53 protein-coding genes (2 of these 53 only partly in view) are annotated in these 57,671 nt (G+C 45.4%); 16 read left to right on the top strand and 37 right to left on the bottom strand.

Translation table 11 applies throughout. The features are described from left to right. Together crtI and asnB are read right to left on the bottom strand one after the other, a co-directional pair. Positions 1-538, bottom strand: the start of a protein-coding gene (gene crtI / locus WCV65_RS06385) for a phytoene desaturase family protein (RefSeq protein WP_338780973.1). Its footprint begins 989 nt before the window's first position; 538 of the gene's 1,527 nt are visible here — the first part of the coding sequence; it begins with the start codon at positions 536-538; its stop codon lies off the left edge, out of view. Between the two features lie 227 nt (positions 539-765). After that, positions 766-2,607, bottom strand: a complete 1,842-nt coding sequence (gene asnB, locus WCV65_RS06380) for an asparagine synthase (glutamine-hydrolyzing) (protein WP_338780971.1) — start codon at positions 2,605-2,607, stop codon at positions 766-768. A 294-nt stretch (positions 2,608-2,901) separates the two neighbouring features. On the opposite strand from asnB, the gene WCV65_RS06375 reads away from it, so the two are divergent. Beyond that, positions 2,902-3,462 (top strand): DUF2777 family protein, encoded by a 561-nt coding sequence (locus tag WCV65_RS06375; RefSeq protein WP_338780969.1) that lies wholly within the window; start codon positions 2,902-2,904, stop codon positions 3,460-3,462. A 53-nt stretch (positions 3,463-3,515) separates the two neighbouring features. Here the strand turns inward: WCV65_RS06375 and WCV65_RS06370 are convergent, their stop codons facing one another. Then, a complete protein-coding gene (locus WCV65_RS06370) occupies positions 3,516-3,872 on the bottom strand; it encodes a YisL family protein (RefSeq protein WP_338780967.1) in 357 nt (118 codons plus the stop codon). Between the two features lie 319 nt (positions 3,873-4,191). On the opposite strand from WCV65_RS06370, the gene WCV65_RS06365 reads away from it, so the two are divergent. Continuing rightward, complete coding sequence (locus tag WCV65_RS06365) at positions 4,192-5,385, top strand: ornithine--oxo-acid transaminase (protein WP_035413762.1); 1,194 nt, start codon at positions 4,192-4,194, stop codon at positions 5,383-5,385. Positions 5,386-5,571: 186 nt separating this feature from the next. Here WCV65_RS06365 and WCV65_RS06360 read toward each other — a convergent pair whose 3' ends face one another. Beyond that, positions 5,572-6,474 carry a fumarylacetoacetate hydrolase family protein gene (locus WCV65_RS06360; RefSeq protein ID WP_338780964.1) on the bottom strand — a complete coding sequence of 301 codons (903 nt, stop codon included), beginning with the start codon at positions 6,472-6,474 and terminating at the stop codon, positions 5,572-5,574. A 197-nt stretch (positions 6,475-6,671) separates the two neighbouring features. After that, the gene (locus tag WCV65_RS06355) at positions 6,672-7,496 is read right to left on the bottom strand and encodes a radical SAM protein (RefSeq protein WP_338780962.1); all 825 of its coding nucleotides are present in this window, start codon (positions 7,494-7,496) and stop codon (positions 6,672-6,674) included. A gap of 120 nt (positions 7,497-7,616) precedes the next feature. Between WCV65_RS06355 and WCV65_RS06350 the strand changes: the two genes are divergently transcribed. After that, entirely contained in the window at positions 7,617-7,892 is a 276-nt protein-coding gene (locus tag WCV65_RS06350; protein WP_035413757.1) for an aspartyl-phosphate phosphatase Spo0E family protein, read from the top strand. A gap of 36 nt (positions 7,893-7,928) precedes the next feature. Here WCV65_RS06350 and WCV65_RS06345 read toward each other — a convergent pair whose 3' ends face one another. Further along, positions 7,929-9,074, bottom strand: a complete 1,146-nt coding sequence (locus WCV65_RS06345; RefSeq protein ID WP_338782184.1) for a DUF418 domain-containing protein — start codon at positions 9,072-9,074, stop codon at positions 7,929-7,931. 134 nt (positions 9,075-9,208) lie between these two features. Here WCV65_RS06345 and WCV65_RS06340 point away from each other — a divergent pair, with 134 nt between their 5' ends. From WCV65_RS06340 to WCV65_RS06315, 6 genes are all read left to right on the top strand, one after another. Beyond that, a complete protein-coding gene (locus WCV65_RS06340; RefSeq protein WP_211557006.1) occupies positions 9,209-9,430 on the top strand; it encodes a spore germination protein in 222 nt (73 codons plus the stop codon). A 10-nt stretch (positions 9,431-9,440) separates the two neighbouring features. Continuing rightward, on the top strand, positions 9,441-9,668 hold the full coding sequence (locus WCV65_RS06335; RefSeq protein WP_035413753.1) for a spore germination protein GerPB: 228 nt from the start codon (positions 9,441-9,443) through the stop codon (positions 9,666-9,668). 74 nt (positions 9,669-9,742) lie between these two features. Then, positions 9,743-10,357: a spore germination protein GerPC gene (gene gerPC, locus WCV65_RS06330; protein WP_338780955.1), complete on the top strand. Its 615-nt coding sequence runs from the start codon at positions 9,743-9,745 to the stop codon at positions 10,355-10,357. Next, entirely contained in the window at positions 10,354-10,530 is a 177-nt protein-coding gene (locus WCV65_RS06325) for a spore gernimation protein GerPD (protein ID WP_338780953.1), read from the top strand. The genes gerPC and WCV65_RS06325 overlap by 4 nt, the downstream gene beginning before the upstream one ends. Before the next feature lie 3 nt (positions 10,531-10,533). After that, positions 10,534-10,941, top strand: a complete 408-nt coding sequence (locus WCV65_RS06320) for a spore germination protein GerPE (protein WP_338780951.1) — start codon at positions 10,534-10,536, stop codon at positions 10,939-10,941. 41 nt (positions 10,942-10,982) lie between these two features. Next, complete coding sequence (locus WCV65_RS06315) at positions 10,983-11,201, top strand: spore germination protein (RefSeq protein ID WP_035413745.1); 219 nt, start codon at positions 10,983-10,985, stop codon at positions 11,199-11,201. Between the two features lie 145 nt (positions 11,202-11,346). On the opposite strand, the gene WCV65_RS06310 is transcribed toward WCV65_RS06315, so the two are convergent. The 6 genes from WCV65_RS06310 to WCV65_RS06285 form a co-directional block, all read right to left on the bottom strand. Beyond that, positions 11,347-11,649, bottom strand: coding sequence for an HNH endonuclease signature motif containing protein (locus tag WCV65_RS06310; protein WP_338780949.1), 303 nt, complete (start codon positions 11,647-11,649; stop codon positions 11,347-11,349). 15 nt (positions 11,650-11,664) lie between these two features. Continuing rightward, positions 11,665-15,030: an SMC family ATPase gene (locus WCV65_RS06305; protein ID WP_338780947.1), complete on the bottom strand. Its 3,366-nt coding sequence runs from the start codon at positions 15,028-15,030 to the stop codon at positions 11,665-11,667. After that, the gene (locus WCV65_RS06300) at positions 15,027-16,208 is read right to left on the bottom strand and encodes an exonuclease SbcCD subunit D (RefSeq protein WP_338780945.1); all 1,182 of its coding nucleotides are present in this window, start codon (positions 16,206-16,208) and stop codon (positions 15,027-15,029) included. Before WCV65_RS06300 ends, WCV65_RS06305 begins: the two co-directional genes overlap by 4 nt. 20 nt (positions 16,209-16,228) lie before the next feature. Beyond that, entirely contained in the window at positions 16,229-19,936 is a 3,708-nt protein-coding gene (gene addA, locus WCV65_RS06295; RefSeq protein WP_338780943.1) for a helicase-exonuclease AddAB subunit AddA, read from the bottom strand. After that, positions 19,929-23,420, bottom strand: a complete 3,492-nt coding sequence (gene addB / locus WCV65_RS06290) for a helicase-exonuclease AddAB subunit AddB (RefSeq protein WP_338780941.1) — start codon at positions 23,418-23,420, stop codon at positions 19,929-19,931. Before addB ends, addA begins: the two co-directional genes overlap by 8 nt. A 162-nt stretch (positions 23,421-23,582) precedes the next feature. Next, the gene (locus WCV65_RS06285; protein ID WP_035413734.1) at positions 23,583-24,200 is read right to left on the bottom strand and encodes a TVP38/TMEM64 family protein; all 618 of its coding nucleotides are present in this window, start codon (positions 24,198-24,200) and stop codon (positions 23,583-23,585) included. 237 nt (positions 24,201-24,437) lie between these two features. Here WCV65_RS06285 and WCV65_RS06280 point away from each other — a divergent pair, with 237 nt between their 5' ends. After that, on the top strand, positions 24,438-24,791 hold the full coding sequence (locus tag WCV65_RS06280) for a hypothetical protein (RefSeq protein ID WP_035413730.1): 354 nt from the start codon (positions 24,438-24,440) through the stop codon (positions 24,789-24,791). Here the strand turns inward: WCV65_RS06280 and WCV65_RS06275 are convergent. Next, positions 24,788-25,309 (bottom strand): competence protein ComK, encoded by a 522-nt coding sequence (locus WCV65_RS06275; protein ID WP_051860895.1) that lies wholly within the window; start codon positions 25,307-25,309, stop codon positions 24,788-24,790. The genes WCV65_RS06280 and WCV65_RS06275 overlap by 4 nt on opposite strands. Positions 25,310-25,565: 256 nt before the next feature. Here WCV65_RS06275 and WCV65_RS06270 point away from each other — a divergent pair, with 256 nt between their 5' ends. Beyond that, positions 25,566-25,802: an IDEAL domain-containing protein gene (locus WCV65_RS06270; RefSeq protein ID WP_035413729.1), complete on the top strand. Its 237-nt coding sequence runs from the start codon at positions 25,566-25,568 to the stop codon at positions 25,800-25,802. Here the strand turns inward: WCV65_RS06270 and WCV65_RS06265 are convergent. The 10 genes from WCV65_RS06265 to WCV65_RS06220 form a co-directional block, all read right to left on the bottom strand. Continuing rightward, positions 25,794-25,994, bottom strand: a complete 201-nt coding sequence (locus WCV65_RS06265) for a hypothetical protein (RefSeq protein WP_338780934.1) — start codon at positions 25,992-25,994, stop codon at positions 25,794-25,796. The two genes, WCV65_RS06270 and WCV65_RS06265, sit on opposite strands and share 9 nt — an antisense overlap. Before the next feature lie 76 nt (positions 25,995-26,070). Beyond that, the gene (aceA, locus tag WCV65_RS06260; RefSeq protein ID WP_338780932.1) at positions 26,071-27,366 is read right to left on the bottom strand and encodes an isocitrate lyase; all 1,296 of its coding nucleotides are present in this window, start codon (positions 27,364-27,366) and stop codon (positions 26,071-26,073) included. A 24-nt stretch (positions 27,367-27,390) separates the two neighbouring features. Further along, positions 27,391-28,980 carry a malate synthase A gene (gene aceB / locus WCV65_RS06255; protein ID WP_338780930.1) on the bottom strand — a complete coding sequence of 530 codons (1,590 nt, stop codon included), beginning with the start codon at positions 28,978-28,980 and terminating at the stop codon, positions 27,391-27,393. Between the two features lie 345 nt (positions 28,981-29,325). Continuing rightward, the gene (locus tag WCV65_RS06250; protein ID WP_035413722.1) at positions 29,326-29,862 is read right to left on the bottom strand and encodes a GNAT family protein; all 537 of its coding nucleotides are present in this window, start codon (positions 29,860-29,862) and stop codon (positions 29,326-29,328) included. Positions 29,863-29,892: 30 nt separating this feature from the next. Beyond that, the gene (locus WCV65_RS06245) at positions 29,893-31,059 is read right to left on the bottom strand and encodes a GNAT family N-acetyltransferase (protein ID WP_338780927.1); all 1,167 of its coding nucleotides are present in this window, start codon (positions 31,057-31,059) and stop codon (positions 29,893-29,895) included. Positions 31,060-31,081: 22 nt separating this feature from the next. After that, positions 31,082-32,098: a DUF2332 domain-containing protein gene (locus WCV65_RS06240; protein ID WP_338780925.1), complete on the bottom strand. Its 1,017-nt coding sequence runs from the start codon at positions 32,096-32,098 to the stop codon at positions 31,082-31,084. Between the two features lie 116 nt (positions 32,099-32,214). After that, entirely contained in the window at positions 32,215-33,483 is a 1,269-nt protein-coding gene (locus WCV65_RS06235; protein WP_338780923.1) for a M48 family metallopeptidase, read from the bottom strand. A 71-nt stretch (positions 33,484-33,554) separates the two neighbouring features. After that, complete coding sequence (locus WCV65_RS06230; RefSeq protein ID WP_035413714.1) at positions 33,555-33,863, bottom strand: AzlD domain-containing protein; 309 nt, start codon at positions 33,861-33,863, stop codon at positions 33,555-33,557. Then, positions 33,856-34,578 (bottom strand): AzlC family ABC transporter permease, encoded by a 723-nt coding sequence (locus WCV65_RS06225; RefSeq protein WP_338780920.1) that lies wholly within the window; start codon positions 34,576-34,578, stop codon positions 33,856-33,858. The genes WCV65_RS06230 and WCV65_RS06225 overlap by 8 nt, the downstream gene beginning before the upstream one ends. A gap of 14 nt (positions 34,579-34,592) precedes the next feature. Then, positions 34,593-35,144, bottom strand: coding sequence for an XRE family transcriptional regulator (locus WCV65_RS06220; RefSeq protein ID WP_035413779.1), 552 nt, complete (start codon positions 35,142-35,144; stop codon positions 34,593-34,595). Between the two features lie 79 nt (positions 35,145-35,223). On the opposite strand from WCV65_RS06220, the gene WCV65_RS06215 reads away from it, so the two are divergent. Then, positions 35,224-35,595 carry a hypothetical protein gene (locus WCV65_RS06215; protein WP_338780917.1) on the top strand — a complete coding sequence of 124 codons (372 nt, stop codon included), beginning with the start codon at positions 35,224-35,226 and terminating at the stop codon, positions 35,593-35,595. 409 nt (positions 35,596-36,004) lie between these two features. Here the strand turns inward: WCV65_RS06215 and WCV65_RS06210 are convergent, their stop codons facing one another. From WCV65_RS06210 to WCV65_RS06200, 3 genes are all read right to left on the bottom strand, one after another. After that, positions 36,005-36,781, bottom strand: coding sequence for an enoyl-CoA hydratase-related protein (locus tag WCV65_RS06210; protein WP_338780915.1), 777 nt, complete (start codon positions 36,779-36,781; stop codon positions 36,005-36,007). Continuing rightward, positions 36,778-38,340 (bottom strand): fatty acid--CoA ligase family protein, encoded by a 1,563-nt coding sequence (locus WCV65_RS06205; RefSeq protein ID WP_338780912.1) that lies wholly within the window; start codon positions 38,338-38,340, stop codon positions 36,778-36,780. Before WCV65_RS06205 ends, WCV65_RS06210 begins: the two co-directional genes overlap by 4 nt. Positions 38,341-38,466: 126 nt before the next feature. Next, positions 38,467-39,114: a hypothetical protein gene (locus WCV65_RS06200; protein WP_338780910.1), complete on the bottom strand. Its 648-nt coding sequence runs from the start codon at positions 39,112-39,114 to the stop codon at positions 38,467-38,469. Between the two features lie 338 nt (positions 39,115-39,452). Between WCV65_RS06200 and WCV65_RS06195 the strand changes: the two genes are divergently transcribed. Then, positions 39,453-39,770 carry a DUF3784 domain-containing protein gene (locus WCV65_RS06195; protein ID WP_338780908.1) on the top strand — a complete coding sequence of 106 codons (318 nt, stop codon included), beginning with the start codon at positions 39,453-39,455 and terminating at the stop codon, positions 39,768-39,770. Positions 39,771-39,969: 199 nt separating this feature from the next. On the opposite strand, the gene WCV65_RS06190 is transcribed toward WCV65_RS06195, so the two are convergent. The 3 genes from WCV65_RS06190 to WCV65_RS06180 all read right to left on the bottom strand — a co-directional run bounded on the left by WCV65_RS06190 (position 39,970) and on the right by WCV65_RS06180 (position 43,924). Beyond that, complete coding sequence (locus WCV65_RS06190; protein ID WP_338780906.1) at positions 39,970-41,685, bottom strand: pyruvate oxidase; 1,716 nt, start codon at positions 41,683-41,685, stop codon at positions 39,970-39,972. A gap of 489 nt (positions 41,686-42,174) precedes the next feature. Then, the gene (locus WCV65_RS06185) at positions 42,175-43,164 is read right to left on the bottom strand and encodes a lipoate--protein ligase (RefSeq protein WP_338782182.1); all 990 of its coding nucleotides are present in this window, start codon (positions 43,162-43,164) and stop codon (positions 42,175-42,177) included. Then, entirely contained in the window at positions 43,151-43,924 is a 774-nt protein-coding gene (locus WCV65_RS06180) for an MBL fold metallo-hydrolase (RefSeq protein WP_338780904.1), read from the bottom strand. Before WCV65_RS06180 ends, WCV65_RS06185 begins: the two co-directional genes overlap by 14 nt. A gap of 221 nt (positions 43,925-44,145) precedes the next feature. Here WCV65_RS06180 and yhfH point away from each other — a divergent pair, with 221 nt between their 5' ends. Next, positions 44,146-44,280 (top strand): protein YhfH, encoded by a 135-nt coding sequence (gene yhfH / locus WCV65_RS06175; protein WP_338780902.1) that lies wholly within the window; start codon positions 44,146-44,148, stop codon positions 44,278-44,280. A gap of 119 nt (positions 44,281-44,399) precedes the next feature. Here the strand turns inward: yhfH and WCV65_RS06170 are convergent, their stop codons facing one another. The 7 genes from WCV65_RS06170 to WCV65_RS06140 form a co-directional block, all read right to left on the bottom strand. Then, positions 44,400-45,425, bottom strand: a complete 1,026-nt coding sequence (locus tag WCV65_RS06170) for a LacI family DNA-binding transcriptional regulator (protein WP_338780900.1) — start codon at positions 45,423-45,425, stop codon at positions 44,400-44,402. 400 nt (positions 45,426-45,825) lie between these two features. Then, positions 45,826-48,033, bottom strand: a complete 2,208-nt coding sequence (locus tag WCV65_RS06165; protein ID WP_338780898.1) for a YhgE/Pip domain-containing protein — start codon at positions 48,031-48,033, stop codon at positions 45,826-45,828. A gap of 75 nt (positions 48,034-48,108) precedes the next feature. Further along, the gene (locus WCV65_RS06160) at positions 48,109-48,681 is read right to left on the bottom strand and encodes a TetR/AcrR family transcriptional regulator (protein ID WP_338780896.1); all 573 of its coding nucleotides are present in this window, start codon (positions 48,679-48,681) and stop codon (positions 48,109-48,111) included. A gap of 336 nt (positions 48,682-49,017) precedes the next feature. Beyond that, positions 49,018-50,421 (bottom strand): protoporphyrinogen oxidase, encoded by a 1,404-nt coding sequence (gene hemY / locus WCV65_RS06155; protein WP_338780894.1) that lies wholly within the window; start codon positions 50,419-50,421, stop codon positions 49,018-49,020. A 15-nt stretch (positions 50,422-50,436) separates the two neighbouring features. Next, the gene (gene hemH, locus WCV65_RS06150; protein ID WP_338780892.1) at positions 50,437-51,369 is read right to left on the bottom strand and encodes a ferrochelatase; all 933 of its coding nucleotides are present in this window, start codon (positions 51,367-51,369) and stop codon (positions 50,437-50,439) included. Between the two features lie 113 nt (positions 51,370-51,482). Then, positions 51,483-52,526, bottom strand: a complete 1,044-nt coding sequence (gene hemE / locus WCV65_RS06145) for a uroporphyrinogen decarboxylase (protein WP_338780890.1) — start codon at positions 52,524-52,526, stop codon at positions 51,483-51,485. A gap of 408 nt (positions 52,527-52,934) precedes the next feature. Then, on the bottom strand, positions 52,935-55,076 hold the full coding sequence (locus tag WCV65_RS06140; protein WP_338780888.1) for a PBP1A family penicillin-binding protein: 2,142 nt from the start codon (positions 55,074-55,076) through the stop codon (positions 52,935-52,937). A gap of 190 nt (positions 55,077-55,266) precedes the next feature. On the opposite strand from WCV65_RS06140, the gene WCV65_RS06135 reads away from it, so the two are divergent. Together WCV65_RS06135 and WCV65_RS06130 are read left to right on the top strand one after the other, a co-directional pair. Continuing rightward, a complete protein-coding gene (locus tag WCV65_RS06135; RefSeq protein WP_338780886.1) occupies positions 55,267-55,767 on the top strand; it encodes an antibiotic biosynthesis monooxygenase in 501 nt (166 codons plus the stop codon). A gap of 287 nt (positions 55,768-56,054) precedes the next feature. Then, complete coding sequence (locus WCV65_RS06130) at positions 56,055-57,269, top strand: M20 family metallopeptidase (RefSeq protein ID WP_338780884.1); 1,215 nt, start codon at positions 56,055-56,057, stop codon at positions 57,267-57,269. A gap of 46 nt (positions 57,270-57,315) precedes the next feature. On the opposite strand, the gene WCV65_RS06125 is transcribed toward WCV65_RS06130, so the two are convergent. Continuing rightward, positions 57,316-57,671: the 3' portion of an EcsC family protein gene (locus WCV65_RS06125; protein WP_338780882.1), read on the bottom strand. Its footprint extends 355 nt past the window's final position; 356 of the gene's 711 nt are visible here — the last part of the coding sequence; its start codon lies off the right edge, out of view; it ends in the stop codon at positions 57,316-57,318.

The following is a 57,671-nucleotide window of genomic DNA, read 5'->3' as shown; positions in this document are numbered from 1 at the left end:
CCCTCTCATCGTGAAAGTATTTGGAGAGTACATCATACAGACTTTTGGTCAGCGTCAATTTCGGAATCGCTCTCAGAACTCTCCAGCTCAAGTAATGGCGGAAGCGGTCCATCCGGTTTTGTAAAATAGGTGTGAGCCGTTCCATCTTTTTTTCCGTATCCTTGATAAAGGCCATGTAGCCTTTTCCGTCTCCAGGAGCGAACGCTTCTATTCTACGCTTCATTTCCTCAGGATCCCGTGTCATATGGAGGCTCTTGTCATCAAATATCAGTTCATACATATCATCAATCTCTTTAAGATCAAGATAATCATATAAATACTTTCCGGACTCTTCGAAGATTTCTTCTGCGAGGTGTACCATACTCAAAAAGGTTGGCCCCAAGTCAAAAGTGAACCCATTCATTTCAAAAGAAGAATTGCGTCCTCCAATATATTTCTGCTTCTCGTAAACATGAACGTCGTAGCCTTTTCCCGCCAGCTGAAGAGCGGCAGCCATTCCGCCTGGACCTGCTCCGATTACGATGATTTTCCTAGCCATTATGGGTCGTCCCCCTGAATTGTACATTAGTTATACAAATATTATACGAATTACACAAGGAAAACACAACGAATATCCATCCAGTACCATGATTCCCTTGCACAATTGAGTGCATTCAGGTGAATGTACCTTTAAAGATTATAGATATGGAATAATTTTCATTAGAAAACTGATTTTGAAACAAAAAAACGCCATGCTGAGAAACCGGCAAGGCGTTTCAATCGAATCTATACGTTAATTTTTACTCTGTACCGCTCTGCCCATACATGAATCTGCCCAAGGTGTGCAAGAAGCTGGGGACCGCTCATCAGCTGGCCGAACCACGGTGTGCCAAAGTCACTCCCGTTTGTTTCAATTAGCCTGTCGAGCTTCTCCCTTTGGAATAATTCGTGCAGGATTGAATCCTTATGCTTCAAGCTGTCTTCTAGCAGGTTACGGACTGCTTTTGTATAAGCAGGGTGGTATGTTTTCGGATACGGGCTTTTCTTTCGGTACAGAACCTCTTCCGGCAGCACACCCTCCAGTGCTTTTCTTAATATTCCCTTTTCCCGGTCCCCGTGCATTTTCATTTCCCATGGAATATTCCACACATATTCCACGAGCCTGTGATCAGCGAACGGTACCCTCACCTCAAGGCTTGCTCCCATGCTCATCCGGTCCTTGCGATCAAGCAGAGTGGTCATAAACCATAGCATATTTAAGTAAAATAACTCACGCCTTTTCGCGTCCGTTTCACTCTCTCCTTCAAGTGCAGGTGTTTCAGCAACGGTCTCATCAAATCTTGCTTTCACGTACTCAGCAAGATTGAGCTTGTTTTTCCATTTATCATTGAGCAAATCCGTTCTTGCCGCAGTGGATCTCATCCATGGAAACACGTCGGATTCTCCAGGCCGGTGAAACCATGGATATCCTCCAAAAATTTCATCTGCACATTCTCCAGAGAGTCCCACGGTAAAATCATGCTTAATTTCCCTGCAAAACCAGAGAAGGGATGAATCAATATCCGCCATTCCAGGCAAATCCCTTACCTCCACGGCTTCTGTTAAAAAATGCGCCAGTGTTTCCTGGCTAATCACACTGCGATGGTGCTCCGTATGAAACGTATCGGTCATTTTTTGAATCCATGGACCATCTGAATTTGGCTGAAAATCATTGGCTTTAAAAAATTTCTCATTTTCCTCGTAATCGATAGAAAATGTATGAAGCTGGCCTTTTCCTTGTTTCTTATAGGATTCCGCTGCAATGGCCGTAATCGCACTTGAATCGAGTCCTCCCGACAAAAACGTGCATAGCGGAACATCGGATACAAGCTGGCGGGTAACAGCGTCAGTCAAAAGAAACCTTACCTTTTCAACGGTTTCCTCAAAAGAATCAGTATGCGGCTTACTTTTCACGTTCCAGTAGCGCCAGGTTTTTAATCCATCCCGGCCGTAAACAAGCGCATGGGCAGGTCTTAGTTCTTTAATTCCTTCATAGACCCCATGCCCGGGCGTCCTCGATGGACCAAGTCCCATTATTTCCGAGAGCCCCTCCCTATTTATAGAAGCTTTCACATCAGGGTGGGCAAGGATCGCTTTCAATTCAGATCCAAATTGTAGCGCATCGTCTTCATACCTGTAAAAAAGCGGTTTAACCCCCATCCGGTCCCTGGCAAGGAAAAGACGGTTTTTCGCTGTATCCCAAATACCGAAGGCAAAAATCCCATTTAAATGCTCTAAACAGTCTTCCTCCCATTCCATGTAGGAAGCAAGCAAAACCTCTGTGTCAGAGTGGCCTCTGAATGTATAGCCTTTGCTGAGCAAAACCTTGCGGATATCTTCTGTATTATATAGCTCACCGTTGTAGCAAATGGTGTACTCTTTCCCGTTCCTCTCCTTGCTCATCGGCTGGACACCACTCGCGGGATCCACTACCGTCAGCCGTTTATGGCCAAACCAAATATTTGGCTGCCACCATAAATTCGTGTCATCCGGCCCTCTTTTCGAGAGAGTTTCCGTCATGGACGATACAACGCTTCGTTCCCCTGCAAGACTATTTTTCTGATCAGCCCAACCTGTGATTCCGCACATATCCGTCATCTCCTCCAAACATTTTCACTGTTTTCTTCTGCGATGTACCTATCCTATTCACAGTGTATGAATGATTGAATTGTCCTGATGAAGAACTTGTTGCATAAAGATAGCCGAATAAGGGTAAAAAGGTTAATACATAGGGAACTTTCTGCACTGGGATTTTCACGATCCTTGCTATTGGGTAATGGAACCAATCATCCTATTACGGGCGGTTTATTCTCTTAAAGTCTAGTGATGAACTTTTACTGCCTGTTAGTGCGGGATTGATATTACGCTCTTGGAGGGAACGAAGTGGCTTCTTCATTAAGAAAAAAATTGCTCCATACACAGGAACGGTCCTGTATGACCGGGAACATCTGCTGCTTTGAAGGAGAATGGCTGTTTTTCGAGGAAGACGCAGATGAAGGCAAACTGGTTGATACAATGGATTTAAGTGAAATGCAAGTATTCAACGATGGAAAATGGACACATGCAATCTGGCTTTCAGAGGGAAAAATTAAAATTGAATCTAAGGAACTGTTTTTAACCGACAGCCACATGATTCGAATTCGCCGCAGACTGCCATTTGCTTTTGAACAATTACTCCGTTCACTGGACGATGATTCATTCATTCGGTTTACAGGTGAACTGAATCAGCTCGGCTACTCTATATATGATTGCATTTACTGTTATAATCACCTGCTGTTTACGAATAAGAAATTAAAAACCGCCTGCACCTCCTTTTATCAATTCGATAACGAAGACAGCATATGCGGCGTCCAGCATCATTGCCTGCCCACAGACCAAATTTTGGACAGGTTCGAATTTACAACCAGTCATGGAAAGCGTTCTATCTTAATGCTTAAAAAGTAAAAAGTCTGCCCCTGGATTTTGCAGGAGCAGACTTTTTGTTTTATATTCGGCTTCTACATATGAAGAACGCCAAGAGGCAAACGCCAGCCGAGCAGCAGGACAAGTACAAGCGCAATGATCAATTGAATCCAAAATCCGCGTACATTCTTGCCCTTTTTTAAACGCACAAGGATCATTTCCATCAAAGCAATAAGCCATAGTCCGGAAAGCCCTTTAATAATGTATTCCGCATTCAGCACCGATACACTTAAAAGGACCGTCACCCCGGAAATAATAATCAGAATATAGAACACTCTTAAAATCATATGAACGATTTTAAATGGCTTTGCGCTGCCGGAATTATGTAAGTAGTAAGCCGCAAAAAATAAAACAAGTCCAAGTATCCAAGATGTGATATGCAAATGAATCATTCTAATCTCCCCCTGTTTTGTCAAAATTCTACACTTTTCATTTTACCATGAATCTTCCTGGCAAAGCAGTAATTGATCATCCTTTCTTTATAATAATCCGCCGGTGCTAAAATGGATAAATATTCGCTGCAAGCACCGTAAATCTGCAAAAACTACTGGATCACACTCATAATTATTCAATTGTGCTGAATGGCTTTAGATGCTGGAAAATTGCCTCTATTGTCATCTGGCTACTACTGAGATATTGTATAGATAGATAGGAATTTTCTAATTATTGAAAGCGCTATAACTTCTATTCTTACAAAACGGAGGGAAACTCATGACAACTAAAACTTCACATGTAATTGAACAAACCGAAAAATTTGGAGCCAACAACTACCATCCGCTTCCAATCGTCATATCAAAAGCAGAAGGTGTTTGGGTAGAGGATCCTGAAGGCAATAAATATATGGACATGCTAAGTGCTTATTCTGCTGTTAACCAGGGGCACCGCCATCCGAAAATCATTCAGGCGCTTAAGGATCAGGCTGACCGCATTACTCTTACATCCCGCGCCTTCCATAATGATCAGCTGGGACCCTGGTATGAGAAAGTAGCTCAGCTTACTGGAAAAGATATGGTTCTGCCAATGAATACAGGAGCGGAAGCGGTCGAAACAGCTGTTAAAACAGCACGCCGCTGGGCATATGATGTAAAAGGCGTCGTTACAGATCAAGCTGAGATCATCGTTTGCGAAGATAATTTCCACGGCCGGACAATGGCTGCAGTTTCCATGTCCTCAAGCGAGGAATACAAGCGCGGGTTCGGACCGATGCTTCCGGGAATCAAGGTTATTCCTTACGGCGATTTGGATGCTCTTGAAGCAGCCATCACTCCGAATACGGCGGCCTTTATTATTGAGCCGATTCAAGGCGAAGCTGGAATCAATATTCCGGAAGAGGGCTTCCTTACGAAAGCGCTGCAGATCTGCAAAGAAAGCAACGTTTTGTTTGTGGCAGATGAAATTCAGTGCGGCCTGGGCCGTTCAGGAAAAATGTTCACGTGTAATTGGGAACAAATCGAGCCGGATATGTATATTCTCGGAAAAGCATTAGGCGGAGGGGTTTTCCCGATTTCATGTGTTGCCGCGAATAAGGACATTCTTGGTGTATTCAATCCAGGTTCCCACGGCTCTACGTTTGGAGGCAATCCGCTTGCATGCGCAGTCTCCATCGCAGCTCTTGACGTATTGATCGACGAAAAGCTTGCTGACCGGTCTCTTGAACTAGGAAACTATTTCCAGGATAAATTACGAGAGATTAAAAACCCGCTTATTAAAGAAGTACGCGGCATGGGACTTTTCATCGGCGTTGAACTACATGAAGAAGCGCGTCCTTATTGCGAAAAACTGAAGGAGGAAGGACTCCTTTGCAAAGAAACTCATGACACTGTCATCCGCTTTGCCCCTCCTCTTACCATTTCTAAAGAGGATTTGGACTGGGCAATCGAGAAGGTATTCAACGTTCTTTCCTAACAGGCGAAGCTCTCCTTAACCGGAGGGCTTTATCTATTAAATGGCTATGTTAAAGTATGGTGTTGATTTTTAACACCTGCTGATTGGAGTGAAAAGCGAACGCCTGCTAACTGCAATCAACAGCAAAGTTTAACAGAGCTTATTAAAAACTCCCTCTATGGCTAATGCCTAGAGGGAGTTTTTCAATTAATTCACACCATTCTGCAGCGTCCCGATGCCGCTGATGGAAATTTCAATCATGTCGCCTGACTTTAAAAATTTTGGAGGATTGAATCCTTTTCCAACTCCACTCGGAGTTCCGGTTGCAATGATATCTCCAGGTTCAAGTGTCGTTCCCTGGGATATGGTTGAGATAATTGATGCGATTGAAAAAATCATATCTCCTGTATGTCCGGTTTGGCGGACTTCTCCGTTAACGCGTGTTTCAATCCGCAGATCATGAGGATCAGGTATAGCTGACTTATGTACAGCGAACGGTCCAAAAGGGCAGGATGTATCCAGACTTTTCCCAAGCAGGAATTGCTTATGGTTGGCCTGCAAATCCCTTGCCGTAATATCATTTACAATGGAGTAGCCAAATACATAATCGAGTGCGTCTTCAACCGGAATCTGTTTCCCTTTTTTTCCGATAATGACAGCGAGTTCCCCTTCATAATCAAGTTCCCGGGTGAGATGGATGTGCGGATCAATTAAATCTCCGTGTCCGATTACAGAAGTTGGCGCTTTAGAGAAGAGCATCACAAATTTCGGTATATCGGCTTCACTTCCCATCTCTACCGCATGGTCTCTATAATTTTTCCCAACGCAGAAGACATTTTTCCGCGGCCGCGGTATTGGAGGAAGCAGGTCTACATCAGACAGAGAATAAACAAGCTCCTGATGATCGTCAGACTTATGAAGTCTTTGCTCCAAATGCTGAACCTGACTGATGAATTTGTCCCCTTCTTTCATACAATCTTCCAGGTTTGCCGGAATGGTTTCCATTTCAAAAAATTTCTTTTCCGCCCTTTGAAGATCAAAGATTTGGTTTTCTTCCTGGATGAGCCCGATAAACGTTCTGCCATTCAGTCTGGCTGCTGCAAATTTCATTATAAAAACCCCCATTGCCATTCTTACTTCTCAAAATCCACTATCCCGCGAACACAAATTTTGGTCAGCTGTTAGTTGTTTCAGCAGACATACTATTCATTCTTTATGACCATTTCGACATTCCATGCCCCGAATCCTTCCTGCTTTCTAATAGTCGTCTTTTATCAAGAAGGGGAGAACATTATTTCAGCCAAGCTTCAACGGAATGGTGCGAATCCATTCTGGCTGATCCGCACATTCTTTTTTCCAAAAACCCTCTCAAACCTCGTCCGCTCCATTTCAATCCGCTCTGGATCGAACCAATCCTCTTCTTTCAGCTGAATAAGAATATCATGGGCACCAAGAGAGGCTGAACGTCTACCGCCTGCGCCATCACCCTGAAAAAAATCGTCAAGTGTCACAATGTCTGTCACTTGCTTTAGCTTTTCAGGAAAATGATCAGTGAAGGGAAGCATCGGAGCAACAGCAGCCTGAGTTGGTATTCCTGCGCTGGATAACTGTTTCAATGCCTTTAGTCTCGCTGCCAGCGGCGGAGAGGAGGGGGCAAACGCTTTACGTACCTCATCACGGTCGGTTTCGATAGTCATGCTTACCAGTATGCGGGTTTTAAGCTCCTGAAACATGTCAATGTCCCTTGTTATAAGCGGACTTCTTGTCTGAACAAATAAAAAATCCGGTTTCTCTTCAGCCATTGCAGAAAGCAGCACTCTCGTTACTTCCTCTTTTGCTTCCTCCCCCTGATACGGGTCTGTACTGGATGACATAAAAATCCGGACCGGCCCCCTGCTTTTTGCTCTTTTCAGTTCCCTGACAAAACTCTCCCTGCCTGCCTTTTTAACATCCACCCACGTGCCCCATTCTTCTTTTCTGAATAAGGAAACCGGCAGTCTTCTTACATAGCAATAAGAACAGCCAAACGCACACCCCGTATAAGGGTTTAACGAGTAATCATAGTCTTTTAAAAATCCCCCGGTCTTCGTTAAAAACGACTTAGGAGTCTTTGACGAAAGCTTCACTTTCAAGTCCCCCTTGTAAATTATTGTAACATTTTATGTTTTTTTATCGAAACTGACCCCTTATTCATTTTCCATTGTATAATAGGCTTATCCATTTTTTAGGACAAGCTGTTTGGTCATGCAAAAATGTTTCTGCAACCGATTTCCCGGCTTTTAAAAGGACGGCTTGCCAGCAGCTACATAATAAACGGAAAAGTACCTTTGAAAGTTGGAGACGAAATGGCCTTTAATGAAATTGAATCCAAAAGAAAAACGTTAATTGACCTTGCTCAAAAGTATGGGCTAAATTCCGATGTGACGCTCAAATGCAGTCAAGAGCTCGATCATCTTCTTTTGCAGGAAATCAAACAGCGGCACTCGAACCTTCAGCACGGCGGACACCGTAAATCTCAAGCCCGCTGAAATATTTTCTCCGGAGGATGGCAGCGTATTTTCTGTTTATGATCTCCGATACACAAACCATCTCCACCATCTTTCTGCCGGTCCCTGCTCAAATCGCTTAAACCAATAATAGCTGGCAGCCAATAAAATGATATAAACGCCGGTACCTGTTAAAATTGCCTGGAAAGAAGTCATAGTTCCATATAATCCAAACCCGTATGAGTAAAAAAGCAAGGTGAGGATCAGCGACTGCAGGAGGTAGTTTGACATGGAAGCCCTTCCTGCGTAAGCAAAAGGTTTGTAAACCTTTTTGAATCCCAGCTTTTGAACGGCAGCCAAAATAGCTGTTATGTAAAACATTGTGAGCAAAGGCCCGCCAATCGATTGATGAAGATAACTCCATAGCCCTGACTGCGGATCAAGAACAGGCATCGTTTTTATAAGTATTCCGGATGGACCTGTTATGAGTGCAATGACTAACCACTTCTTTATGGTTTCCTCAGATGGGCTCCGTTCAAACCATCCTCGTTTCATAGCATAGGCACCAAGCAGAAACATCGGCAATATAGAAAGAACAATGAATGGGGCCATAATCGGATTATTTACGTAGAACCAGTCCTCTGCTCTCTGACCCATGATCTCTGAAAAACTTCCACTCTGGTAGACTGCTGTTATTCTCTCAGTGTTATCATCTGCATTAGGGACAGCCCCATCACCGGCAAGCAAAAGACTAAAAAGGATGTTCGGAATGAAGATAAGCGACAAGCTCCAAACAGCGAGCGCTTTAGCTGACTTTTCAATAAACAGCATAAACAAAAAGCCGATCAAAGCATAGCTGATAAGAATATCCCCGTGCCAAATAAAGAATGCATGCAGGACCCCTATTATCAGCAGCCCCGTCATCCTTCTGGCAAAGAACCTTTCAGGTAAAAGCCCCTTATCTCCGATTCGTTTATAAAACATCACTCCACCTGCTCCAAAAAGAAATGAAAAAAGCGGGTAGAAGCTTGCCTGCGCGAATACAAAAACGAAAATTTCAACCAGCCTGTCCAGACCTCCGCCGCTCTGAACCAATGAGGTGCGATAAAGCTGCGGTCCTGAAAAATCAAAAATGTTAACCATTAATATACCTAATAGAGAAAATCCTCTCAGAACATCCAGCGATTGAATCCGCTCGCCTTTTGAAATGGAGGCTGCTTTCATGTTCGTCAATTTAGGTCCCTCCTCCGCGTTTATCACAAGATTCCGCTCCTGTCATATGATGAATTAAATCCGTACTCCATGAAATTCTACATGTACGCCCGCAACCCTTCAAGAAAATGTAAAGGATGTTAGCCATGCCAGCAATTGTCGGTGTATTTAAAGTCAACAGTGTCGGAACAAGCAGTGTTCTTCATATCGGAGACGTATTTACAATTGCTCCTGTCAGCAGTGTTAAAACCTTTTCCGGAGCTGGTTCCTTTAATACAGGCGATGGGATGACCATCTTCAATCAGAACAGTGTGACGAACACGTTTGACCAGGATATCGTAGATCAGCCGATTGCCGGAAATGCATAGGAGGGACTTCATGAATTTTTATATCAATCAAACCATTTGTATCAACTATCTCCGCGTGGGCGCCGTCAATAACTCCTCCGTCCTTCAAATCGGCAGTGCCGGATATATAAAATCGCTTTCCAATTTATACAATACAGGCGGATTTTTTGAAGCTGCACCTCCCGCAACACGGCGTGCTGAATTATCTCAGGCTCTTTCTCGCCCGGTTGTCCCGCTCGCACCTCCGCCATCCAGGTAAAATAGGCATTCACCCAATTTGTCATTCCGGCATAGGATGCAGTAACGATAGATCGGGATTGCGAGGTGCTTGTCTTGTACTACGGAAATGATGTCGGGTCTTATTTGCAGCAGCTGTGTACTTGTATTCAATCACAGCAAAACAAAATTCAGCAACTTGAATCAATGATCCAGCAAATGTCAACCGATCTGCAGGCATTGAAGGATAAACCGTCCACTACCATCGAAAAAATCGAATATAAATTTGACCAGTTGAAAGTGGAAACATTGGAAGGAACATTGAATATCGGATTAAACCCAACAGATCCTGAACCGATTGAAAACTTCGAAGTTATTCAAAAAGGCCAGCAGGTAGGGAAGCTGGAACGTGAATATAACGGCGAAACCTATGGTCTGGCTCTTGACCAGCTGAATACGTACTTAAGCGAAGAGTGCCTTAACATGCTCGAAGCCCAGGAGCAGCGCCACTCAAGAAAGCTGAATGATGAACAGAGAAAAATGGTCATCGAAGACATCCGCAAACAGATCGATACCAGGGTTCAGTATTATATGAAAACCGCAAATTTCCATGAGGGCGATCCGGATTCTCAAGCTGATCAAATTACTCAAAGGGTAAAAGAGGAAATTGCGCAATCCGTTGACCACTTTATTAAATATCTTCCTGTGGAAGTGAAAGGAGAACAGCCATGAATTTTACTGTTGTAAATAAGGACCTTAATGTTGTGTTTTGCCGAGTCACAGCTGTTGCCACATCCTCCGTCTTTTTAATCGGAGATGTGAATAATGTCGGTGCTTCTAGTGTATTTGATACTCCGCCGGAATCATTGATTATCGGACCATTCGTTCCTTTGGCGCCGCAGTAAATTATGTACAATCGAAACTCAATCGTTGATGCCGCCTATGTAAACATTCTTGGGTTTTCCTCTATATTTAATATAGGGGATTCCAGAGAGATTTTGCCAAAAGCAAACGTATTTGCCGTACAGCGGGAAGCGGAAGTGTTTTATGATAATGAGGGGGACTTCAGTAAGTACGATCTTTTTCGGCTGCCTATCCCGAGGCCCATCAAGTCAGAAAATGTTGTGACCTCCTATATTCACGAAAAACCGTTTATCCGTACCAAATTTGTAAAAATACTAGCCGTCTCTACGTCCGCTGTTTTTCATATCGGCTCAACCGATCTTATTGACATGGAAGCACGCGTAAAGCATAACAGGCAGCTTTTCCGGCCCAAGGGTGTTCTGGATCCCGAAGAACAATCCGGCGAAGACTGAATATACTGGTCATATGACTTAGATAATAAAGGGTGTTTGCCATGCCAGCCATCGTCGGCCCTATCAAGATCAATACCGTTTCCGGCGGAGTCGTGAACTTTGGTGATACGTTCTATTTATCTCCTAAAAGTTCTTCCAAATCAGCTGCAGGCTCTGGCGGAGGAAACACGGGTGACTTCTGGATTTTAAATAATGGAATCAGTGCAACCAATATGATTGATCCTGATGTTGCCGATCAGAATATTGTTGCGAATAACTGAAAAAAAGAGCACCAGCGCCGGTGCTCTTTCTTTTCGTTGTATTTTAAATCAGAAATCTGTTTTATGGGATTTCAGCTGCCACTTACGCAAGGGTATCGGTCACTTACATTTATCAGATTTCCCCTATATCGGTCACAGCGACAGATTACCTCTTTTTCTTTCGCTCATTCGATTTTCTTGTCTGGATAAGCTTGGTGGATGGCTGCTTGCGGATCCATTTAATAAACTTGGAAAGCTTCTCATCCCTCTGGAGATTTTCAATTGTTGAAAGTCTCGCAGCCAGCTCTTCGTTTGTGTAGAGGGCATGAATCTGTTTATGGCATGGGATGCACAAATTGGCGGTGGCTAAATAAGCACCTCCCATTTCTTTCGGAATGAGGTGGTGAATGGTTATCTCCACATCGTTTCTGCGGCAGAGCCCGCACCTGCCCAATTGTTTTTTCCCCACAACCAGTCACCCCGTTTACAAAGTTTCCAATGCGACAGCAGTCCCTCTCCCCGTGGGATCAGCAGGTGTCACCACAAGTTTTTTTGAAAGTCTTGCCCGCAGCTCCGGAACATGGCTGATGACGCCGACAGACAGATTATTGGATTGCAGCTTTTCAAGGGCTGTTACAACCGTATCAAGCAGATCGGCATCGAGTGTCCCAAATCCTTCATCAAGGAAGAAAAATTGCAGAGGATATTCTCCCCGCAGCTGAATTTGAGTGGAAAGCGATAAAGCAAGCGCGAGCGAGGTTAGGAAGGTTTCTCCGCCGGAAAGGCTTGATACAGGCCTTCTGACTCCTCCGTTGGCATCGTCTCTCATAATAAAGCCGCCCTGTGAATCCACTTCAATCGCATATCGCTGCCGTGTAAGAAGGCCGAGACGCTCTGAAGCTGCTCTTGTTACATGGTGAAGCTGCTCCTCTGCAATGTATTCTACAAAGGAATTCCCCTTAAAAACAGACTGTAATTTTTCAAGATCAGCAATTTGGCCGGAAACTTCAAGCCGCTGCTCTTCAAGCTTTTCAAAGCGCTCATGCTTTTCCTTTAGAAGCTCAAGGGCTTTAGCTGCAGCACCTTTCAGTCCTTCCGCCTCGCTTACAAGCGCTTCGCATTCCGAGATAAGCTCATTCGTTTTCAGCCATGTTTCTTCATCCAGCTTCCGATCACGAAGCTGTTCGCTCAGTCGTTTTAAGTCTGCCTTGCATTGCTTCCAATTATCCCTGAATGCTTCCAGTCTGGAAGAAAAGCTTTCCTTTTCTTCTTGATGAAGCAGACTTGAATGAACGTCTTCCATTGTACGAAGAGCCGTTTGTTCAATTTGCTTATGCCAGCTGTTCCTTGCATCCTCAACAGATTTTGAGGCATCAATTAGACCTTTCCTTGCCGCTGCCAATTCCTTTTCCGCTTCCTTAAGATGGTTGTCTTTTTTCTCATAATGAGAGCGAAGCTGGTTCTCGCGTTCTGCTAATTGGGATAGCTGATTTTCAATCCCTGCAAGCTGAGCTGGAATGGTGCCATTTTGACTTTCTTTTTCAAGTAGTCGCTCTTTTTCATCCAGTCTTTCCTGGGAGGCTTGTTTTTTCTCAGCTGTCTGAATCTGGAGTCTATCGATTTCTGCCAGCTTTTCCTGAGCAGTCTGCCTGAGCTTCTCCTGTTCTTCTATATACTCAATGCTTTTATTTACCCTCGTTTGAAGTCCTTCAAATTGGGTATCCTTCTCAAGCATCTCCTTCAGGCGTTTCGAAACTTCATCCTGCTTCATTTCTGGATAAGAAGCAGCCCACTGCCTTTCAAATGCCTGATTTTTTTCATTATGCAGCTGAAGCTTAGCCAATGCTTCTTTAAGGTCCAGCTTACATCTCTCCATAAGCTGGGCGGATTGCTGCTCCTCGTTCTTCAGCTGCTGAAGCATTTTCACACTTGCAGATGCCTTGTCTCTGATGTGCAGCAGATCCTGTTTTAAACCCTTTAAGTCAGTGAGGAAGTCCGCTTCTGTCTGTTCAAGGGCAGCCGCACTTTCTGAATGGACGCTTTCGTCTGCAATCCAGCTGAATTCACCGATAAGGTAGGCTGAGAGCTCTTCCATTTTGACTCTTAAGAGCTCTGTTTCCTGCAGCAGCATTCGATTATCTTCCAGTTCTTTTTCCAATTGTTCAAGCTGCAGCCGGCTTCCTTCCTCCTGCTCGCCATGAACAGGCATAGGATGGCTTGTGGATCCGCAGACAGGACAAGCCTCTCCTTCCTGAAGGGAAGCGGATAACTGTCGGGCAATCGAGTGCACCCGTTCCTGTTCCAGCTTCACTTTAGCAGCTGCTGTCTTTTCCTTGCCAAAAGCAATGCTGCGTTCCAGCCTGTTTTTCAGTTCACTCGTCTGTTCGAATGTGTGAAGAAGTCCGCTGTAGACCGACATAAGCTTTTCACTCTCTAACTCTCTTTTGTCTGTAAGGTCTTTCATATCCTTTTCTGCACTCTGCTGCTGCTGAAGCAGCTGTGAGTATAGCTGTTCTGCTTCCTTCTTTTGGTCTTCCGCATACTTCCATTCCTTCTGTAAATCGGAAGCAGCCTGCATGTTCTGCCTGTAAGCCGAAGAAACCGAAAGTTTTTCGAGCTCAAGTTTTAGCTGCTGCTGCTTAAGCTTTGCTTTCTCCAGCTGCTGCCCTGCGTGATCAAACTCTTGCTTCGCCGCTTGACGGGCTTGCTCCAAACGCTCGAGATCTATTGACAGCTTTTCGGTTTCGTTTTTGCGCAGATCGCGCTCTTTTTCTACTTCAAGAAGCTGGGTCAGACGCTCTTTTTTTACCGCCAGAACAGGCTCATTTATTTCTTTTTGCTTCCTTGCTTCTTCAAATGCCTGTTTTGCTTCCGCCGTTATTTGTTTTTGTTTCTCCCATTCTGTTGACCATTTCTTTTCTTCTTCTACTAGCAGAACATGTTTGCTTTCAGATGATTGGAGATGATCAGCATAAGGCTTCAGCCTCTCAGCCTGATCGGCAATTTTCAAGCGATGCTCAATGTTTTCCATCTCTTCTGCCTGCCGCTCAAGCTTCACTTCTTTTTCCTTTAGCTGCTTCTCTTCCTGCTGAAGCTCCCATACTTTTTTCTGTTCCTCGTATGTGTCTCTTACCGTTCTCCGTTCAGCTACCCGTTTCTCCAGCAGAAGTGAGCTTGACTGCCATTCGGTTTCCGCGGCTAGTAAAGCAGCTTTTGAAGCATCACCGAGGCCTGCCTGCTCTGCTTCTGTTTCACCTAGGCGGTATTTTGCTTTGGAAAGCCTGCCGCGAAGCTTCTTTAAAAGTTCATCTCCATATTGCTCGAGATGAAACAGCCTTTGCAGCATTTGTCTGCGTTCAGAGCCTTTTAATGATAAAAACTCAGCGAATTTGCCCTGTGGCAGAACTACAGCCCTTGTAAAATCGTCAATGGTCAGTCCAAGCAATTCGTGAACCTTCTCATTCACTTCACTTGCTTTATCAGCTAAAACAACCGGTTCCGCCTGCAAATCCACCAGCCTGGAGATGGAGCCTTTCACACGGTGCTCATCCGTTCTTTTATAGGTTCTTTCCACCTTATACCGTTTGACAGATGTTCCATTTTGAAGCTCGAATGTATAAGAAACAGAGAGCTGGTCCTCTGCATGATTCAGGATGCCGTGGGTATTGTTTGCAGCACGTTCCACTTTTCCATACAGAGCGAGGGTAATTGCATCCAGGATTGAGGATTTTCCGCTTCCGGTCGGACCGAAAATGCCGAACACCCCTCCATCGCATAAACCTTCAAAATCAATGGTCTGCTTCTCTCTGAAACTATGAAGACCGGATATCGTCAGCTCGATTGGTTTCATGCGCCTTCTCCCTCCTCCGTGTCTTCTTCGCTGACGAGTTCCCTGAACAGCCGGATCAGCTTCTCATCCGGTTTGGCTCCCCCTGTCTGCCTTTCGTAAAACCTAGCAAAAAGCTCGTCTATTGGAACAGTCGATCTGGACTCAGGCTGAAGGACTGCACCTTCTGACTGGAATACCGGACGGATATGCACGATCCCGGGATGCCATTTTCTAAGCTTCTGAATATCTTCAATGGAAAGAGCATCTGTAAGATGAATTTCAAGGTCTACCCATGCGTTCGCATCCTTGCCCTGCTCAAGCCAGTCATGCACCTGGGCCATTCCGCTCACCGCTTTCCATTGCACTAAAGGCTTGCCGCTGGAAAGAAAGATCTCCTCCACCTGCGCTGTTCCCCCCGGCACTGCATCAATGATTGTCACTGATTTTGCATAGCCCGCTTCAGAAAAGCTGTATGCAAGCGGGGAGCCCGAATAGCGCGCCTGAGTTAAAGCCCTTTTAATTGTCTGCGGACGATGAAGATGGCCGAGCGCCACATACTGAGCGGCAGCTGGGAGGCTGTCTGCTGCGACTGTATAGGCTCCCCCTACTTCAATTGGCCGCTCGGAATCCGAGGTGCTGCCTCCCGCTACGTGAAGATGGCTCATCGCCACATTTACCGTATCGGATCCGAAGCCGCGGCACATGCTTTCAAAAAGACTTTTAATTTTTGTATCATAATGGTTTCTCATCAGGAGTTCATCAAAGTTTTCAGATAAAACCTGTTCCAGCCGTGATTCAGATGGATAGGCAAGCGCGGCAATATTCATTGTCTGGCCTGCAAGCGGAACATCTACCTTCAGCATGTGATCATCCGGGTAGCCGATTAAATGGATCCCATGGTCCCCGGCAAGAGGGGAAGCTGCTGCGAGTCTTTCAGGGTTATCATGGTTCCCGGCAATCACAACAACCGGTCTTTTGCCCTTGTCGGAAAGCTTGCTTAAACTCTCATAAAATAATTTTTCTGCTGCGGATGGAGGATTGACGGTATCAAACACATCCCCCGCCATGATGACTGTGTCGATTTTCTCCTTTTCCACAATATCGGCAAGCTCGTCCAAAAAAGCGGCTTGTTCCGGGATACGGCTGCGTCCTTCCAGAGTTTTCCCCAGATGCCAGTCTGCTGTGTGCAATATCCTCATCTTCCGTCCCCTTTCTGCATTTATACGTCTAATAGCTGATTTGCATCGAAGAAATACAGCACCCTTCGAGTAACCGGCTTTTTAAAAATAGATTCAACGGCTTCACTATATATCTGGAGCTGTATTTCATAACGGCTGCGCATCGTGCTTTCCGCTTCTGAAAACCCTTCGAATCTCCCTTTAATGGAATCCGTCTTGTAGTCTACGATCGTCAGCCCTTCTTCATCCTCAATCAGGCAGTCGATGACTCCCTGCACAAGTACCTTGTCCTCTGCGGAGGTGTGTTCTGGTGTACGGGCATAACTGAATGGTACCTCTCTCAGCACCCGTTTTGCGTGCTGCATTTTCTGTCCGATTTCTGATGAGTAAAAGGATACGATGGATTCCGGTTCAATAATGTCTGCCTGTTCTTCCGTCAGCAGCTCTCTCCTTCTCATATCGTCAACCGTCGAGAGAACGACATCACGTGTGACAGGTTCTCCAAGCGGCAGATGCTGCATGACCGCATGCATGGCGGTTCCCCGTTCTGCTGCTGTCAGCATCTTCTGCTGAAGGAATTTCGGACGGTCATAAATCATGGTTCCTTCCTTGGCAGGAGGCTGCTCCGAAAATTCATCCTTAAAGGATTGCATTCTCTTTATCTCAGAAACTGACTGCTTTGAGCTTTGAAGGGAGGATGCCAAATGAGGGTACACCCATGACAGCTCTTTTTCCACTTCTTCACTCCAGGGAGTCGTCAGCGGAATGGGCTTTCTTTCCGAAAGAGCCTCCATAATTTTAAGCTCCATCTCCTCGCGCTGCGCATCAGGCTCCAGCAATTCGCTTTGATGGACAAATTGAACCTTCCATTTGGAAGGATGCTCAGCCAGTACAGACTCTGGCGCTTCCCCCTCGTGAAGCTCAATAGCGCCAGGATGCCGTGTCAGGGCAGGACCAATCCAGTCCAGATAGGACTTTGCTTGAAGACGGTCGCCGTCAGGCAGCAGCCACTCCCGATTGGAAAGAGCCCTTTTCCAGCTGAGAAGCGCCTTCTCCCGATCCTTCACGGTTCCGACAAGAAACAGCTTTTCCTTCGCTCTCGTCAATGCCACATAAAGAACCCTGAGTTCCTCAGAAAGCAGCTCTATTTTCAGCTTCTTTTTCATCGCAAGAAGCGGAAGAGTCGGATAGCTGAATCGCAGCTCCGGATGGATGTACTTCGTACCGAATCCAAGATGCTTATCAAGCAGGAAGCTTTTGTTCATGTCCATCATATTGAACTGTCTGGCAAGCCCCGCTGTAAAAACAACCGGGAATTCAAGTCCCTTGCTGCTGTGGATCGTCATGATCCGCACAACATCCTCCTGTTCGCCAAGCGCTCTCGCAGCCCCGAGGTCGTCCCCTCTTTCCTGCATTCTTTCAATAAAACGCAGAAAACGAAACAGGCCGCGGAAGGAAGTAGCCTCATATTGACGGGCTCTGTCGTAAAGGGCACGGAGGTTTGCCTGCCGCTGCTTTCCGCCCGGCATCCCCCCTGCAAAATCAAAAAATTTGCTTTCCCTGTAAATTCTCCAGATCAGGTCGGATACTGCACCTTTTCTCGCTTCGCTTCTCCACTCATTCAAGCGGGTGAAAAAGCGAAGCAGCTTCTCTGCTAATACCCTGTCCGATGAGATAGGATGCTCAAGCGCTGCTTTGCACGCTTCGTAGTAGGTTCCTTTTTTATCGTACGTACGAATTGCCGCCATTTCGGTCTCATTTAACCCGACGATTGGCGACCTTAAAACAGAGGCAAGCGGAATATCTTGTGACGGATTGTCGATCGTTTTCAGAAGCGACATCATAATTGCGACCTCTGTCGCTTCAAAATATCCTCCGGAAAGGTTTGCATACACCGGAATTCCCTGTTTTTTCAGCTCCTCCATCATCTGCGGAGCCCATGGCATGGAACGGAGCAGGATAACAATATCCCGGTACATGATACCGCGGGTTCCGTTCTTTTTCCGGTCATAGATTGGAGACCGGCTGTCAACTAGCTCCCGGATTTTTTTTGCTATCAGCCTTGATTCAAGCTGAACGGTATCAGCCTCCGGTTCATTCATGGCATTAGCTCCCGGCTCGTCTTCCAGTTCTTCAAGGCCGCTCCGATCAGCAAGCAGAAGCTCGGTTTCCATTCCTGCACTCTCCGGATAGGCTGCACCAAGCTTCAGTTCTGCCTGGTCATCATAATGGATCTCGCCAACCTTTTCTCCCATCAGCTGTTTAAATAGAAAGTTTGTGCCATCCAGCACCTCCGAACGGCTCCTGAAGTTTTTATTTAAATCAATGCGCTGTCCGGTGGTCTCAGCGCCCGGTGTAAACCGCTTGTATTTATTTAAGAACAGCATTGGTTCCGCAAGACGAAAGCGGTAGATAGACTGTTTGACATCCCCTACCATAAACAGATTTCCTGCTTCTTCCGATTTTTTTTTGACGAGCTGGAGAATCGCTTCCTGCACAAGATTCGTATCCTGATATTCATCCACCATGACTTCCGTAAACTGCTGACGGCACGCTAAAGCCGGTTCGGCGGGAAGAAGGCGGCCATGTTCATCTTTTACTGAAAGGATGGAAAGGCACAGATGCTCAAGATCTGAGAAGTCCACCAGGCCTTTTTCCTTTTTCTTTTGCTGAAAATGCTCCCCAAATCTTTTCACAAACTGAACGAGGGTATCAATAACGGGCTTCAATTCGCCAAGGTCATGGAGTGAGCGGCGGATATCACGTTTAAACCAGTCTTCTTCCACTTTTTCAAGCTGCTTCTTGGCACTGTCTCTTAATGTTTTCACTTCTTCGGTTAGAACCGGATCGTACTCTTCACCCTTCACAGGCTTTGCCCGCTTCGGTTTGAGGGAGGACATGCCTGCTGCAAGCTCCTCCCAGGAAAATTCCTTTTCCAGGAGGCTGTTTACCTGATTTAGATAATCGGAAACATCATCGGCTCTCGGAGCTGGGCCGCCCGGCATCCGGATCAGCCGCATCGCCTGTTCGAGCCTTTCCTTTGCAAGACCTATGTTTATCTCGATATCTTCTTTGATGACTGGGAAGTATGGCTGGTCTTCCAAGCGGCAATTCTCGTTCACATCGTAAAGACTCGATAGCTGGCTAAGCCATTCATCCGGATTCGGATTTGATCTCGAAAAATCGTAAAGCGTACGGATTAAGTCCTGCAGGGCAAGATCACTCCGGTCAGAGGAATAGCGGTCTGCCAGGTCAAAAAACGATTCATTATTCTCTTTTCCATATTCCTCTTCGAATAAATCATCGAGCACCTCATCCATTAAAAGGGCTCCCTCTGTCTGGTCGGCAATTCGGAAGCCGGGATCAAGGTCAATCATGTAGTAATATTTTTGGATCATATTCAGGCAAAAGGAATGGAGCGTTGAAATGGATGCCCGGTTCAGCAAGGTAATCTGTCGTCTTAAATGAAGCGAAGCCGGATTGCTTTTCAATGCTTCCTCAAGCGCTTCGCCAATCCTGTTTTTCATTTCAGCAGCCGATGCATTGGTGAACGTAACGACTAAAAGCCGGTCGACATCAGCCGGGTTATCCCGGCTCGTAATCTTCCGAATCATGCGTTCCACAAGAACCGCAGTTTTTCCGGATCCTGCCGCCGCCGCTACAAGAATATCCTGTCCGGAAGAAGCAATCGCTGACCATTGGTCATCCGTCCACTGGCTACCCGGCGGTTTGGGAATGTGATTATTCATTGTCGGCCTCCTCTCTCAGACGCATAAATATCTGCTCATTCTTCTCTTCTCTCAGAACCCGGTAATCATTGTCCTTAAGGGATTGGTCAAACTGGCAGACTCCTTTATACGGACAAAATGTGCACGGCACTTTATCCTTCATCCTGTATGGGCTGATATCCGTCACCCCATTGGTAATTTCCGTTCCAATCTGCTTAAATTCACTTCTCACATGGCGCCGCAGCATATCGAACTCTTCATTGCTCGCAATCGAAGAGCTTGAGCTGAAGCCGCCGCTTTTTTTGAAGCCGGCTGCCACAATATTGGACGAACCGCTTTCAAGCGTCTGATCCATGAGCTGAATCGTCTCCTCTTCTCCAAGAAGCAGACCCTTCATTTTAAACTTTTTAAAGATTTCTTCCTCAAGATCCTCAAGACTAAGCTTTGCGCCGGCCTGAATCATTGGATCATGAACGTGGAAATAGAGCACGCCCGCAGGACTCGCTTCCACGCCAAGCCATGTTTTGGAATAGGAAATAATAACGTCCAAATAGGTGAGCATTTGCAGAGCGATACCATAGTAAACCTCGCTTAGATTCAGGGCGCGGTCGCTCGATTTGTAATCCACGATTCGAAGCAGAAGGCCTCTGGAGCTTTCAGCTGAATCTACCCGGTCAATCCTACCCGTCAGCTCCATCGTATAGCCGTTATCGAGCTTAAATCTCATTGGCGGCAGCGGGCCGCCCTTGCCGAAGCCAAGTTCCAGTCCGATTGGCGTAAATAGCGAAGCCTTTGCCTGTTCAGCAATCACACCCGCCGCCCTGGCAATAATCTTTTCAAGTTTGCTTTTCAAATACTGATGACGGTTCGAGCTCATAAGCACTTCTTTTTGGAGCATGGGAGCCAGCCGGTTTACTGCTTCACTCGATAGAGATCTGCATTGATCCTTCGTGACATCCCTCCAGGATACGTTCATTTCCCCCAGCCTGTCAGAAATCATCTTGAGCGCCGAGTGAAACAGCTGGCCGACATCCGGAGCTTCAAGACGGAACTGCTCGCGTTCCCTCAGCTTCAGTCCGTGGCTCGCAAAATGGGAGAACGGACAGCTTCTGAATTGCTCCATCCTGGACACACTTCCCAATATATGCTGGCCATAAAGCTCTTTTGTGACAGCCTGCTTCAACGGCTTTGCCTGATTCTTATAAAACAGGCTTCCGATGACCATCTCCACATTGCCGCTCTGATCGTGCTCAATCAAATAATTGTAAGCATCCCACCAGCTGTCATGCACCGGATATTGCTTCTTCCACGTCTGCAGCTGAGAGCTTAAGTATGTCAGTGCAACAGATTTGTTCGGCATAAAGGATAACTGTTCATGCTCCTCGAGTGATTCCGGTTCATTTACAAACCACTCCTTCACCGCATCCGGAAAAAGTTCCTCCAGACGGCTAATTAAAATAGAAGGCAGCAGCGTCTTCCCTTCCGGATCCGCCGATGGATACGAAACAGACAGGTGCTCCGATCCGCTCGCGAGCGCCATATAAATTATGAAATTTTCATCCAGCAGCTGCTGTCTTGCTGACGGCGCCATTGCAGCCCCGTTCTGTTCAAGAAGCTCGCGGTCCTCATCCGAGAGTATGCCATCCTCCGCCGGTCTTGCTGGAATAACCCCATCATTTGCACCGGCCACGAATGTATGCTTCAATCCGTAAAACCGGGAACGTTCCATATCCCCGATCAGGACCTGATCTATCGCCGGAGGAACAAGAGAAAACTTTAAGCTTTCCAAACCGGTATCCATCATTTCCGTAAACTGCGCCGAGGATATGGGGTGATTTCCGATCATTTCTGCAAATTCATCCAGCAGACCAATCACCGCATCCCAAACTTGGGAATGCTCCCGGACCTCGATAAGACCCCCGGCCAATTCTGCCTCTTGTTTAAGTTCTTCGAGCTTCGCAGGAATTTCAAGATTTTCAAGGAACAAAAACAAAGCCCCTGCCTTCTGTACTCCCGTTTTTGCTTTTTTGAGCCCCGCAGCCAGTTCTTTAAGGGGCTTCGCAGCAAGCTCCTTCAGCCGGTTGATTTGTTCTTCCTTGTTCAGTTCTTCATCCGTCACTGCGTTTCCGCCCTCCAGGGAACGGAACCTTCTGTAAATCCACCTTTTTTCGGAGGTCCATCTTGACCCGTTTATGCCATGTGCAAGCACATAGTTTTCGAGTAGATCCATCTCTTCTCTTAAGGAACGTTTATCCGCTCCCGCTGGAAACAGCAGATCCGTTTTTATCGTACGGAACATCGCTTCGTATCGAAAGCTGCCCGTAACAGCCTCCAGGGAAGACCGGATCAATTCTACAAGAGGGTGATGAAGCATGGAACGTTTTTGATCTATGAAAAAAGGAATCTCATAATCTGTAAATACCTGTTCAATTAAATCATGATAGCTGGATGGATGGCGCAGTAAAATCGCTGTGTCCCGGAAACGGGCTCCCCTTTTCCTGACGTGCTCCTGAATCCGGCGGGCAATTCCTTCTATTTCCGCACGGTGGCTTGCCGCCTGGCAGATGGAGATGTCCGTCAGCCCTTTGAATGGCTGTGATGGCCTTGAATCATAATTTTGCTCCAAGTGCTGAAGAGAGGGAGAACCGATGAATCTTGGAAGCTCATTCAGCAAGACCGGTTCCTCAGTTTCAATGTGAAGATCCTCGGCCATTTTCTTGAATTGGGTGTATGTCATCCCTGTCATCCGGAACAAATGCAGCTCATGCGGCAAATGCCTGTCAAACAATTTATCCGCCGTAATGCTGACGGTTACCCGGGCTGCTTTTGCGAGAAGGCTTTTCACCGCCTCCATTTCCATTGGCGTGAAATGATGAAAACCATCTATGTAAATCTCTGCTTTTTCAAGATAGGAGGATTCGGGAATTCGTTCCGAAAGCATTCCGAGCGTATCCTCGGCGTCTACATACCGGCCCGTGAGCGCTTCTTCAAGCCGTTCATAAATGGCATGCAAGTCCTCAAGCTTTCCTGAAAGAACTCTTTCCTTTTCATTCATCTGTTTTTGAATCGCTTGGATCTGCCCAAGCAGTTCAGCCGGGTTTATGCTGTATCGTTTGAATTCCGTAATCATCGCTTCTACATGCTGAATAAAACCGGTCTTATCACTGGCTTTTCCATACACTTTAAAGTTCTGTTTTTCATCTTCTATAATCTTCCTCAGCATCATCTGGACACCAGTTGATGTAATCGGCTGCCTTGCCGCGCCTGACGTTTCCTGGAGGATTCTTAAGCTAAGCCGTGAAAAACTAAATACCTGAGCCCGGATCATTCCGCTCAATCCCGGAGTGCGGGCAAGCTCATACTCCATGGCAAATGTCATCTGATCAGGTACAAGAAAAAGGATCGGCGGACCGTCCGGCTGCTCATTCAGCTTTTCTCTAATTTCGTTCAGGATCATTGTGGTTTTGCCGCTGCCGGAGCGTCCCGCCATAAACCGGATTGTCATATAAACAGCCTCCTTTTTAATACATGTATTCATTATATACGAATACATGTTCGTTTTCATCTTCCAAATAAATGGACAAGTCCACTGCATATCTTTTTAAAAGGGCTCATTTTTTCACTTTGAGTTGAGATATAAAAAGCCCGGACGTATCATCATCCGAGCTTACCGCTTGTCCAATTTCCGACCCATTTTTGTGTTCAGTCTTTTCTCGAGAATCTTGCCGACAATCCACATGACCAAGAGAACCGCAGCAGCCGTTATCGATTTCATCGGGTCTGTGATCAGGGCGTGCAAATCCTGGCCCACATAGCTCACAATGAAAATCATAACCAGCTTTCCGGTAAAAACAGCGAGCATAAAATTCCAGATGCTGATCCTTGATAATCCGGCGACAACATTCACTGCGGCTGAAGGAGTGAACGGAAAGCACAGTAATATGAACAGCGGGCCAAATCCCTTTTCTTCTACCCAGCTTACCATCCGGCTGATTCCTTTATGCCGGCTTAAAAAGTGGAAAAAGCGCTCCTGTCCAAATTTCCTCACCAGCAGGAAAACAATGAAAGCACCAGCTGATGCCCCAAGCCATGATAAAAAAAAGCCCAGGCCAAAGCCAAACGAATTCACATTTGCCACAATAAAAACGACAAGCGGAAGGAAGGGTAAAAATGCCTCAAGCATCGGCAGGCCTATTCCAAGAAGGGGCCCGAATGAGCGGTACTGTTCAAAGATTTTCATCATTTTTTCTAAAGTAAACGAATCAAACAGCGTATGCAGGTCCATTCCAAGCTCCTTAAGATTTATGTATCCTCCTATTTTACCGTTTTTCGGGGAAAACTTAAATAAGCAGGTGCTGGAAATGAAATCACTATTGAAATTTTTTTTAAATCGGAATAGAATAAATTACGAACAAATGTTCTATAATAAAAGATAGAACTTCTCTGTCCTGAAATTTCTGCATCAGGTGAACGACCGCCTGTCAAAGAGGATAAAACAGAGGATAAAGCGAGGCCAATGAACATGACAAGAATACCTGAAGAAGTGAGAGATATGATCGACCAGGCCATCTACCTGCCCATGACCATCTCTATCCTGAACCGCGATCTCTCCGTTGTTGAAAAAAGCCCATTCAAATTGAAGCAGCCATACCTTCACCTGATCGAAGAATCCCTCAAGCTTGCCCAAAAGGATCTTCAGCAGGTCAAACGGGAGCTTCACCGCCAGAAAATAAAAGTCACCAAAATCAAGCATGACGAAGCGTTTACGATGTATTCCTTCCTCTACCAGGGATATGAGGAACAGCACAACTATTTTAATCCCAGGATCCGCAATAAAGTGTGCGAGCTGCTGACGGAGTATTTGGTTAAGGTTTAAGTATGAAACGTTTCGCCTGGACTTCTGCTGTATAAAAGCTGGGTGAATAACCGTTTTTCATTTTCCACCCTGGATGAAATTACAGCACGAAGCTGGGCGGTACGATAAAGCTGGTTTTCAAAAGAGTGGATGGATACAGGCAGGGTAAATGATTTACGGTTTGAGAATATTACAAGTGTTTCTGCTTCCCCAGCTGGTGAAAAGTCCTCAATATGCTGGTGAGAAATCCAGGAGCAATGCGGTCTGGAAGATGCGGCTGTCGGGAAAAGATAGATGGAGTTTCCTGCGTCTACAACAATCGGAGGCTTATGGGTGATGCCGATCGTGTCCTTCGTGCCAGTCTTTCTCCCCTGATAGCTTGACCCAAAATAACGGCAGCTCCGATCTACGATATCCAAAGGTCTCATGGAAACCTCATATTCCTTTTCCACCTCCAAAACAAAAGATGATCCGATCCCTTCATTACTTAAAATTGCCATTGTTAACCGATTTGCCTCATATTGACTGATTTTTTCCATGATTGATTCACCTCGAATTTGTTAGGTATATTTAACCAAGAAAAATTTACCACGCCGACCTTACACGGATCCACAAATTTACATAAACCTAATAGAAATGTAATCTTTTAACAAAAAATTAATTCAAATTGCGATTTTACTGCAGATCTAATGCAAAATATAACCTCGAATATAAATTATCTAAAAATTATAAATATTTAGTTGATTTTCTTACACTCAGTCCATATAATAAGAAAAAGGCATCAGGGGTGATCCTATGAAAAACAAAAAATCGTATGCAGAGCTTATGAAGTCCCGTCACACAATGAAGAACGAAGCAGAAGCCGCGTCAATGCTGGATATCTACATTCAAATGATTCTGGACGAAGCAGGACTGAAACGAAAACTGGCGCTCCTCGAAACTCAAATCAATGATGCTCTCGATCAAAGAAACAAGCCATTATTTATGGATTTATCCAAGCAATACGCCGACGTGATTCACTGTCTACAATAACGAAGCCAATCCTTTTGGATCGGCTTTTTTGTTTGGTGCGAGCCTGGCCGATAGGGGGATCATGACCGTTTTGCCCGTTATCGACATGAATTTGCCCGTAATCGACATGAACCTGCCCATAATCGACACGGAATTGCCCGTTATCGTCAAAAAATTGCCCGTTAGCAGCAAATTACGTCCTGCAATCGACATGCAGCTCCCCGTACCTCTTGCCGCAAATCCCACAAACAAAAAGAAGCGGTCGTCACACACGCCCGCTTCTTACCTCTTATACAGTTGTTGTCTCAGATGTGAACTGCTCTGTTTCTGTTGATCCTTTCAATGCCGTAGTAGAGGAGGTTCCTCCGCTAACTGTTTGCGATACTTCATCAAAGTACCCAGTACCGACCTCGCGCTGATGGCGGGTTGCCGTGTAGCCGTACTGTTCACTGCCGAATTCAGCCTGCTGCAGCTCGGAGTAAGCGGCCATGCCGTAGTCTCTGTATTTGCGGGCAAGCTCGAACATGCCATGATTTAAAGCGTGGAAGCCGGCAAGTGTAACAAATTGGAATTTGTAGCCCATTTTGCCGAGTTCCTTCTGGAAGCTTGCAATCGTCGCTTCATCCAGCTTTTTCTTCCAGTTAAAGGATGGCGAGCAGTTATAGGCAAGCAGCTTGCCAGGGAATTTTTCATGAATAGCATCCGCGAACTTTTGAGCCTGTTCAAGGTTAGGTTCGCTCGTTTCACACCAGACCAGATCCGCGTAAGGCGCATAGGAAAGTCCTCGTGCTATCGCCTGGTCAATGCCTGATTTAGTGCGGAAAAACCCTTCCGGTGTGCGTTCCCCTGTGATAAACGGGTGGTCGGCAGGATCAACATCGCTTGTGATCAGGTCAGCCGCATCCGCATCCGTACGCGCAATAATCAAGGTTGGTACACCCATTACATCTGCTGCAAGTCTTGCGGATATAAGATTCTTCACCGCTGTTTGGGTTGGAAGCAAAACCTTGCCTCCCAAGTGCCCGCATTTTTTTTCAGAGGAAAGCTGGTCTTCAAAGTGGACAGCTGCCGCTCCCGCTTCAATCATGCCCTTCATAAGCTCAAATACATTGAGCTGCCCGCCAAAGCCTGCTTCCGCATCAGCTACAATCGGGGCGAACCAGTCAATCTCCCCTTCTTGCTCCAAGTATTGAATCTGATCCGCGCGCTGCAGCGCCTGATTGATCCGCTTTACAACACTTGGAACACTGTTGGCCGGATACAGGCTTTGATCCGGATACATATGGCCAGAAAGGTTGGCATCGGCCGCTACTTGCCATCCGCTCAAATAGATGGCCTTTAAGCCCGCCTTCACCTGCTGAACTGCCTGATTCCCCGTTAATGCGCCAAGTGCATGCACATAATCCTCTTTATGAAGCATATCCCAAAGCTTTTCAGAGCCGCGTCTTGCCAAAGTATGCTCCACATCAAGTGAGCCGCGCAGTCTGATTACTTCTTCTGCCGTGTATGTGCGGGTAACGTCCTTCCAGCGGCTGTCCATCTCCCACTGTTCATTCAGCTGATTGATTCGTTCATTTCTCCCCATGTAAATCCATCCCCTTTGTTTTCGTTAAATTTTTTCGTAGCTTGGCAGTGTCAGAAAATCGGTAAATTCGTCATACTTTACTAATTCGTCAAATACATCAGCGGCTTCTGGAAACTTCATTTGCGTATAGAACTTATCCCCGAGTTCTTCCGCAATTTTCGCCGTTTCCTCCCTCTTAAGCTGCTCGTAAAGCTCCATCGTCACCGGTCTTCCGTCATCCAGAATCCCTTTATCATGCCGAATCCACTGCCAAACCTGGGCTCTGGAAATTTCAGCAGTGGCCGCATCCTCCATCAAATGATGAATCGGGGCGGCTCCTCTACCGGAAAGCCAGGAAGCCAGATAGCGGATGCCGACATCAATATTCATCCTAAGACCTGCTTCTGTTATCGTTCCACCGGGTACTTCAAGCAAATCGGATGCCGTCACTTCCAATTCTTCAAGCTGCTTTTCTATTTGATTTTTGCCCGGCATGTATTCATTGAACACATCCAATGCAATGGAGACGAGTGCCGGATGAGCAACCCATGTGCCATCATGACCGTCGCTTGCTTCGCGGAGTTTGTCAGCTTTCACCTTGTTCATCGCTGCCTCGTTTGCTTCCGCATTGTCCTTAATCGGGATTTGTGCCGCCATTCCCCCTATTGCCGGAGCGTTCCGCTTGTGACACGTTTTAATGACAAGCAGAGAATACGCTCTCATAAATGGAGAGGTCATGGTCACCTGCGCCCGGTCTGGCAAAATCACATCCGATTGGCCGCAGAGCTTTTTTAAATAGCTGAAGATATAATCCCATCTGCCGCAGTTAAGGCCCGCTGAATGCTCCTTCAGTTCATAAAGAATTTCATCCATTTCAAAGGCTGCAGGTATCGTTTCAATCAGTACCGTTGCTTTTATCGTGCCGCGTGGAATTTCAAGCTCCTCTTGCGCAAAAATGAAGACATCATTCCAAAGTCTTGCTTCAAGATGGCTTTCAAGCTTCGGCAAATAAAAGTATGGACCGCTTCCGTTCTCAATGAGTGTCCGTGCATTATGGAAAAAATACAATCCAAAATCGAACAAACTGCCCGAAATCCTCTCGTCATGAAGCAGGACATGCTTCTCTTCCAAATGCCAGCCTCTTGGACGGACCTTTAGGACAGCAGGCTGCGGGTTCAGTTTGTAAACTTTTCCGTCCGCCTGTTGGAGACGGATTGTCCGCTGAACCGCATCCCTTAAATTCAGCTGCCCTTCCATCATGTTGCTCCAGGCAGGCGAGGTTGCATCTTCAAAATCAGCCATAAAGACTTTCGCACCGGAGTTCAGAGCATTTATGATCATTTTCCGGTCAACAGGGCCTGTGATTTCAACCCGTCTGTCCAGAAGATCGTCCGGAAGCGGAGCAATGGTCCACTGTCCGTTTCGAATGCTTTCGGTTTCCTTCAAAAAATCAAATAATTTTCCTGCTTGAAGCTGACTTTGGCGTTCTTGCCTTTTTTGAAGCAGCTCTCTGCGCCTGGGCCCGAATTTTTCTTCAAGCTGCCCGATAAATGCGAGGGCTTCAGGTTTGAGCAAATCCTTGTATGCATCTTCCCATTCCCCAATCACTCGAATACCGGCTGTTTGGGTTGCCACGAATATCACCTCTCCAAATTGTTATAATACAGATTTAAAAATCTAAGATTAATATATAACAGATTATTTGAAAAAGAAACACTTTTTTGATAACTTTGTAGAATTATTTTTTTAAAAGTTGATTTTGTAAAAAACTAACAATAGGAAATTGAAGTGTCACGCAGTACTGCCACGCAAAAAAACCTCCGAAAAATAGCGGCAGCAATGTACCTTATTTTTCGAAGGTGTTTAACCATATCTGTGCGGACTCAACGTTCCAGGGGCAGTCACCGTATATTTACCTCTGCATAAAAATAGCAGCACAATCCATGTCCTTGGGTTGTGCTGCTAATCTTAGTATTTATTTCAGTCCTTCGGATTCACAATCGCCAGCAGCTCATGATCCTCCCACCTGCCATTGATTTTCACATTTTTTCTCGCCAGACCTTCTTTATGAAAGCCGGCCTTGGTCAAGACCTTAATGGAACCGATGTTGTGAGGCATCACTCCCGCCTCAATCCGGTGAAGCTTTAATTCTTCAAATGCGTATTGAACAAGCAAATTTACAGCTTCTGTTGTATACCCTCTGCCATTAAACCGTTCATCAAGAAAATATCCGATGAATCCGCTCTGAATCGCTCCGCGCGCAACGAAGAAGAGGTTGATGGTTCCAATAAGGACATCGTCTTTTGTATAAATACCAAATTGGTATTCCTCATCCTTTTCCCTGCCTTCAATCTGATTGGCAATCGCTTGTTCCTGGGCTTCCAAAGTATAAAAGCTTTCCTGCCGCTCCATAGAGAACTTTTCGAAAAAAGCTCTGTTTTCCAGCTGCAGACGAAGCCTTTCAGAGGCATCCTCGAGTGTAAAGAATCTAAGGTAAATCTTGTTGCCTGGTAGCATGTAAGAATCCTCCTGCTCTTTCATCATTATTTAAAAAAAGTCATAAAAGAATGGCTCATGCTTAGGTACAGCTTTTTCCATCAGCATGATTTCTTCAGCGCTGCCTTCTGCCAGTCCAAGCTGAAAAAGCTCTGAAGGGGTTTTGTAGCCAAAGAGACTGGCTGTCAGTGCGTTAATGGAAAGATCTACTCCCTCAAGATCTGATGCTAATGCTTCAGCATCTGATATTTTTTTAGCCGCTCCGTTTTGTCCAATTAAGTATGATCCGTTATTCCACTGTGCATGATGGTCGGTTACATGAACCAGTACCTCTGCTCCAGGCGTAAATGCATAGTTTGCAAGAAACGCTTCCGCGTCTACAATCCTCGCCATAAAGTATGGTCTGCGATCGGTTTTTAATCTCGGCTCAGGCAGGGCAAAAAAGAGCGGTTCCGCTTCATGGGTGTCCATTTCTATTTCTTTAACCATCGAATCATGCTGGCAAATGAAATTCCAAAGGCCATGTCTTGCTTCCGGATCCAGCGGAACAAATTCATCTACAAGGAGTTTCTTTTCCTTAAACTGATAGAGAATGTATCCGGTTGGCTCTCCGTTCTCATTGTAATAAACGGCAGTTGTTTCCTCATCATAAATGGCACGCATCCACCACTCCCGGTCACGGACAAGCATCCCGGTATAGCGGGATGCGAAGGACTCATAAATTTGCTCAATATCTTCATTATGTGTTTCTTTGTTGTAGCGCTTAACCGTACCCTTGACATGCTTGTGAATTTTCAGGTCACCTGCCGACAACGTCGTCTTTTGGCGGCTGCTAAAAAGCTCCCATCCGTATTTTCGATAAAACGCAACGTTAAACGGATGAAGCATGGATACCGTTATTTGTTCATTCTTCATTTTTTCAAGAACAAACGTCAGCATTTCTCTGACATGCCCCTGTCTCCTGTATTCAGGATAGGTCGCCACACCGGCCAATCCGCCCATTTTCAATGTTTGTCCATTAAAATAAATATCATGGGTCAGAAAATGGAACTTTGCGGCAAGCTCTTCTTCATCTAAAATTCCGAACAGCTGATGATGCCTTTCCATTCCCTTCAGTCTTTCTTCCAATTCGGATTCAGGAACCTTATAAATAAATGCATATTCTGATAGCTTGATCGCTTCCTTAAACCGTTCATTTCCAAGCTGAATCACCTTCATTATGTATGCCTCCTATAGTTAGCTATATTTCCAGCAGCCATTTAAACCAGCGCCCATGGCCATCGGTTTCCGCTATTGTATTCGTATACTCTTTCCCATCCAGCCGATAATCTAAGTGCAGAAAGCGATCCTCTATATTATTGTAGAGGTGGAACACATCCCGTCTCCGTCCTATTTCCTGTATGCTTGAAAGCAGCCGCTCTATTGCTTCGTCAGGCAGTTGATTAGCAACGTGTGTATGGAACACACAGATGACGGAATCAGCTGGCACGGCTTCAGCAGAAGATGTCAGCAGCTTCGTCCCATCCCCTTCAATAAAATGGGCAGGCTGCGAACCCGCTAAGCTTGCTGCCCGCTCAAACATAGTGAGACGCTCTTTGTGTTCGGGCCAAATGAGTGCCTTCATCCACAAGTACTCCTCTGGATCCTTTACGTCCACAATATTTAAATCAAATCCCATTCTTACAGAGACCGGAGGAACGTGCTTTTTCAAAGAAGGCTCTTTTCCCCCAATCCATTCCGACTGGATTCGCAAATCGGCTGTGGTGTTCCCATACACCTCTCCCGTTCCATACGAATAAGCATACTGATCCCAAAGCAGCTGCAGTCCGGCGCTCGTACCTATCTCAAGCAAGGCAAGCGGTTTGTTCGTCCATTCATATATGTATTGAAAAACAGGAAAAAGATAAGCGCATCTTCTCACTTCATTCGTTTGGACAAGCTTCGTCTCAAGCAAAAGGACAATTTCTTTTTTATGCGCAAGACAAAACTCTTTAAACATAGGAAACCAGATCTCCTCATCCACAGGATTTTGATAAATGTCATAAAGCCTGTGATCTGCTCCTTTCAGCAGCAGATAATGGACTGCTCCAAAAAACAGATTCGGAAGAGGCTGTCCCGTTTTCGCTTTTAAGGAAAGTACAAGCAGCTCTTCGTCTTGAGCCATCTCTTTTGACAGGATTTCGTACAGCCTGCTTGAGCCTTTGCATTCGTTTGCCGAGAAATTCAAAAATATTTGCGACGGCAAAGCTGTTCTCATTCCATCCCCCCTCGAATGATCCACTATACTACTTTCTTCACTTCCTCCCCCATTCCCTTTTTCCTTTCGTATGAAAAAGAGTGCGAACCCACTTAAGGATTGCACACTCCAACATGCTACTTATTATTTTCGAGGATAACCAATTCATCCATATACGTAATCCGCTCGGCCATCGTTGGGTGGGTGTAGCGGAATTGCTTTACAAGCTCAGGCGGATTCACCCGGCTCAAGCTGCTTTTAGAGAGCGCCTGAAAGGTTTGAACCGCGGACTCTTTATCCCGGGTCATTTCAATTGCATACATATCCGCAGATTTTTCCTGCATGCGGGAAACTGCGTTTGTCAGTGGACTGGATGCAAAGGAAAGCACCCCGATCAGCAGGAAGAAAAGAGGCATGGCAGCCAGCTGTCCAGAGGACTGAATGTTCAGCCTCTTTCCTCTTTGACTGATCAGCCACTCCATTAGCTGTTTGACGAGGAATAGCCCTGCAAACGAAAGCAGCAGATATCCACCGATTCCGATGTAAATATGCTTCATTACGTAATGCCCCATCTCATGGGCCATGATGAACAAAATTTCTTTTTCATCAAGCTTTTCAAGCGTGGTATCCCACAAGACGATTCTCGAGTTGGAGCCGATTCCTGTTACATATGCATTCATCGAATTCGTTTTCTCGGACATATTCACTTCATACACATGCTCGGCTGGTATATCAGCCCGCTTTGCCACTTCCAGGATTTTCGTCTCCAGATCTTTATTTTTAAGAGGGTAAAAGGCATTGTATAGAGGGTCGAGAACGACTGGCTGCAGAAACATCATAAATAAGGAAAACGGAACCGACAGCGCCCATGCTGCCAGCCACCAGCGCTTATGAAATTTACGGATTAGAAAGACGAGTACTCCCACAATCAGGACCATAATGGCGTAATTTGTCCAAAAATCAATCAGCTGATCCTTCATCCAGCTCGGAAAGGTCTGTGTGGAAATGTGATAGGATTTGGATAAATAATAGCTGATGTATTCAACTGGAAGAGACACTGTACTTATGACAAGCGAAACCCAGAACCAGAAGATGGCGGTTCTCACTGCAAAAAAACGGGATGTTCCTTCTGCCCAATGCTGAAACTTGCGCGCAAGTCCGGTTATGAGCATGACTAAAAACAAAAACCATTCAAATGGTGCTGTCACAAAAAAGAGAAAGTCTTTTATTTTCGAATATTGTTCAGAAAGCAGCAGCTCCCTGCCATTCATAAAAGTCTTCGGATCAGCCGGTGTCCCTTCCAAATGCTGCGGGAGAGCTCCATCTGACGTCATAAATAAATACCAATAAATAAAAAGGCCGTACAGAAAATAACCAAGTACCGATGCAGTCAGCCATCTTCGCATGCTGCCGTCCTCCTCATGAACCAAGCCCTGTTTGTACTAGTGTAAGTCAAACAGGGCCTAAATAGAACTGCTCAGCTAAAAAAGTACGCGTATCCCATGACTGCGAGAATTGAAGCAAGCACAACGAAAATAACATTCCAGCCAAGGTACCCGGCCGCGAATGCGGCAGCCGCTCCCACAGCACCGAATATAAATCCTTTATCCGTCATGAAGATGGCGGGAACAATCAATGCCCCAAGAATGGCGTAAGGGACATTTTTCAATACATTCTGCAGGAAATCCGGGAGAGCCGAACCTCTGAAAACAAGAAAAGGGACCATTCTTGGAATGTAGGTAGCCACTGCCATACCTGCAATAAGGAGAATCATGGATTCACTCATTTTCCGTTGCCTCCTTTCTCCCTCTCCAGATCAGTTCGACCCCTATAGCAGAGATAAGCGTGGCAAGCACAATTGACCAGCCTCCTGATAAATATCCAGATAGAACAAGGAGGGAATTAAAGACGGCCGCACTTGCCGCAAGGACCATGACTTTGCGCTGTCCTTTTAGTGAAGGCACAAGGAGACCGATAAAAAGTGCGTACAAAGCAATCGACATGCTCTCCTGGAGGAGAACCGGCAGCAGGTTTCCTGCCCAGTGGCCAATTCCGGTAAACACAACCCAGCTTGAATAAGAAATGAAAATTAATCCAAACATATAGCCAGTCGTGAGCCTGCCCTGTTTCAGCGATGCAACCGAAAACGTCTCATCCGTTATCCCGAATGCGTATAAAGCTTTTTTCCATGAAGGAGCTTCCTCCGCCCGCTCATTTAGAGATGCAGCCATCAGAAAATGGCGGATATTCAAAATAAATGTGGTAAAGACAATTTCAAAAGCTCCCGTTCCGGCTGCAATCAGATTCAATGATATGTATTGAGCCGCTCCCGCAAAAACAAACAAGCTCATCATTACCGCTTCAGCCAAACTTAAGCCGGTTGATTTTGCAATTAACCCAAACGTCAGGGCAACCGGCATATACCCGACCGCAATCGAAATGCCCGCCTGCATCCCTTCTCCGAACGATGATTTTCTTTCATATGCAGCAGCTGGCTGCATACGATCCCCTCCTATCATGGATAATAGATTAGCAGATGACAAACCGCCTTATCATTGGTCTTGTTTTCATAAATATGATTCTCGTGAGCCCTGAATCTCAATGCGTCCCCTTTACCCAGAGTGATTACCCGGCTTCCAATTTCAACTGAAATACTGCCTTCTGCCGCATACAAATATTCCTCTGCTCCTCCATGGTGCGGGTCCGATACCTGACGGCAGCCTGGCAGCAGCTCCATCCGGTAAATTTCAAACCGGCGGGATTCCTCGTAAGGAAAATAGGAGAATACTTGATACAAACCTTCATTTCCTTTAATCGCCGCTGCTTCTATCCCCCTAACAACTGAAACCTCACTCTCTTTTTCTTCGACTAAAGAAGAAAAAGAGACTTCCAGACCATTGGCAATTTTCCAAAGAGTGGACACGGTAGGGCTCGAATCCCCGTTCTCAATCTGGGAAAGCATTCCTTTGCTCACCCCGGAAAGGGCGGAAACCCGGTCCAGACTTAAGCCCCTCATCTTACGGATCCGTTTTAGATTCATCGAAATCTGCTTTTGAATATCAATCATCTCTGCTCCTTCAATTTGTTTTATATAGTATACAATTGTTTGATTTTTTGAACAAGTTTGATTATTTAAGGGGATATTCATGAAAAAAATTCTTATATCGGCGATTCTGTTAGCAGGCATAGCAGCCGGCTGTATGCCTCAGACCGAAACATTTTCTGAAATTTACGGGAAAAATTTGAATAAGGTGACGGAAATTCACCTTACAAATGGAAATGGCGAAACGAAAACCATAAAGGAAAAATCCAAAGTAAAAGAATTCCTTGCCAACCTGAAAAATGTCAAATTCATACCGGATGAAAACCAGGATAAAGGAGCCGGATATACCTATTCAATCAAGCTTTTTGAGGGGAAAACGGAGACGTTGTTTTTTAGCACCAACCGGATAAAAGACTATAATTATCATTCTAATCCTGAAGTAAGTTCTATTGCAGATGAGGCTTGGGCTAAATGAAAAACGAAAAGAGGATGGAAGGCGGAGCTCAAAGAAGTGGTGCCAGTCCCGCAGTATTTTACCGTACTAAAGCTCTGGCACTTCCTCTGAAAACCATTGGGCTATAAGGGTTTATCGGCAGATGCCTCTGTCCCTTGCTGCAGTGAAGCATAAGGGGACTGGCACCGTGCCAGTCCCCAAAGTTTTTACCGCACTAAAGCTCCGGCACCTCCTCCGAAAGCCATTGAGCCACAAGGGTTAATCGGATGGAGCCTCTGTCCCCTGATGCGGTGAAGCATGACGGGACTGGCACCGGCCGCACCCAGTGTAGTAAAACCCAGCCAACTAGTCCTCCGGGAACCGACTCCGCACAAAAAAGCTGACCCCAAAAGAGGCATCGTTTCCCCTTTTTAAGCCAGCCGCTCATTCATTATCTCCCTTTAAACTCCGGTTTTCGTTTCTCGCTGAATGCCTGAAGCGCTTCTAACCGGTCTTCCGTTGGTATGGTTACTTCGTATGCCTTCCGTTCAATCTGCATGCCTGTCTGCAAATCAGTGTTCATTCCATTTTTCACTGCGAACTTAGCCTGCTGTACGGCAATAGGCGCGTTTTGGGCGATAGCTGCAGCCCAGTCCATGCATGTATCGATCAGCTGCTCAGATGGAACGGCTTCATTAATTAAGCCGTAAGCAAGCGCATCTGCTGCAGTCAATTTTTTCGCTTTTACAATAAGTTCGAGCGCTTTGGACGTACCAATTAATCTTGGCAGGCGCTGTGTTCCCCCTGCTCCGGGGATAATGCCAAGTCCTGTTTCGGTAAGGCCGATTTGAGTATGATCCGACATAATCCTGAAATCGCAGGCTAATGCAAGCTCCAGCCCTCCGCCAAATGCAAAGCCGTTAATCGCTGCAATGACAGGCTGAGGAAGCTGTTCTATTTTCGTCAGCACTTCGCCCATTTTAAACAGATTCCGTTTCACCTGTTCATCTGTAAGTGTCTTTCTTTCCTTCAGATCCGCTCCTGCACTGAACGCTTTTTCCCCGGCTCCTCTGATAATGACGGTTCGAATTTCCCGGTCAATCCGGATTTCTTCCACTGCCTGTTCCAGATCAAGGAGCGTCTGGTAGCTGAAGCAGTTCAGTACGTCCGGACGATTAATGGTGACATGGGCTATGCCATTTCCCTTTGAAAAATCAATCAGACTCATAAACGTGATCTTTCCGCAACTTGCTCCTTGAGTGCACGGCGAAGAATTTTGCCGGTTGTATTTTTAGGCAGTTCATCCAAAAATTCTATGACGGATGGTACTTTATATTTTGCAAGCTGCCCTTTCCCATACTCAATTAGTGACTCCGCTGTTAAATTCGGGTTCGTCGTCACAATATAGCATAGAACCGCTTCTCCCTGCTCCGGGTCTGGTATTCCAAGCACCGCAGCCTCTGTAATTTCAGGATGATTGTAATAAACCTCTTCTACTTCGCGCGGATATACATTATACCCGCCGACAATAATCATGTCCTTTTTCCTGTCGACGATGTAGAAATAGCCTTCCTCATCCATTCTGGCAAGATCACCCGTATAAAGCCATCCGTCACGAATCGTGTGGGCGGTTTCCTCCGGCATTTTGTAATAGCCCCTCATGATATTAGGCCCTTTCGCAATCAGTTCTCCTACCTGGTTCGGAGGGACTTCTTCGCCAAGTTCGTTCACCACTTTGTTTTCAACGTTCAGGATGTTCATCCCGATTGATCCGGCTTTTCGCGGCCGGTCCAGAGGATTAAAGCACGTTACCGGCGACGCCTCCGATAATCCGTACCCCTCGGAAATAACCACTTTAAATTTCTGCTCAAAGCCCTTCAGAAGCGCAACAGGCATGGAGGCTCCTCCCGAAATGCACAGCCTCAGCGACTCCACATCTTCTTGAAGTCCATTCTCATATTGAAGCATAAAGTTATACATGGTCGGAACTCCCGCAAACACGGTTGCCTGATATTCCTTGATCAGCCTGAAGACCTCTTTAGGGCTGAACCTCGGAACAATAATGAGCGAAGCACCGTTCATCAGCGGGGCATTTAAGGACACTGTCAGGCAAAAAACATGAAACATCGGCAGGGTAGCAACAACTTTATCCTGATCATTCATTTTTAAATACGCGGCAACATCCGAAGCGTTGCTGTAAATATTTTTATGAGTCAGCATCGCGCCCTTCGGCTTCCCTGTTGTTCCGGATGTATACAAAATAACAGCAAGATCCTCTTCATCAAGCTTTGGAGGGCTAAAGATGGAACTGCCTGCTGACAGCAAGCTTGTAAACGATTTCATTTTTGTCCGGATCGATGCGTCTTCTATATTGAATTGCTTATTTTCTGATGGCGGTGTTTCACAAAAAATAATATGCTCCAGTCCAGGAAGCTGAGCATCCATTTGTTCAAACATCGGCAGCAGCAAGTCCAGTGCAATGACCCCTTTAACATCTCCATTGCTCAGGATATACCCAATCTCAGCCGGTGTATAAATCGGATTCACCGGAATAACGGTTGCACCTGCTCTTAATGCCCCATACATGCCAATGACAAAATACGGAGAATTTCCAAGCAGTAAAGCTACATGATCCCCTTTTTCAATTCCCATCACTTGCAGATTTGCTGCAAATTGGCTGACCATCCCATCAAGCTGTCTGTAAGAAACAGCCTGACCTTCGAAGTAATAAGCTGGCTTTTCCCCATATTGCCCAGCTGTTTCAGATAACCGTGAACTTACATTCATTCTCCCAACCCCTAACAATGAATGAATAGTCATTCATTATATTTTAAAAAAATTCTAAATATATTATATTAAAAGAAAACGAAATGGACAAGGCTTAAACCGACTTTCTTCCTAAAAATGGAGAGCTTAATTGGCGTCACAAGCCATGCCGTCATGATCACGGTCTAAATCATGCGGATCCTTCCCCGGGCCTCCGGCAGCGTCATAGACCTCCTGTGCATCAGACTGTGAAGAAAAATCTCCGCAATCCAAGTCAGGTCCAAAAGGATCGAATTCGGACGGCTTATCCGACGGTGTTTCAGGTTCGCCGGTACTGTCATCATAGGCTTGGACCGGCTCTGCCTTTTCTTTTGACTGCTTGAAGGCATGGTCCAGAACCTGCTTCATCTCTTCCTGATGAGCTTTAGTCATTTTGTCTTCCGCTGCTTTAACGGCTGCCTGAATGTCCTGCGTTTTTTTCGCTTCTGCATCAGCCAGCTGCTGCTCCAGCTTTTCAGCAATCTGTTCATTTTCCTTTCCGGCGCTCTCAGCCTCTTTCAGCTGCTGCTTTAGCTTCAGAATTTCTTTGTCAGAGAAGGAGTCTATCTTTACCGGCGTTTCCTCTGCCACAGAGGATGGTCTGCTTGTCACCGGCTGGTCGAGCATGAGGAAAAAGACAGCAAGAACTCCAGCGGCTCCAATCGCAATTTTTCTTTTAGCCGATTCATGAAGCCGCATAACCATAAAGATTAGCACAGCAAGCAATAAAATACTTATCCACGCTAGAAATGTCATTTTCCGCCTCCAGATTTTTGATAATTCTATTTTAACATGGAAAATGACGGAATTTTTTAAAAACTGTAACTCTTTTCTAAAAGTAAGGCTTTGTTCAATAACTCGAAAAAGCTGTAATCACCAGATCAACATCTGGTTAAAGACAACCATTATTTGAGTTGGTTTTAATTCCTAGAAATAGGTAAGCACCGAAGTGATCATGCATCGAATAGTAAAAGGCTTGTAGAGAGCTGTCTAGTTCCAATTAATGAAACTTATAATTCACTAAGAACGTATAAATATTTTAAACTTCGATTCTCTGGCCAATAGAGAAACTTATAGAAAGGAGGCAAATTTTTATGGGAGCTGCTATGCTTGTTATTTCAATACCTTTCTTTATTTTCGCTATCACACTATCGAAAGGAAAAGGAGCATCAATACTTGCAGGTTATAATACAATGTCTGACAGTGAAAAGGCCGAATACGATGAAGTAGCTTTGTGCAAATTTATGGGTAAAATTATGTATGGTATTGGCTTGAGCATATTATTATTTGCATTGAGTGAGATGTTAGAAAATCAAGTTTTATTAGTTATTGGTCTTATTCTGCTTTTAACTCTAATTTTTTTTGCATTGGTGTATTCCAATACAAGAGATAGATTTAAAAAGAAAGTTTAATGATAATATAATTAAAAGAGGTCTTCACATCTTGAAGTCCTGAATATATTAATTGAATCCACACTAATCATTAACATAGCCAAAAGAAAAAAATAGTTTAGTTAATTGAAGCGGAAATCAGCCATGCCTTTTCCTATTCAAAGCAAATGGTTTGCGAAAACGGTCAAAAATAAAAAAAGAAAAGCCCGCAGGCCCTTCTTTAAAACAATCGCTTGATGCTTTTCCCAATCGGAGGAAGTGTGACACTTTTATCTGAAAAGAATTTCTTGACCATGTATTCTGTGTAATGAACAGCTTGACCGTACGAAATATTCCCGGGAAGAGGGGGTTCTTCTTCAACCTGAACATCCAGGATCACCGGTTTATCCGCTTTCAGTGCCTGTTTGAGAGCAAGCCTCATTTCCTCGCGGTTTTGGATGCGGGCACCAATTCCGCCGCATGCCTCCGCGAACTTTGCGAAATCTATGCTGCCGAGCTCAGTTCCATATTCAATGTGGCCCATTTCCTGCTGCTCGTAATGAATCATACCGAGCTTTTGGTTATTGAAAATAACAATGACGATGGGCAGTTTATAGCGGACCGCTGTTACAAAATCGTGCATGACCATTGAAAAGCCGCCATCTCCGCAAAACGCCCAAACCTGCTTATCCGGTTCGGCAATCTTGGCAGCAATTGCTCCAGGAAGACCGCAGCCCATTGTGGCAAGCCAGCTCGAAATGACCATTTTTTGCCGATCTAGGTCAAGATACCGCGCCGCCCAGACCGTAACATTTCCAACGTCTACTGACAGAATCGCATCGTCATCAAGAACCTGCTGCACCTCTGCCATGATCTGCGGGGGCATGAGCTGATCGGTTTCTTCTGATTTATCTTTTTCGATTTCCTTCCTCCAGCTTTTCACCCGCTTTTGGCTTTCCTCAAGAAACTTCCGATCCTCTTTATATGGAATAATGGCTGTCAGCGATTCCAGGACTCGTTTTGAATCCCCATTCAGCCCGCAGGCAACCGGATACCGCTTGCCAATAAACTTTGTTTCACGATCAATCTGAATTGCGTCTGCCTTTTCCGGCAAAAACTCCCGGTAAGGATAGGACGTTCCGATCATAATCAATAAATCGGTTTCCTGCATTGCCTGATAGGATGGCTTAGTCCCGAGCTGTCCGAGATGACCAAGGCAATGAGGATGCAAATCTGGAATCGCGCCTTTCCCTGGAAGGGAAACGGCGATAGGTGCGCCGATTTTTTCGGCAAATAAGGCCAATTCTTCTTTTGCACCGAGAGCGCCTTTTCCTGCGAGAATCACCGGCCGTTTGGCCCTCTCAATCATTTCTGCAGCAAGCTTCATGTCTTTTTGATCCGGGAATCCGGTTGTATCTGCTAATATATCAGAGGTTAAGGGCTGATCCCATTCCGCTTTTTCAGCAAAAAGGTCATCCGGCACTATTAAAACAGCCACCCCATTTTCAGCATAAGCTGTTCGGATTGCCTGATTCAGCATATCTGGGAGCTGCTCGTGGGATTCGGCACGCTTGTTATATACGGCGACATCGTCAAACATACGCTCCAAATTAACTTCCTGAAAGGCGTCTGTTCCTACCTGCGTGCTATGTACCTGCCCGGCCAATACCAATACAGGAGCGCCGTCGGCTTTTGCATCATATAGTCCGTTAAGCAAATGAATAGCTCCCGGTCCTGCAATAGAAAGACAAACGCCAATTTTTCCTGTGAGCTTTGCGTAGGCAGCTGCTGCAAGGGCCCCTACCTCTTCATGTCTAACCTGATAAAACCGCAATTCATTTTTCGCTTTTCTTAATTCTTCTACAAACTCATTAATGGAATCTCCCGGCATTCCGTAAAGATGGTCGATTTCCCACTTTTCCAGGATCTCAGCCATGATTTCCCCAGTTCTGGCCATGATTATTCATCCCTTTCTGTATCAAGAAAGCCTACTTTCTTTCATACCCGCTTCGAGAATTTTGAATCTTAGAAAGGAAAGCGGGAGCAGGAAACGGTAAGACGCTTTGCTTAAAATCATTGGGTAAAACGCAAAGGAAGGAATTATTTGATGACAGTGGCGGTGGTGGTGCCAGTCCCCAAATATTTTACCGTACTAAAGCTCAGGCACCACCCTCTTCAAACTGTTGGTACGTAAGGATTCAGCGGCCTGCCTCTCTGTCCCCCGCTGCGGTGAAGAAGAACGGGACTGGCACCGTGCCAGTCCCCGAAAATTTTACCGCACTAAAGCTCTGGCACCCACCTCTTCAATCTGTTGATACACAAGGGTTCAGCAGCCTTTGTCTCTGTCCCCCATTGCGGTGAAGAATTGCGGGTCAGGCACCGCCCCAGCCTTTTTTCTCACAAAAAAGCTGGCGTATAAGGAATCCCTTATACGCCAGCCTCCCAATTAATAAAGCAAATCCAAAAACTGTTCTTTCGATACATTTCCGAAATAATGCTGGACATTGACCGGTCTCATCAGCTTATCAAGCTCGGATTTTTCATAGCGCGCTCCGGTCAGCAGCTCTTCAATTTCAGTAACATCGCCTACGCCGAAGAAGTCTCCGTAAATTTTGCACTCATGGATCATTCCTTTGCTTACTTCCATGCGGACATCAATTTGTCCAACTGGAAAGCGATGGGAATGCTGGAGATTGAATTTCGGAGACTTCCCGTAATTCCAATCCCAATTTTGATAGCGTTCTTCTGAAAGCTTGCGGATCTTGTCCCAATCATCCTCTGTTAATACATATTGGGGCACTTCCCCGTTCGTATCAAAAATATAGCTTAGCAGGAGCGATCTGAATTCCTCAATCGTCATTTTCTTTTCCAAAAACTCACTGATGTTTGCAACGCGGCTGCGGATCGATTTTATCCCTTTTGATTCAATCTTATCTTTTTTCACAACAAGAGCAGACACGACATTGTCTATTTCAGAATCGAATAGGAGCGTTCCATGGCTGAACATTCTCCCTCTTGTTGTGAACTGGGCATTTCCAGAGATCTTTCGTCCTTCAGCGAGAATATCGTTGCGTCCGCTGAGCTCAGCATTGACACCAAGTTTCTTCAAGGCTTCAATCACAGGTTCGGTGAACTTTTTAAAGTTATGGAAGCTGTCCCCGTCATCCTTCGTAATAAAGCTAAAATTCAGGTTGCCGAGGTCATGGTACACTGCTCCTCCGCCGGATAGCCTTCTTACCACATGGAGTCCCTGTTCCTCCACATATTTCGTATTGATTTCTTCTATTGTATTCTGATTTTTCCCAATGATAATAGAAGGTTCATTTATGTAAAACAGCAGATAGGATTGTTCGGGGTCTAAATTTTTGAGGCAGTACTCCTCAATTGCAAGATTCATTCTTGGATCTGTAATATGGTTATTATCAATAAACAGCATTTGAGCCATTCGCGTTTCCTCCCTTGTCTCGGTACCATGTTAACCCTTTTGCCGCTAAACACAGCGGCCCCTTGTACAGGGTCTGTGCCTCCGCAAGTAAATCTTCATGATTTCCAAAATGCGGCAAGTGTGTCAGGATGCACTGCTTTACACCGGCATCTCTAGCAATAGCTGCAGCATCATGGCTATTCATATGTCCTGCGCTTTTTCCATCTTGCCCTGCGTAAAAATTGCACTCGGAAATCAGCAGATCAGCCCCTTTAGCGAAAGGAATAAATTCCTCTTTAAAACTTGAATCTGCTGTGTAAACAATGACAGACTCTCCATCTGTTATCCTGAACGCATAGCATTCTGCCGGATGATTTGTTTTCAGGAAGCTTATTTGAAAGGGTCCAATTTCAAGCTTTTCGTTTGGATGATAAACATTGCCAAGCGTTGCTTGTTTATAGGTTAGCCTGCTGAAGCCCTCTTTATCTCCATTATGTCCATAAATCGGCAAAACGGGAATGTCCTCTTCCAGATAACCGGCCACAAGCCGACCATATTGAAGGGGGCCAACGTCTGCAGCGTGATCATGGTGATAATGGGAAATCAGTACCGCATCCAGCTCTTTCAAAGGTATATAAAACTGCAGCTGTGATACTACAGCACTTCCGCAATCAATCAGCAAATTGAAACCGTCCTTTTGCAGCAAATACCCGGATGAAGCTTCTCCCGGACCGGGAAAACCGCCCCAGTGCCCGATTACGGTTAATTTCATCGTTCCCTCACCCGCTTTCTAAATGATTCCCTACCGTTCAATATACCCAATTCAGCCTCGGAACCGCAAGCTCAAAGCATTTCTGTGTTTCAGCACTAATTTATCTGCGGAGACCATCTGCCCATTTTTGCTGTTTTCACACTTTGTTACAAAACAGGTGTTGACCTTTTAGTTACTGTTATAATACAATATAAATATCAAAACGACATGGAGGGGATAACATGTTAGTAAAATTGACTGAATTTTTCAGAAACTTACCGGGAAAACAATGCGCAGAATGCGGAAAAGAAATCGAAGAACAGCATGAATGCTATGGAAATACCTGCAACAGCTGTATGAATGTGCAGGATCTGTAACAGAAAAAAGAGCCGGTAAGGCTCTTTTTTTTGTGGCTGATTAACGGAGGCTGAGGAAATTTAAGGATTCCCACTCCACTCTGCACTGCCATAAAAAAAGCCAAACCGGCTTCTTCCATTTAATATGGAATCCTTGCCAGTTCAGCCTGCATTTTGGTAGATTCACGGATAATCAGCTTCATAGAAAATTTGTGCATTTCCCTGCCGGTGAATTGCCTTAATCTGATTCTTTCCATCATGACTTCCATTGTTTTCAGTGCCATCTCGCAAACCGGCTGCTCTACAGTCGTGATTCTTGGATTCATTAGTTCAGTAATCACCTGATTGTCGAATCCTGTTACAGCAAGGTCACGCGGAATGTTCCAATTGCAGCGTGCTGCTTCTGATATAATCCCTGCTGCAACTTCGTCAGAGCCTGTAAAGATAGCGGTTGGCCTGTTAGAACCTCTTGATCGAATACCATTGAAAATATCGATTCCATCTTCACTCGTTATCGCTTCACGAAATGCATCTATTTCATCGAAAGCAATTCCCGCTTCAGCCAGCGCTTTTTTAAAGCCTTCCTCGCGGGCATTGGCAACATTGCTTCGATATCTCCCGCAGCAGTAGGCAATTTTACGGTGCCCCATTTCAATCAGGTGCTTCGTTGCCTTATAGCCCGCTTCCTTTTGGTTCATAAAAATCATGGGGACATTGGCTCTTTCTTCGAATTCATTGCACAGAACGATTGGTCCGTAATCGAGGTATTCCTCAATAACACTCCAGTCATTCTCAGCTGATGTGAGGATAACTCCATCCACTTGCCTTGTTTTGAGCAGATTTAAGTACATTAATTCCTTTTTGGCGGAATATTGTGTTTGGCATATAATGAGCTGGTGGAAGCTTTCGGATGCTGCGTGTTCGAGTGTTTCAATGAGCTGGCTAAAAAAAGGATTCATCACCCGTGGAATCAGGACCGCAATCACACCTGTTCGCTGATTTCTTAAACTTCTCGCAGCTGAGTTGGGAACATATCCCAGCTCCTCCATGGCCTCCATCACTTTCTTTTTTTTCGCGATAGATACATAGGGGTGTTCGTTGATCACCCTTGACACAGTTGTCCGGGAAAGCCCTGCCCTTCTTGCCACGTCTTCAATCGTTGCCATTTCTCTCCCACCTCTCTCCAACATAAGCAAACGCTTACATTTTCCATTATATGAAAATGCTTTCATAATTTCAATATAAGATTCATAGAGAATACTTTTTCATGCTGTTCTGTTCATGAACAAGCAGCCGCCCCCCTCCCTTTCTTATAAATAGTCTATTAAACTAAAAGCTCTGTTAAACTTGGCTGTTGATTGCAGTTAGCAGGCGTTTGCTTATCCTTGGGCGTGCGGTGAGCCTCCTCGCCGCTTTGCGTCTGCAGGGTCTCACCTGTCCCGCTGCTCCAGCAGGAGTCTCACGCCTTCCACTACAATCAACAGGGGTGTAAAATCAACACCATGGTTTAACATAGCCAAACTAAAAAAACCCGGTCCTTATAAAGGAACCGGGGTTTTTCCACTATTAAAGAGCTTCTTCAGAAACCTCTTGTCTGTTTTTCCGAACCTGGAAAAACATATAAGTGATCGTACCAATTATCATAAGCAGCATCATGCCAATCAGTACAAGAGATTGGGTACCAAGGTAGCTGAAGTCGCCGCTTGAAATAACGGCTTTAAATCCAGCAACAGAGTACGTCATCGGCAGCCAGTAATTAAAGATTTGCAGCGGCTCTGGAATAAGCTCAAGCGGGAAGGTTCCTGCTGAGGTTGTCAGCTGCAAAATCAAAATAATAATGGCTACAAATCGGCCAGGATCGCCGAGAGAAGTGACAAAGAATTGAATCAGTGCAAGGAATGTTAAGCTGGTCAGAATGCTGAACAGGATGAACATACCAACACTCTGCACTTCAATTTGAAGGCCCATCAGCAGAACTGCGTCTGCCACTAAGGACTGAATAATTCCTACTGCAAGCAATACGCCAAATTTACTGAAGAACCAGGAAAGGGCTGATTTTGGCTCACCCACCGATTGTCTAAGAGGATAGACAATGGAGATCAGCAATGCTCCTACGAATAATCCAAGTGACAGGAAGTAAGGCGTAAAGCCTGTTCCATAGTTCGGCACTTCATTAATCTTTTCGTTTTTGACATCAACAGGCTTTGCCATCATGTCATAAAGCGGGTCTGATCCTTTTGTATCTTTCGTTTGGTCTGCAGCATCTGCCAGTGCCGTGCTGAGTTCAGAGGTACCGCCAGAAAGATCGCCGACCCCTTTATCCAGATCGGAGGCTCCATCTGCAAGCTTGCCTGCTCCGGATTCAAGTTTTCCAGATCCATCTGAAAGCTTGGAAATTCCGGAATTCAGATCCGTGCTTCCGCTTGCCAATTGCGCAGATCCTTCTTTTGCTTCACCTAATTTTTGGCCGAATAATGCTACGCCCTGGCTGAATTCATTAGCTCCATTGGAAGCATCATTCAAACCAGTGTTTAGCTTTCCTTGACCCTCAGTCAGCTTACTTACACCGTCTTGAACCTTTTGCTGGTTTTCATAAACAGCAGAAGCTCCCTGAGCAAGCTCACCTGATTTTCCGGCAATGACGGTTGAGTTTTCAGCAAGCTTGCCGACTCCGGCTGATAGGTTATCACTGCCCTGGTTCAGCTGTTCAAGAGCAGCAGTCAGTTCGTTTCGCTTCTCTTCCGGAAGTGCTGCAAGTACAGGTGCCAGCTGCTTCATGTTTGCCTGAAGCTGATCGATGCCAGCTGCAAGCTGTTCTGCACCTTTTTTCGCATCCTGCTGCCCGGCATCAAACTGGGTCAATCCCTGGTTAAGGGCAGCGGCTCCTTCACTTACTCTCTTTGTTCCATCCGTAAGCTGAGGCACACCTTGATTTAGTTCCTGCATTTTGCTGTACAGTTCATTTGAACCTGCTGCCAGCTTAGCATTACCATCTGCAAGAGCGTTTGAGCCGTTTTCAACCTTTGTATATCCTTGGTTTAACTGGCCAAGACCCTTATCAAGATCAGCGGCTCCTTTAGAAAGCTTTGTAGTACCGTCAGAAGCTGATTGCAGACCTTCCTTAAAGGTAACAGAGCTTTCTGCAAGCTTCGCCAGATTTTCCTTTAATTTTCCGGTTCCATCTTTAAGCTTACCTGTTCCGGAATCGATTTCAGCCGCACCGTCACTCGCTTTACCAAGTCCGTCTGCTACCTCTCCGATTTTTCCGAAGATGCTTTCCGCATATGTCTTGGTTACTTCATTTGCCACTTCTTCTTTGATTTGTTCCATTGCTGTATTCCCGATTTGGGCAGAAAGGAAGTTAAATCCTTCGTTTGGAACATATTTCATTTCAAGCTCTTTCGGCTGATCATCCAGCAAGGTGGTCGCATTTGCTGAAAAATTATCCGGGATCTCTATTTTCATGTAGTATTTTTGATCTTTAAGACCTTGATCTGCTGTTTTTTCATCTACAAATTGCCATTTAAACTTGGGATTATCTTTTAAATTATCCACAAGCTCTTTACCGACTTGAAGATTTTCGCCTTCATATTCAGCGCCATTATCCTGGTTAACTACGGCTACTGGAAGATCTTCCAGATTCTCGTATGGATCCCAAAACGCCCAGAGGAACATTCCGGCATACAAGACGGGGATAAACACAACCGCTATGACGGGAATCAGTACTTTCTTATTGGTAACTAGCGCCTTCCACTCTTTTGCGAGCAGTGACATGTATAAAACCTCCTGTATTGTACATCTGACTATTTTGTTCATTTAGTCATTTTTTAGCAAAAAAGATAGGATACCCTAAGCGGATAACCCCTTTAGAAAATAAAGTTCAAATAGTTCGGCTATTTTTTCTTTAGGAAGCGGATCGTGATGTTTCTCCCAATCAAAAATAAGTGAGATGTAAAGCTTCAGCATGAGGAACGAGGTCAGCTCCGGATCGCATGGCCGGATTTCTCCTTTAGCTATCGCCTTTTGAATCTTTTGCTTTATATAGCCGGTCACCATTCCTTCAAGACGGGCTACAACTTCCTGGACTGCGGGAGTACCGAGCTCGGTGCTCTCCTGAAAGATCTTGATCGTCAGCTGATGCTTTTTCCGATACTCAAGTACGCTGTACAGTGCACGATGAGCATTCTCAAAAAAGCTGCATTCCGGACTGATCGCCTGATCCGCTGCATGCTTGATTTCGGCTAATAACGTGGTAATGATTTCATCAAACAGTTCTTCCTTGTTCTTAAAGAACGTATAAATCGTCCCTTTTGCTACATTAGCATGCTTCGCTACAAGATCCATCGTCGTTGCTTTGTATCCAAACTGCGTAAAGGATTTTGTTGCCGCCTCGATAATTAACTGCTTCCGGTCTACACTCACCAATTCCACCCCTAAAAATGACCAAATGAACATTTTAGTCAGTTAGTACTTTCAATATACTCTCCTTAAGAAAAGAATGCAAGAAAAAAAGTGGAAGCTGCTTCTAGTAAGGAGGTTCTGCTAAAAACGCGGCGTCCTGCCGCAGCGCAGAACTGACCTGCATCGTGCAGGCCTCCCTGAGAGACGCTGGAACCGGGACGGGCAAAGTCGCTTTTTGACTTTGACTGAACCGGTGAAGCGGCCGAAGGACTAGCCGCTGGAGCTAGCCAAATTAACTTATAGGGTGAAAATTTATACTATCTTCCCAAGAAAAAAAGCCGCTATATTTAGCTGGCTCTAAAAATTCAAATATTGCTTAACTTGTTTCACGGCAGCTTTCCCCTGATCGATGCAATCCGGAAGCCCGACTCCTTCAAATGAAGCTCCTGCAAGGAAAAGACCAGGGTATTCTCGGCCGACATAGTTATAGATTCGCTGAACATTGTCCCGGTGCCCGACATTATACTGAGGCATCGCCTGCTTCCAGCGGCTTACGACGTAGTCTTCCGGCAATCCGGTTATGTCCATCGCTTTTTTCAAGTCTTCCAGGACAATGTTTACAAGCTGCTCGTCCGTTTGATCGACGATGGTTTCATCTCCTGGTTTGCCGACATACGCCCGCAAAATTACTTTATCCTCCGGTGCTGTATGCGGCCATTTCTTATTCGTCCATGTGCAGGCAGTAATGGAATAACCGCCGTTTCTTGATATAACAAAGCCAGTGCCTTCTTTCAGCATTCGAACGTTTTCTTTAGGGAAAATCATCGCTACGTTTGCAACCGATGTAGACGGCATTGTTCTGAAATAATCAAACTCGCGATCTTTCATCAATATGCCGGCGGATTCATGCGGAATTGTCATAATGACAGCATCCGCTTCCATAACAGTTCCCCCGCTAAGCTCGATTGTATAAGTCCCAGGCGGCGATTTCTTGAGAGCAGTTACCTTAGTGCTTTTTATTATTTTGACTGTATTGAGGCTGCTTTCAAGCGCTTCAATCAATGATTGGAGTCCACCGGTCAGAGTTTGAAATATTCCTTTTTTCCTGGAAGGATCGTGTTTCTGACTCGCGGAAGGCAATGATTTTTTCATTCCTAAAATCAGGCTTCTATGCTCCTGTTCCGTTTTATAAAACTGCGGAAACGTAGACATCAGGCTAAGATTATCAATATCTCCGGCGTATATACCTGAAAGAAGCGGCTCGATCAGATTTTCTACTACCTCATCTCCGAGTCTTCTTCTGAAAAACTGGCCGAGCGATTGATCACTTTTATGCTCTCCCTTAGGAAGAACAAAGTCTCCAGCTGCCCGCAGCTTCCCGGACAACGAAAACAGACCGGATGTGACAAATGGGCGGACTTGTGTAGGAATCCCCATAACAGCTCCGCCAGGAATGGGGTGAAGACCGTCTTTCAATAGAACATATGAACGGCCGGTAGAGTTGTTGACCAGCTGTTTTTCAAGACCAAGTTCCCGGACGAGCTGAGGTGCGCTTGCCTTTCGCTCAAGAAAAGAATCAGGTCCTCTTTCAATGATGCATCCATTTTTTTGGACCGTCTGAATCTTCCCCCCGAGCCTCGGACTTGCTTCAATAAGTGTGATTTCCACATCCTCTTGAAGCTCTTTTTGAAGATAGTAAGCAGCGGATAAACCGGTTAGACCTCCGCCGAGGATCGCCACTCTTTTTTTCTTTTCCATCATTTCGCCTTCTTTACATTACTTTTGAAGATGCTTCATTATGACAGCTGCAAGGCAATCAATAAATTCAGCCTGATCGTTCGGCATTTCAGGACGGTAGTAGGCTGCACCAAGTTCGTCTGTTACAACCTTGCATTCGTAATCATTATCAAAAAGAACTTCAAGGTGATCGGCAACAAATCCAACAGGCGTATAAACAAAGCTGCGGAAGCCTTTTTCCTCATATAGCTCGCGTGTTAAATCCTGAACATCCGGTCCAATCCAAGGATCTGGGGTATTTCCTGCACTCTGCCAGCCAATGGCATAATTGTCAACACCTGCAGCCTCTGTAATCAGCTCAGCTGTTTCTTTAAGCTGATCCGGATAAGGATCGCCTGCTGCAATGATTTTCTCAGGAAGACTGTGGGCAGAAACGATCAGTACTGCTTTTGCCCGTTCTTCTTCGGACATGGCATTAAACGTTTCTTTTACTCTGTCCGACCAATAGCGGATAAACTTCGGCTCCTGATACCAGCTTTCAACAGAAGTAATGGTAAGCCCGCCAAGTTTTTCGGCTTCTTCCTTTGCCCGTCCATTATAGGATTTGATGCTGAAGGTAGAATAATGCGGAGCAAGAACAATGCTTACGGCCTCTGTTATGCCGTCCTCATGCATTTGCTTCACTGCATCTTCAACGAAAGGTTCAATATGCTTCAGGCCAAGATACATGTTAAATTCAATGGTATCCTGGATGCTGTTTAAGTGCTGCTCTAGCTTTTCTGCCTGATCAAGAGTGATTTTGGCAAGAGGAGAGATCCCGCCAATTGCTTCATAGCGGTCCTTTAAATCCTGCAGCATTTCAGGAGCAGGAGGTCTGCCGCGGCGGATATGCGTATAATAGCGCTCAATATCCTCTTCTTTATATGGAGTTCCGTAAGCCATCACAAGAAGTCCCATCTTCTTTTTCATCATTCATGCACCTCTTCTATTTTGTGAAAAGAAACACAATCCTTTTCCCTATGTAATCTATTTTGCCATTTCAGACGGAAACATTCCAAGCGGGATGCTCTTGGAATGTTTTTCAATCATTTATTTGAAGCGGAATATTCGTGAACAAAAGACGCTACTTTTTTTAACGTTGCCGGCTGAACTTCCGGGAATACTCCGTGCCCAAGATTAAACACATAGCTGTCGGATTTCATTCCCTCGTCCAGGATCTCTTTCAAACGCTCCTCAATGACATGCCACGGGGCAAGCAATATGGCAGGATCCAGATTGCCCTGCAGCGTCTTCGTCAGACCCATAGCACGTGCTTCGTTAATCGGCAATCTCCAGTCAAGACCCACTACATCGAGCGGCAGGTCATGCCATTCCTTCGCTAAGTGACTCGCACCGACGCCGAACATAATAAGCGGAACATTAAGAGGTGCCAGGCTTGTAAAGATCCGGTTCATCACTGGTTTTATAAAGGTACGGTAATCCTGCACATTCAAGGCACCAACCCAGGAATCAAAAATTTGGATCGCTTTTGCTCCTGCTTTCACCTGTGACTCCACATACGTAATCATCGTATCAGCAAGCTTGTCCATAAGAGCGAACCATGCTTTCGGTTCTGCGTACATGAACGCTTTCGTTTTATTGTAATTTTTTGATGGGCCGCCTTCTATCATGTAGCTCGCAAGGGTAAATGGCGCTCCTGCAAAACCGATAAGCGGCACGTTCAGCTGTTCCTGTGTGAGGATCCGGATGGTTTCAAGAATATAGGGAATGTCCTGCTCCGGATTTATCTCTCCAAGCTTTTCAACATCACTAAGGCTCCGGATTGGATTGCTGATTACAGGACCAATGCCTGTTTTAATTTCTACATCTACACCGATTGCAGGAAGCGGCGTCATAATATCTTTATAAAGAATGGCTGCATCTGTATTATATTGCTCAACCGGCAGCCTCGTCACATAGGCGGATAGCTCAGGCTGATGGGTAATTTCAAAAAGACCGTACTTTTCCTTTATCTTGCGGTACTCCGGCTGGGAGCGTCCTGCCTGCCTCATAAACCATAGCGGCACGTGATCTGTTTTTTCCCCTCTGCATGCCTTTAAAAAAGCATCATTGAATTGTTTAGACTCCATGAATCTCCCACCTTACTTGATCTCGTATGTATTTGTTACCAATATAAACTTTATCATTGCATTAGTATAGCAGATGACTGTAATTGTCAAAAAATCGACGTAAAACAGGAGCCGTTTTTGCAAGACTTATATATTGAGCTCAGTTAAACTTGGCTGTTGATTTACGCTGCAGGCGTTCGCTTATCCTTGGGCGGGCGGTGAGCCTCCTCCTGGCTTCGCCACTGCGGGGTCTCACCTGTCCCGCTGTTCCCGCTGGAGTCTCACGCCTTCCGCTCCAATCAACAGGTGTTAATAAATCAACATATTTCTTTAACAAAGCCAAATATTTAACAAATAAACAAATTAAAGGAATCATTCATTTAACCTGCCAGTTAATTGAACAAAAACAGGAGCCCGGTAGCTCCTGTTTTATCTGCCCGAAAAGATTTTAGGTTCTGCGTATGGGGTTCCTTTCCCCTCTTGTTTGGTCTGCTCATTAAACGGGACCACTTTATAGGATGCTGATGAGAAGACGTTGCTGAATGGGATTTCATAGGTGCTGTCATTTTTGACTTTTCCAATCAGCTTCTCGTTTTCTCCGGATTTCTCATAGATTCTGTACTCTACACGCGGGTCCTCCTGCTTTTTCCATTTTAACGAAACTGTAACGAGTCCCAGCGGGTTAAAAGCAAAATCCGCGTCAACCTGTTCCAGCGGCTTTAATCGGATTGGGCTTTCGAGATCATCCGCTCCCTTGGGAACAGCAAAGGCCGTTTTCTGTATGGTTTCCGATTCATTCAAAATTTTCTTGAACAGCCTGGCGGGATAGGCACTCCCGCCATTAAGATGCTTATCCCTGGAGGTTTGATCGTAGCCCATCCATAAAGCACCGGTTACGTCAGGCGTATACCCTGCAAACCAGGCATCCATGACCGCCCCCTTCTTTTCCGGATAAGAGGTCGTCCCTGTTTTACCCGCCAATTCTCCTGTGTAGCTTCCGCTTTTCGCTGTACCTTCCGAAACAACATGCTGCAGCATCCTTGTCATGTTCCAGGCAGTCTGAGCAGAATATATTCTAACTTTTTTCTGCTGCTTCTCAGCGATGACTTTTTTGTCACGATCCTCTATTTTTTCAATAAAATAAGGCTCTGAATATACCCCTGCCTCCGGAAAGACCCGATACGCATTGGCAAGCTGCAAAGGATTGACTCCTTCCTTCAATCCGCCAAGAGCAATGGCAAGTCCTTTATCCGGAACAGGAACTCCCTGCTTTTCAAGATAGGACTTGCTATTATTTACCCCAAGCTCATTCATTGTCCAAACGGCAGGGGCATTTTTGGATTTGATTAAAGCATCATACATCGTAACCTGGCCTGAATAACGGTCATCATTATTTTCCGGAGCATAGCTTCCAGCATAGGTTTGATAGGAGTCAGAGAGGAGGGAATAGGGTTCATAAAGCTTTTCCTCCATTGCCGGACCGTAGACTGCGAGCGGTTTGAAAGTAGAGCCAGGCTGTCTTTTCGAAGTCACTCGGTTGTAGCCTTTAGGTGTATAGTCCCTTCCGCCAATAGCAGCCATAACGCCTCCTGAACGGTTGTCGAGCAATACAAAGGACCCTTGTGCATTCTGATCGGTTCCAGGAAAGTAGCTGTTCGATTGAAACAGGTCATACGCTCTTTTTTGAATATCCTGCTGCAGAGGAACCTGGATGGTATACCCTCCTCTTAGCAGCTCCTGGCTGGAGATTGAGTACGATTTCTCTGCTTCATCCATGACGAGGTCGACATAGCTGTAGAGCCAGGGATGATCCATTTTTTTGCTGATATTGAGTGCAAGGGTTTTCCCTTGCAGCCTGACTGTATCCTCAGCTGTCAAATAACCCTGCTCCTGCATTAATGAAAGAACCGTATCTCTTCGTTCTTTCGACTTCCCAGGGTGAAGAATGGGAGAATAAGAGGTCGGTGCCTTGGGAAGAGATGCGAGCATCGCTCCTTCGGAAACGGTCAGCTCAGACACGTTCTTCTGAAAAAAATATTGGGAAGCGGCTTCGACACCGTAGGCTCCATGACCGAAGTACAGTTGATTCAAATACATTTCCAGCAGTTTTTCCTTGCTGTATTTGTTTTCAAGATTAATGGCGATCATCGCTTCTTTCGTTTTTCGAAGCCAGGACTTTTCATTTGATAAAAAAATATTTTTAGCGAGCTGCTGCGTTATCGTACTTCCGCCCTCTACCTTGCTTCCGGCAGTAAAATCTTTATAAACAGCCCGTCCAATTGATTTCAGATCAATCCCGCTATGCTCATAAAATCTGCGGTCCTCCACGGCAATAAAGGCCCGCTGGACATGCTCCGGCACCTCTTTGATAGAGACAATCTCCCGATTCTGCTCATAGAGACGGGTGATTTCCTTTCCATTCATATCTACAAGCCTAGTAGCTGATGGGAGCACTAACTTCTTCTCGTCAATCATTGCATTTCCGGTAAGCAGGATAAACAAGTACCCGGCGATGGAAATAATTATTAAAATTGCTGCTGCAGTGCCTGCCCTTACAATTAGACGTTTCATTATTTCACCCCGATTCATTATGTGGCCAACCTGTTATGTTTTAGGATTGTTAATTAAAGGTATTAATATGTACGCGGATAAGCTGAACCATTTTTAAGGAGCTGCCAAGAATTCGGACAGCCTATTTTTCGCGCGGCATATTTGTTTTCAAACCCCATTAAAAGTTTATAATTATAACGAGGTGATTCAGATGAAATTGTACATGACATTTGGAACGGCTGATTATTTAGAAGGAATCGTAACATCGAATTCGAATGAAACCATGCTGCTTATGCATACAGATGACAATGCGATGCTGATTCACGAAACGGACGGAGAGACCGTGCTGAAGGAACCTAAAAAGTATGAGGTTCTGGATTCTTCCGGTTCCTTCGAACAGGCGGGTTTTGCAGTACTGAACAACATCCCTGTTACGGAAGAAGGAAAACCGCTCTTTGAACAGCGATTTAGCGAAAGAGCGAGAATGATTGAAAGCGAGCCAGGTTTTGCGGCAATCAGGGTGCTACGCCCAATGCGCGATGACACTTACGTGATCCTGACATTATGGGAGGATGAAGCATCCTTCAAAAATTGGCAGCAATCGAAAGCTTATGAGCATGCTCATAAAAAAAGAGGCACCTCAGATGGAGTGGATCAAAAATCAATTTTCCCGCGTCCATCCTATGTTACAACCTATCAAGTACTAAAATAACAGTGAAGGGTCCGCACGTGCGGATCCTTTTTTTGTTGATAAGAAACAATATACCATGCCTGCGTCATTTTGACAGTATATGACTTTTTATCCACCCTGTTATTGCCTGGGAAATGACAAATTTCGGCCATCTAATCATGTTTCACTTCCTGCTTTTCCAGAACCAGATGCATTAGCTAAATCGGCTATTTTCCTCTATGAACCAGCGGGAGTCCAACTCTTAGTTGTTGTAATTTTCCGATTTTTTCTATAATATGAATAGTAAAATCTTACATAGGGGGAGCTTTATGCTTACAGAGATTTACGGGGAACTGGACGGATACTATGAAGAAATGGTTGAGATCCGCAGGCATTTACACCAGCATCCTGAGCTTTCGTTCCAAGAATATAATACTGCTGCCTTTATTAAGGAGTACTATGAACGCCTTGGAGTTGAAGTAAAGGATAAGGTGGGAGGCAATGGTCTGACTGCATTAATTAAAGGCGGTAAACCAGGGAAAACAGTAGCTTTCCGTGCAGATTTTGATGCACTTCCCATTCAGGATGAAAAATCGGTTCCTTACAAATCAACCGTTCCAGGTGTCATGCATGCGTGCGGCCATGACGGACATACCGCACTGCTCCTTGTTTTTGCAAAGGTTATGCTGAAGCATCAGGAACAGTTGAGCGGGAATATTCTTCTTATTCATCAGCATGCAGAGGAATATGCGCCAGGAGGAGCAAAAAACATGATAGAGGCGGGATCTCTGGAAGGTGCGGATGCCGTGTTTGGCACTCATCTTTGGTCCATAGCCCCTCTTGGAACGATTCAATACCGTACTGGACCCATTATGGCCGCTGCTGACCGTTTTGAGATTGTTATAAAAGGAAAGGGCGGGCACGGCGCACAGCCTCACCTAACAAAGGATGCCATTGTGATTGGTGCTCAGGTGATTTCAAACCTGCAGCAGATTGTCAGCAGAAAAGTGGATCCTGTTGAAGCGGCAGTCGTATCAGTGGGCACGTTTAAAGCGGAAAATGCCTTTAATATCATTGCGGATACAGCAAAATTAATCGGTACAGCCAGAACCTTTAAGGAAGAAGTAAGAGACCAGGCGGAGCAGGAAGTTGAACGGGCCGTAAAGGCGGCATGCCTGCTTTATGATGCTGATTATACATGCCTCTATGACAGGGGATATCCGGCTGTCGTCAATCATGAGAAAGAAACACTGTTTGTGAAAGAAATCGCAGGCGGCATTCCCGGTGTAAACAATGTTGAGGAAAGTCCACTGCAAATGGGAGGGGAGGATTTTGCTTATTATCTTCAGGAGCGGAAAGGCAGCTTCTTCTTCACAGGAGCAATGCCGGCGGATCCAGAAGCAGCCCAGCCTCACCATCACCCCAAATTTGATTTTGATGAAAAGGCCATGCTGATTGCAGCAAAGACCTTTGCTTCACTTTTTGTGAATTATGAGCATGAAGCAGCCGATCAGACTAGTACTGTAAATGCAGCAGTCAATTAAACGAAAGCGCCTGCCGAAAATGCGGCAGGCGCTTTGTATGTTTGGATCAATCACCATTGCTCAGGATTCTCATTTGGTAAGCCTTTATCGCGGTTTCTCCAAGCTTGTTTAGCAGTCTGTAATTTACTGTACCTCCAACAGCTGCCCCTATTCCAGGAACGAGCTGAAGCATTTTAGCCAAATCTATATGATCCCGGTATTCCTGCTGAAATTCACGCCAGTTCATATCTTCTACAGGCAGAGGCTGTGTCTCCCACCGTTCCAGTATACTGAGCGTTTTCTCCCTCACAGGTTCACTTGAAAAGGCAAGCTGGAAAATCATTAAAATACAGACCCTCTCCTGCAGGTTTTTCGGTGAAAAACCATAAATGCTCGCTGCTTCGTATAAAAATTTCATTTTAA

The sequence above is a fragment of the Metabacillus sp. FJAT-52054 genome, from assembly GCF_037201815.1.
Taxonomy (GTDB): domain Bacteria; phylum Bacillota; class Bacilli; order Bacillales; family Bacillaceae; genus Metabacillus_B; species Metabacillus_B sediminis.
This window is presented reverse-complemented; position numbering and strand designations above follow the sequence as displayed.

Coding starts and splice junctions, on each gene's coding strand:
- hemY (WP_338780894.1), bottom strand. CDS start 50,421: ATGATGGAAAAGAAAAAAAGAGTGGCGATCCTCGGCGGAGGTCTAACC.
- yhfH (WP_338780902.1), top strand. CDS start 44,146: ATGTTAGTAAAATTGACTGAATTTTTCAGAAACTTACCGGGAAAACAA.
- WCV65_RS06305 (WP_338780947.1), bottom strand. CDS start 15,030: ATGAAACCAATCGAGCTGACGATATCCGGTCTTCATAGTTTCAGAGAG.
- WCV65_RS06205 (WP_338780912.1), bottom strand. CDS start 38,340: ATGAATGTAAGTTCACGGTTATCTGAAACAGCTGGGCAATATGGGGAA.
- WCV65_RS06170 (WP_338780900.1), bottom strand. CDS start 45,425: ATGGCAACGATTGAAGACGTGGCAAGAAGGGCAGGGCTTTCCCGGACA.
- WCV65_RS06130 (WP_338780884.1), top strand. CDS start 56,055: ATGCTTACAGAGATTTACGGGGAACTGGACGGATACTATGAAGAAATG.
- WCV65_RS06265 (WP_338780934.1), bottom strand. CDS start 25,994: ATGTCGATTGCAGGACGTAATTTGCTGCTAACGGGCAATTTTTTGACG.
- WCV65_RS06270 (WP_035413729.1), top strand. CDS start 25,566: ATGAAAAACAAAAAATCGTATGCAGAGCTTATGAAGTCCCGTCACACA.
- hemE (WP_338780890.1), bottom strand. CDS start 52,526: ATGGAGTCTAAACAATTCAATGATGCTTTTTTAAAGGCATGCAGAGGG.
- WCV65_RS06165 (WP_338780898.1), bottom strand. CDS start 48,033: ATGTCACTGCTCGCAAAAGAGTGGAAGGCGCTAGTTACCAATAAGAAA.
- WCV65_RS06250 (WP_035413722.1), bottom strand. CDS start 29,862: ATGCTACCAGGCAACAAGATTTACCTTAGATTCTTTACACTCGAGGAT.
- WCV65_RS06185 (WP_338782182.1), bottom strand. CDS start 43,164: ATGCTGTTTATTGATAATAACCATATTACAGATCCAAGAATGAATCTT.
- WCV65_RS06365 (WP_035413762.1), top strand. CDS start 4,192: ATGACAACTAAAACTTCACATGTAATTGAACAAACCGAAAAATTTGGA.
- WCV65_RS06210 (WP_338780915.1), bottom strand. CDS start 36,781: ATGAGTCTGATTGATTTTTCAAAGGGAAATGGCATAGCCCATGTCACC.
- WCV65_RS06325 (WP_338780953.1), top strand. CDS start 10,354: ATGAATTTTACTGTTGTAAATAAGGACCTTAATGTTGTGTTTTGCCGA.
- WCV65_RS06285 (WP_035413734.1), bottom strand. CDS start 24,200: ATGGACCTGCATACGCTGTTTGATTCGTTTACTTTAGAAAAAATGATG.
- WCV65_RS06320 (WP_338780951.1), top strand. CDS start 10,534: ATGTACAATCGAAACTCAATCGTTGATGCCGCCTATGTAAACATTCTT.
- aceA (WP_338780932.1), bottom strand. CDS start 27,366: ATGGGGAGAAATGAACGAATCAATCAGCTGAATGAACAGTGGGAGATG.
- hemH (WP_338780892.1), bottom strand. CDS start 51,369: ATGATGAAAAAGAAGATGGGACTTCTTGTGATGGCTTACGGAACTCCA.
- WCV65_RS06195 (WP_338780908.1), top strand. CDS start 39,453: ATGGGAGCTGCTATGCTTGTTATTTCAATACCTTTCTTTATTTTCGCT.
- WCV65_RS06280 (WP_035413730.1), top strand. CDS start 24,438: ATGACAAGAATACCTGAAGAAGTGAGAGATATGATCGACCAGGCCATC.
- addA (WP_338780943.1), bottom strand. CDS start 19,936: ATGAATAATCACATTCCCAAACCGCCGGGTAGCCAGTGGACGGATGAC.
- WCV65_RS06335 (WP_035413753.1), top strand. CDS start 9,441: ATGAATTTTTATATCAATCAAACCATTTGTATCAACTATCTCCGCGTG.
- WCV65_RS06240 (WP_338780925.1), bottom strand. CDS start 32,098: ATGAGAACAGCTTTGCCGTCGCAAATATTTTTGAATTTCTCGGCAAAC.
- WCV65_RS06275 (WP_051860895.1), bottom strand. CDS start 25,309: ATGGAAAAAATCAGTCAATATGAGGCAAATCGGTTAACAATGGCAATT.
- asnB (WP_338780971.1), bottom strand. CDS start 2,607: ATGTGCGGAATCACAGGTTGGGCTGATCAGAAAAATAGTCTTGCAGGG.
- WCV65_RS06135 (WP_338780886.1), top strand. CDS start 55,267: ATGAAATTGTACATGACATTTGGAACGGCTGATTATTTAGAAGGAATC.
- WCV65_RS06180 (WP_338780904.1), bottom strand. CDS start 43,924: ATGAAATTAACCGTAATCGGGCACTGGGGCGGTTTTCCCGGTCCGGGA.
- WCV65_RS06220 (WP_035413779.1), bottom strand. CDS start 35,144: ATGATTGATATTCAAAAGCAGATTTCGATGAATCTAAAACGGATCCGT.
- WCV65_RS06140 (WP_338780888.1), bottom strand. CDS start 55,076: ATGAAACGTCTAATTGTAAGGGCAGGCACTGCAGCAGCAATTTTAATA.
- WCV65_RS06300 (WP_338780945.1), bottom strand. CDS start 16,208: ATGAGGATATTGCACACAGCAGACTGGCATCTGGGGAAAACTCTGGAA.
- WCV65_RS06340 (WP_211557006.1), top strand. CDS start 9,209: ATGCCAGCAATTGTCGGTGTATTTAAAGTCAACAGTGTCGGAACAAGC.
- WCV65_RS06225 (WP_338780920.1), bottom strand. CDS start 34,578: ATGCAGCCAGCTGCTGCATATGAAAGAAAATCATCGTTCGGAGAAGGG.
- addB (WP_338780941.1), bottom strand. CDS start 23,420: ATGACAATCCGGTTTATGGCGGGACGCTCCGGCAGCGGCAAAACCACA.
- WCV65_RS06215 (WP_338780917.1), top strand. CDS start 35,224: ATGAAAAAAATTCTTATATCGGCGATTCTGTTAGCAGGCATAGCAGCC.
- WCV65_RS06360 (WP_338780964.1), bottom strand. CDS start 6,474: ATGAAATTTGCAGCAGCCAGACTGAATGGCAGAACGTTTATCGGGCTC.
- WCV65_RS06315 (WP_035413745.1), top strand. CDS start 10,983: ATGCCAGCCATCGTCGGCCCTATCAAGATCAATACCGTTTCCGGCGGA.
- WCV65_RS06235 (WP_338780923.1), bottom strand. CDS start 33,483: ATGCGAAGATGGCTGACTGCATCGGTACTTGGTTATTTTCTGTACGGC.
- WCV65_RS06350 (WP_035413757.1), top strand. CDS start 7,617: ATGTTTCTGCAACCGATTTCCCGGCTTTTAAAAGGACGGCTTGCCAGC.
- WCV65_RS06245 (WP_338780927.1), bottom strand. CDS start 31,059: ATGAAGGTGATTCAGCTTGGAAATGAACGGTTTAAGGAAGCGATCAAG.
- WCV65_RS06230 (WP_035413714.1), bottom strand. CDS start 33,863: ATGAGTGAATCCATGATTCTCCTTATTGCAGGTATGGCAGTGGCTACC.
- WCV65_RS06345 (WP_338782184.1), bottom strand. CDS start 9,074: ATGAAAGCAGCCTCCATTTCAAAAGGCGAGCGGATTCAATCGCTGGAT.
- WCV65_RS06190 (WP_338780906.1), bottom strand. CDS start 41,685: ATGGCCAGAACTGGGGAAATCATGGCTGAGATCCTGGAAAAGTGGGAA.
- WCV65_RS06370 (WP_338780967.1), bottom strand. CDS start 3,872: ATGATTCATTTGCATATCACATCTTGGATACTTGGACTTGTTTTATTT.
- WCV65_RS06200 (WP_338780910.1), bottom strand. CDS start 39,114: ATGACATTTCTAGCGTGGATAAGTATTTTATTGCTTGCTGTGCTAATC.